The 56,862-nt window shown below is 51.7% G+C and carries 56 protein-coding genes (2 of these 56 cut by a window edge); 23 read left to right on the forward strand and 33 right to left on the reverse strand.

Translation table 11 applies throughout. The features are described 5' to 3' along the window. Positions 1–131 carry the end of a glycosyltransferase family 2 protein gene (locus AWR27_RS13750; RefSeq protein ID WP_077131689.1) on the forward strand. The gene continues 859 nt to the left of window position 1, outside the view, so 131 of the gene's 990 nt are visible here — the last part of the coding sequence; its start codon lies off the left edge, out of view; it ends in the stop codon at positions 129–131. A 132-nt stretch (positions 132–263) separates the two neighbouring features. Next, positions 264–1,442, forward strand: coding sequence for an RNA-guided endonuclease TnpB family protein (locus tag AWR27_RS13755; RefSeq protein ID WP_077131690.1), 1,179 nt, complete (start codon positions 264–266; stop codon positions 1,440–1,442). Between the two features lie 11 nt (positions 1,443–1,453). Here the strand turns inward: AWR27_RS13755 and AWR27_RS13760 are convergent, their stop codons facing one another. The 7 genes from AWR27_RS13760 to AWR27_RS13790 form a co-directional block, all read right to left on the reverse strand. Then, complete coding sequence (locus AWR27_RS13760; protein WP_077131691.1) at positions 1,454–3,004, reverse strand: ABC transporter permease/substrate-binding protein; 1,551 nt, start codon at positions 3,002–3,004, stop codon at positions 1,454–1,456. A 2-nt stretch (positions 3,005–3,006) separates the two neighbouring features. Further along, the gene (locus AWR27_RS13765) at positions 3,007–3,720 is read right to left on the reverse strand and encodes an ATP-binding cassette domain-containing protein (RefSeq protein WP_077131692.1); all 714 of its coding nucleotides are present in this window, start codon (positions 3,718–3,720) and stop codon (positions 3,007–3,009) included. Between the two features lie 7 nt (positions 3,721–3,727). After that, on the reverse strand, positions 3,728–4,705 hold the full coding sequence (locus AWR27_RS13770) for a sensor histidine kinase (RefSeq protein WP_335695386.1): 978 nt from the start codon (positions 4,703–4,705) through the stop codon (positions 3,728–3,730). A gap of 89 nt (positions 4,706–4,794) precedes the next feature. After that, a complete protein-coding gene (locus tag AWR27_RS13775; RefSeq protein WP_077131694.1) occupies positions 4,795–5,151 on the reverse strand; it encodes a hypothetical protein in 357 nt (118 codons plus the stop codon). A gap of 11 nt (positions 5,152–5,162) precedes the next feature. Beyond that, positions 5,163–5,819: a transmembrane-type terpene cyclase gene (locus tag AWR27_RS13780; protein WP_077131695.1), complete on the reverse strand. Its 657-nt coding sequence runs from the start codon at positions 5,817–5,819 to the stop codon at positions 5,163–5,165. Positions 5,820–5,832: 13 nt separating this feature from the next. Continuing rightward, entirely contained in the window at positions 5,833–7,092 is a 1,260-nt protein-coding gene (locus AWR27_RS13785; RefSeq protein WP_077131696.1) for an oxygenase MpaB family protein, read from the reverse strand. Positions 7,093–7,278: 186 nt separating this feature from the next. Then, positions 7,279–9,216 (reverse strand): CocE/NonD family hydrolase, encoded by a 1,938-nt coding sequence (locus AWR27_RS13790; protein WP_077131697.1) that lies wholly within the window; start codon positions 9,214–9,216, stop codon positions 7,279–7,281. A gap of 236 nt (positions 9,217–9,452) precedes the next feature. Here AWR27_RS13790 and AWR27_RS13795 point away from each other — a divergent pair, with 236 nt between their 5' ends. The 5 genes from AWR27_RS13795 (at position 9,453) to AWR27_RS13815 (ending at position 12,218) form a co-directional block, all read left to right on the forward strand. Next, the gene (locus tag AWR27_RS13795; RefSeq protein ID WP_077131698.1) at positions 9,453–9,887 is read left to right on the forward strand and encodes a hypothetical protein; all 435 of its coding nucleotides are present in this window, start codon (positions 9,453–9,455) and stop codon (positions 9,885–9,887) included. Between the two features lie 12 nt (positions 9,888–9,899). After that, positions 9,900–10,328 carry a hypothetical protein gene (locus AWR27_RS13800; protein ID WP_077131699.1) on the forward strand — a complete coding sequence of 143 codons (429 nt, stop codon included), beginning with the start codon at positions 9,900–9,902 and terminating at the stop codon, positions 10,326–10,328. A gap of 192 nt (positions 10,329–10,520) precedes the next feature. Continuing rightward, positions 10,521–10,943: a TerB family tellurite resistance protein gene (locus tag AWR27_RS13805; protein WP_083733003.1), complete on the forward strand. Its 423-nt coding sequence runs from the start codon at positions 10,521–10,523 to the stop codon at positions 10,941–10,943. A 40-nt stretch (positions 10,944–10,983) separates the two neighbouring features. After that, entirely contained in the window at positions 10,984–11,373 is a 390-nt protein-coding gene (locus AWR27_RS13810) for a hypothetical protein (RefSeq protein ID WP_077131700.1), read from the forward strand. Positions 11,374–11,447: 74 nt separating this feature from the next. Continuing rightward, a complete protein-coding gene (locus tag AWR27_RS13815) occupies positions 11,448–12,218 on the forward strand; it encodes a hypothetical protein (protein ID WP_077131701.1) in 771 nt (256 codons plus the stop codon). 45 nt (positions 12,219–12,263) lie between these two features. Here AWR27_RS13815 and AWR27_RS25520 read toward each other — a convergent pair whose 3' ends face one another. The 9 genes from AWR27_RS25520 to AWR27_RS13855 form a co-directional block, all read right to left on the reverse strand. Further along, positions 12,264–12,431 carry a hypothetical protein gene (locus AWR27_RS25520; protein ID WP_198044998.1) on the reverse strand — a complete coding sequence of 56 codons (168 nt, stop codon included), beginning with the start codon at positions 12,429–12,431 and terminating at the stop codon, positions 12,264–12,266. Then, a complete protein-coding gene (locus AWR27_RS13820; protein WP_232325832.1) occupies positions 12,428–12,847 on the reverse strand; it encodes a zeta toxin family protein in 420 nt (139 codons plus the stop codon). The genes AWR27_RS25520 and AWR27_RS13820 overlap by 4 nt, the downstream gene beginning before the upstream one ends. 93 nt (positions 12,848–12,940) lie before the next feature. Further along, complete coding sequence (locus AWR27_RS13825; RefSeq protein ID WP_077131702.1) at positions 12,941–13,273, reverse strand: L-rhamnose mutarotase; 333 nt, start codon at positions 13,271–13,273, stop codon at positions 12,941–12,943. A gap of 89 nt (positions 13,274–13,362) precedes the next feature. Continuing rightward, a complete protein-coding gene (locus tag AWR27_RS13830) occupies positions 13,363–13,617 on the reverse strand; it encodes a hypothetical protein (protein WP_077131703.1) in 255 nt (84 codons plus the stop codon). 49 nt (positions 13,618–13,666) lie between these two features. Further along, positions 13,667–15,358: a S8 family serine peptidase gene (locus AWR27_RS13835; protein WP_077131704.1), complete on the reverse strand. Its 1,692-nt coding sequence runs from the start codon at positions 15,356–15,358 to the stop codon at positions 13,667–13,669. A gap of 128 nt (positions 15,359–15,486) precedes the next feature. After that, positions 15,487–16,356, reverse strand: coding sequence for a KPN_02809 family neutral zinc metallopeptidase (ypfJ, locus tag AWR27_RS13840; protein WP_077131705.1), 870 nt, complete (start codon positions 16,354–16,356; stop codon positions 15,487–15,489). Between the two features lie 94 nt (positions 16,357–16,450). Beyond that, positions 16,451–17,479, reverse strand: a complete 1,029-nt coding sequence (locus AWR27_RS13845) for an SDR family NAD(P)-dependent oxidoreductase (protein ID WP_077131706.1) — start codon at positions 17,477–17,479, stop codon at positions 16,451–16,453. 50 nt (positions 17,480–17,529) lie between these two features. Beyond that, entirely contained in the window at positions 17,530–18,867 is a 1,338-nt protein-coding gene (locus AWR27_RS13850) for an anthranilate synthase component I family protein (RefSeq protein WP_335695387.1), read from the reverse strand. A gap of 33 nt (positions 18,868–18,900) precedes the next feature. Beyond that, the gene (locus tag AWR27_RS13855) at positions 18,901–19,926 is read right to left on the reverse strand and encodes an NYN domain-containing protein (RefSeq protein ID WP_077131708.1); all 1,026 of its coding nucleotides are present in this window, start codon (positions 19,924–19,926) and stop codon (positions 18,901–18,903) included. A 243-nt stretch (positions 19,927–20,169) separates the two neighbouring features. Here AWR27_RS13855 and hisB point away from each other — a divergent pair, with 243 nt between their 5' ends. The 4 genes from hisB (at position 20,170) to AWR27_RS13875 (ending at position 24,278) form a co-directional block, all read left to right on the forward strand. Then, a complete protein-coding gene (gene hisB / locus AWR27_RS13860) occupies positions 20,170–21,318 on the forward strand; it encodes a bifunctional histidinol-phosphatase/imidazoleglycerol-phosphate dehydratase HisB (RefSeq protein ID WP_077131709.1) in 1,149 nt (382 codons plus the stop codon). 272 nt (positions 21,319–21,590) lie between these two features. Next, positions 21,591–22,160 carry a 1-acyl-sn-glycerol-3-phosphate acyltransferase gene (locus AWR27_RS13865; protein ID WP_077131710.1) on the forward strand — a complete coding sequence of 190 codons (570 nt, stop codon included), beginning with the start codon at positions 21,591–21,593 and terminating at the stop codon, positions 22,158–22,160. 93 nt (positions 22,161–22,253) lie between these two features. Beyond that, positions 22,254–23,801 (forward strand): ADP-ribosylglycohydrolase family protein, encoded by a 1,548-nt coding sequence (locus AWR27_RS13870; protein ID WP_077131711.1) that lies wholly within the window; start codon positions 22,254–22,256, stop codon positions 23,799–23,801. 33 nt (positions 23,802–23,834) lie between these two features. Next, complete coding sequence (locus tag AWR27_RS13875; RefSeq protein WP_077131712.1) at positions 23,835–24,278, forward strand: DMT family transporter; 444 nt, start codon at positions 23,835–23,837, stop codon at positions 24,276–24,278. A 113-nt stretch (positions 24,279–24,391) separates the two neighbouring features. Here the strand turns inward: AWR27_RS13875 and AWR27_RS13880 are convergent, their stop codons facing one another. The 4 genes from AWR27_RS13880 to AWR27_RS13895 form a co-directional block, all read right to left on the reverse strand. Continuing rightward, a complete protein-coding gene (locus AWR27_RS13880; protein WP_077131713.1) occupies positions 24,392–26,734 on the reverse strand; it encodes a TonB-dependent receptor in 2,343 nt (780 codons plus the stop codon). 19 nt (positions 26,735–26,753) lie between these two features. After that, on the reverse strand, positions 26,754–27,875 hold the full coding sequence (locus AWR27_RS13885) for a DUF4249 domain-containing protein (protein ID WP_083732849.1): 1,122 nt from the start codon (positions 27,873–27,875) through the stop codon (positions 26,754–26,756). Next, positions 27,787–28,605 carry a hypothetical protein gene (locus AWR27_RS13890; protein ID WP_077131715.1) on the reverse strand — a complete coding sequence of 273 codons (819 nt, stop codon included), beginning with the start codon at positions 28,603–28,605 and terminating at the stop codon, positions 27,787–27,789. Before AWR27_RS13890 ends, AWR27_RS13885 begins: the two co-directional genes overlap by 89 nt. Before the next feature lie 267 nt (positions 28,606–28,872). Beyond that, entirely contained in the window at positions 28,873–29,445 is a 573-nt protein-coding gene (locus tag AWR27_RS13895; protein ID WP_077131716.1) for a Crp/Fnr family transcriptional regulator, read from the reverse strand. Positions 29,446–29,558: 113 nt separating this feature from the next. Here AWR27_RS13895 and AWR27_RS13900 point away from each other — a divergent pair, with 113 nt between their 5' ends. The 3 genes from AWR27_RS13900 to argH all read left to right on the forward strand — a co-directional run bounded on the left by AWR27_RS13900 (position 29,559) and on the right by argH (position 32,843). Then, complete coding sequence (locus tag AWR27_RS13900; RefSeq protein ID WP_077131717.1) at positions 29,559–30,161, forward strand: hypothetical protein; 603 nt, start codon at positions 29,559–29,561, stop codon at positions 30,159–30,161. Between the two features lie 12 nt (positions 30,162–30,173). Continuing rightward, positions 30,174–31,406, forward strand: a complete 1,233-nt coding sequence (locus AWR27_RS13905) for an MFS transporter (RefSeq protein WP_077131718.1) — start codon at positions 30,174–30,176, stop codon at positions 31,404–31,406. An 84-nt stretch (positions 31,407–31,490) separates the two neighbouring features. Continuing rightward, the gene (gene argH / locus AWR27_RS13910) at positions 31,491–32,843 is read left to right on the forward strand and encodes an argininosuccinate lyase (protein WP_077131719.1); all 1,353 of its coding nucleotides are present in this window, start codon (positions 31,491–31,493) and stop codon (positions 32,841–32,843) included. Here the strand turns inward: argH and AWR27_RS13915 are convergent. After that, a complete protein-coding gene (locus AWR27_RS13915; protein WP_077131720.1) occupies positions 32,840–33,706 on the reverse strand; it encodes an SMP-30/gluconolactonase/LRE family protein in 867 nt (288 codons plus the stop codon). The two genes, argH and AWR27_RS13915, sit on opposite strands and share 4 nt — an antisense overlap. Positions 33,707–33,909: 203 nt before the next feature. Between AWR27_RS13915 and AWR27_RS13920 the strand changes: the two genes are divergently transcribed. Beyond that, on the forward strand, positions 33,910–34,101 hold the full coding sequence (locus AWR27_RS13920) for a hypothetical protein (protein ID WP_077131721.1): 192 nt from the start codon (positions 33,910–33,912) through the stop codon (positions 34,099–34,101). Position 34,102: 1 nt separating this feature from the next. Here the strand turns inward: AWR27_RS13920 and AWR27_RS13925 are convergent, their stop codons facing one another. Both AWR27_RS13925 and AWR27_RS13930 read right to left on the reverse strand, forming a co-directional pair. Next, on the reverse strand, positions 34,103–35,353 hold the full coding sequence (locus AWR27_RS13925; RefSeq protein ID WP_077131722.1) for an MFS transporter: 1,251 nt from the start codon (positions 35,351–35,353) through the stop codon (positions 34,103–34,105). Positions 35,354–35,465: 112 nt separating this feature from the next. Further along, positions 35,466–35,897 carry an Hsp20/alpha crystallin family protein gene (locus tag AWR27_RS13930; protein WP_077131723.1) on the reverse strand — a complete coding sequence of 144 codons (432 nt, stop codon included), beginning with the start codon at positions 35,895–35,897 and terminating at the stop codon, positions 35,466–35,468. 347 nt (positions 35,898–36,244) lie between these two features. On the opposite strand from AWR27_RS13930, the gene AWR27_RS13935 reads away from it, so the two are divergent. After that, on the forward strand, positions 36,245–37,585 hold the full coding sequence (locus AWR27_RS13935) for a tetratricopeptide repeat protein (protein ID WP_077131724.1): 1,341 nt from the start codon (positions 36,245–36,247) through the stop codon (positions 37,583–37,585). Between the two features lie 117 nt (positions 37,586–37,702). On the opposite strand, the gene AWR27_RS13940 is transcribed toward AWR27_RS13935, so the two are convergent. Beyond that, positions 37,703–38,473, reverse strand: coding sequence for an AMP nucleosidase (locus tag AWR27_RS13940; RefSeq protein ID WP_077131725.1), 771 nt, complete (start codon positions 38,471–38,473; stop codon positions 37,703–37,705). Positions 38,474–38,595: 122 nt separating this feature from the next. Between AWR27_RS13940 and AWR27_RS13945 the strand changes: the two genes are divergently transcribed. Beyond that, on the forward strand, positions 38,596–39,039 hold the full coding sequence (locus AWR27_RS13945; protein WP_077131726.1) for a type I restriction enzyme HsdR N-terminal domain-containing protein: 444 nt from the start codon (positions 38,596–38,598) through the stop codon (positions 39,037–39,039). Positions 39,040–39,055: 16 nt separating this feature from the next. Here the strand turns inward: AWR27_RS13945 and AWR27_RS13950 are convergent, their stop codons facing one another. Further along, entirely contained in the window at positions 39,056–39,343 is a 288-nt protein-coding gene (locus AWR27_RS13950) for a hypothetical protein (RefSeq protein ID WP_077131727.1), read from the reverse strand. Between the two features lie 237 nt (positions 39,344–39,580). Between AWR27_RS13950 and AWR27_RS13955 the strand changes: the two genes are divergently transcribed. Continuing rightward, positions 39,581–41,743 (forward strand): PQQ-dependent sugar dehydrogenase, encoded by a 2,163-nt coding sequence (locus AWR27_RS13955; protein WP_077131728.1) that lies wholly within the window; start codon positions 39,581–39,583, stop codon positions 41,741–41,743. Between the two features lie 73 nt (positions 41,744–41,816). Here the strand turns inward: AWR27_RS13955 and AWR27_RS13960 are convergent, their stop codons facing one another. Beyond that, on the reverse strand, positions 41,817–42,206 hold the full coding sequence (locus tag AWR27_RS13960) for an HIT family protein (RefSeq protein WP_077131729.1): 390 nt from the start codon (positions 42,204–42,206) through the stop codon (positions 41,817–41,819). Between the two features lie 7 nt (positions 42,207–42,213). Then, positions 42,214–42,687 (reverse strand): transcription elongation factor GreA, encoded by a 474-nt coding sequence (greA, locus tag AWR27_RS13965; RefSeq protein ID WP_077131730.1) that lies wholly within the window; start codon positions 42,685–42,687, stop codon positions 42,214–42,216. A gap of 313 nt (positions 42,688–43,000) precedes the next feature. Between greA and fmt the strand changes: the two genes are divergently transcribed. The 5 genes from fmt to AWR27_RS13990 all read left to right on the forward strand — a co-directional run bounded on the left by fmt (position 43,001) and on the right by AWR27_RS13990 (position 47,997). Then, positions 43,001–43,930 carry a methionyl-tRNA formyltransferase gene (gene fmt / locus AWR27_RS13970; protein ID WP_232325833.1) on the forward strand — a complete coding sequence of 310 codons (930 nt, stop codon included), beginning with the start codon at positions 43,001–43,003 and terminating at the stop codon, positions 43,928–43,930. A 26-nt stretch (positions 43,931–43,956) separates the two neighbouring features. Continuing rightward, positions 43,957–45,489, forward strand: a complete 1,533-nt coding sequence (locus AWR27_RS13975; protein WP_077131731.1) for a LuxR C-terminal-related transcriptional regulator — start codon at positions 43,957–43,959, stop codon at positions 45,487–45,489. Between the two features lie 5 nt (positions 45,490–45,494). After that, positions 45,495–46,385, forward strand: a complete 891-nt coding sequence (locus tag AWR27_RS13980; RefSeq protein ID WP_077131732.1) for an HNH endonuclease — start codon at positions 45,495–45,497, stop codon at positions 46,383–46,385. A gap of 11 nt (positions 46,386–46,396) precedes the next feature. After that, complete coding sequence (locus tag AWR27_RS13985) at positions 46,397–47,422, forward strand: polysaccharide deacetylase family protein (RefSeq protein WP_077131733.1); 1,026 nt, start codon at positions 46,397–46,399, stop codon at positions 47,420–47,422. Between the two features lie 62 nt (positions 47,423–47,484). After that, the gene (locus AWR27_RS13990; protein ID WP_077133994.1) at positions 47,485–47,997 is read left to right on the forward strand and encodes a dihydrofolate reductase; all 513 of its coding nucleotides are present in this window, start codon (positions 47,485–47,487) and stop codon (positions 47,995–47,997) included. 39 nt (positions 47,998–48,036) lie between these two features. Here AWR27_RS13990 and AWR27_RS13995 read toward each other — a convergent pair whose 3' ends face one another. The 6 genes from AWR27_RS13995 to nusA form a co-directional block, all read right to left on the reverse strand. Next, positions 48,037–48,546: a PEGA domain-containing protein gene (locus AWR27_RS13995; RefSeq protein WP_077133995.1), complete on the reverse strand. Its 510-nt coding sequence runs from the start codon at positions 48,544–48,546 to the stop codon at positions 48,037–48,039. 179 nt (positions 48,547–48,725) lie between these two features. After that, positions 48,726–50,801, reverse strand: a complete 2,076-nt coding sequence (locus AWR27_RS14000) for a BatA domain-containing protein (RefSeq protein ID WP_077131734.1) — start codon at positions 50,799–50,801, stop codon at positions 48,726–48,728. A 124-nt stretch (positions 50,802–50,925) separates the two neighbouring features. Beyond that, the gene (locus tag AWR27_RS14005) at positions 50,926–51,846 is read right to left on the reverse strand and encodes an NAD-dependent epimerase/dehydratase family protein (protein WP_077131735.1); all 921 of its coding nucleotides are present in this window, start codon (positions 51,844–51,846) and stop codon (positions 50,926–50,928) included. Between the two features lie 76 nt (positions 51,847–51,922). After that, entirely contained in the window at positions 51,923–52,624 is a 702-nt protein-coding gene (locus AWR27_RS14010) for a metallophosphoesterase (protein ID WP_077131736.1), read from the reverse strand. Between the two features lie 128 nt (positions 52,625–52,752). After that, positions 52,753–56,076: a translation initiation factor IF-2 gene (infB, locus tag AWR27_RS14015; protein WP_077131737.1), complete on the reverse strand. Its 3,324-nt coding sequence runs from the start codon at positions 56,074–56,076 to the stop codon at positions 52,753–52,755. Positions 56,077–56,240: 164 nt separating this feature from the next. After that, positions 56,241–56,862, reverse strand: the final stretch of a protein-coding gene (nusA, locus tag AWR27_RS14020) for a transcription termination factor NusA (RefSeq protein WP_077131738.1). 623 nt of this gene lie beyond the right edge of the window; 622 of the gene's 1,245 nt are visible here — the last part of the coding sequence; its start codon lies off the right edge, out of view; its stop codon occupies positions 56,241–56,243.

Below are 56,862 nucleotides of genomic sequence, written 5' to 3' on the forward strand. Positions count from 1 at the left end.
GATTCCTGCCCGATGGGCGTTTGGACTGGCGCACCATTAAACACGCGATACTGACCGGATTAGCCACGCCATTTGTGTCGGTCTACTGGCGGCTGTACGGAGCAGTGAAGTACAAAGTGCTGTATTGGTAATAGCATTTACGAAAAAAGAGCGTAAAGCCCCCGTGCTTTAGCCGGGGGATATAAGCGATAGCCGTAGGCTAAGGTCTGTTAACTTCTAACATTTTCTATTGTTAATGTTAAAAATTTGCGTAACTTTGGCCCATGTTAAAAGCCTATCACTACCGGCTATACCCGAACGCTACACAAACCGAGTTGCTTAACAAGCATTTTGGCAGTGTGCGTTATGTGTATAATTGGGCGTTAGGCATCAAGACCAATGCCTATCAGCTTGAATCAAAAACCGTTAGCCGCTTTGAGTTGGATAAGCAGTTAACCCGCCTGAAAACGGAATTAACGTGGTTAGGCGAGATTAACGCACAGGCATTGCAGGCATCACTCCGGCATTTAGATTCGGCGTACACCCGCTTTTTTCGGGAAAAGAAAGGGTTTCCCCGCTTCAAGTCGAAGAAAGACAACCGGCATAGTTTCCAGTGTCCCCAGAACTGCAAGGTTGATTTTGCAGCCGGCACGTTGCAACTTCCCAAAATCGGCAGGATCAACGTTGTATTCAGCCGGGAGTTCACGGGTACTATCAAGACCGTGACGGTAGCGAAGTCGGCCACGGGAAAAGTCTTTGCGTCGGTGCTGGTTGAAACAGACGACGTTGTACTGGTGAAGTCAGCACCTAATCCGACTACTGCGGTGGGCATTGATGTTGGCCTGAAATACTTTGCTACCCTCTCAACCGGCGAAGTAATTGCCAACCCACGTTTCTTAAAGAAGTCGCTCAAAAAACTGCGTCGGCTTTCCCGCCAGCACAGCAAAAAGCAGAAAGGCAGTAGCAACAGAAATAAGTCCAAAATCAGACTCGCCCGCCAGCATGAGCGCGTAACTAACCAGCGCAACGACTTTCTCCACAAGACCAGTACGGCAATAACCAAGCGGTACGGTACGGTCTGCGTGGAGAACCTGAACATATCGGGCATGATGAAGAACAGCCGACTTAGCCGTGCCATTGCGGACGTAAGTTGGGGTAGTTTCGTTTCCATGCTCGAATACAAATGCGACTGGCAGGGTAAAAACCTTGTCAGAATCGGACGGTTTGAGCCATCAAGCAAGCTCTGTACGTGTGGCACCATAAACCACAGCCTGACTCTGAAAGACCGGGTGTGGACGTGTAGCCGTTGTGGTGTGACACATGACAGGGATATTTTGGCGGCTAACAACATCGTTCGGTTTGCGTTTCAGAAGCAAAACTTAATAGGCATGGACAGTGCCGAATCTACGCTTGGGGAGAGGAACGGTAGTTTATCATTGAGCCAAGAATCTCCCAGCCTTTAGGCGGGAGAGTGTCAATCCTGCTGGTATCTCGCTAAATCGCTGATCGAACGCAGATTCAGTTGTTGAGCCTGTGTTCGGCGCATCATCAGGCAGTAGCTGTTGCTGAAGCCCAGCGGTCGTTGCCAAACTAATCCGTATTGCCGGGCAAATTCCTGCCGAACAAACCGAAATACCAAATCTGATTGCATAGACAAGGTTTTGAGCTTAGCCGCCGTAGGTTGCAGAATCACCAGCAACCCCGTGCCGGTATATTCGGGATAGACGTCAATGGCCCCTGTGCGGAGGGCATCGAAGCAGATTTGGGTGCCGCCCAGCCCGGTTTTCGTTACCACCCGCAGCCGCGTATGTCCTTCCAGCAATTGCCGGTAGATTTCAGACAGAATATATTGCTCCGTAAACACCTTCGATCCTATCACCACAGTCTCGGTCCGTTCGCCGGGTGCGGGACGTTTATATAGCCCCGTTCGTCTCAGAAAATCAGCAGCCACCCGTTCGGGCGAATGGCGCAGATAATCAGCCTCGTAATTTAGGGCCGTCATCACCGAATCGGTTAGTTTTCCGGCCAACAGATCGAGCGTAGGGCCAAGGTCGGGATGCCGCGTTAGTGCGGCTTTTCGTACTATGGGAGCCGCATCGTAGGGTGGGAAGGCATGGCGGTCGTCGGCAAGCACAACCAGGTTGAAAGCCCGGATGCGGCCATCGGTCGAGTAACCGCTGATGATATCAACCTGCTCACGGTGAATAGCTTCATACATCAGGCTTTGGTCGATCAGGCGCGGGCGCAGTGTGAGACCGTATGTTTTCTGCAAACCAGGATAGCCATCGGCCCGTCCGTAAAATTCATGTGCGAAGCCAGCAATTAGTTTATCAGACCGGCTGATTGGCACTAAATAAAACGCCGACAGCAGCGGCAGTAATGCCACAAAAAGTAAGGCCCCAACGCGCATTTTTCGGCCCGAAAGCGTCTGTAAACGCGCCAGGCCCAAATCGAAGCCCACCGCCAGCAGTGCCGCCGGAATGGCTCCGGCCAGCATCATATTGGTATTACTGAGCGCAATACCGCCAAAAATAAATTCACCCAAACCACCAGCCGCCACATAAGCGGCCAGCGTTGCCACACCTACGTTGATGACTGCCGCCGTGCGAACGCCCGCAAAAATTACCGGCAACGCCAATGGCAATTCTACTTTCATCAATACCTGCCGATTCGTCATACCAACGCCCCGCGCAGCTTCTGTTACCGACGCACTTACTTCCGTAATGCCCACGTAGGTGTTGCGGATGATGGGCAGCAATGCATACAGAAACAACGCTACCAACGCCGGGCCGACGCCAATGCCAAGCAACGGAATCAGAAACCCCAGCAGGGCCACGCTCGGCACCGTTTGCAGCACGCCCGCTACACCCAGCACACCCGATGCCAGCCGTTTTTGCCGGGCAATGAGAATACCCAGCGGCACACCCGCAACTAAAGCCAGTAACAGCGAGACAAACGTTAGCCCAACGTGTGTCAGCGTTTGCTCAAGCAGTTTATCAGCGTTTTGTCGAATGAAATCAAGCATTCTTATACCTCCAGAAAGTCTCGTACAAATTCATTTACCGGCTTGCTCATCAACTCCTCCGGGGTTCCAATCTGAACGATGCGCCCCCCGTCCATGAGCGCAATGCGGTCGGCCAGTTCGCGGGCTTCGGTTACGTCGTGCGTAACGAGGACAACGGTAGTTTCCTGCAACTCGCTCAGGCTGAAGAGTTCGCGCCGGACGTGCTTTCGCGTGAAGGGGTCGAGTGCGCCAAACGGTTCGTCCATCAGCACTACCGGCGGGCGGGCAGCTAAGGCTCGTGCCACGCCTACGCGCTGCCGCTGCCCCCCACTCAGGTTGGCAGGGTAGCGGGTTAGTACCGACGCAGGCAGTTGCAGCTTATCGATCAGTTCATGGGTACGGGCACGAATGGCGTCGGTCTCCCAGCCGAGCAGCGTTGGCACAGTGGCAATGGCCTCGGCTACGGTATAATGCGGAAACAGGCCGCCGTCCTGAATCACATAACCGATGCGTCGGCGCAGGTTGGGTGCATCCTGTTGCTGCACGTCGATTCCGTCGAGGCTGATCTGTCCGTCGTCAGGTTCGATGAGCCGGTTCAGCATTTTCAGCGTCGTAGTTTTGCCCGAACCGCTCGTACCGAGCAGCACCAGCGTTTCGCCCCGCGCTACGCTGAACGACACACGATCAACTACCGTAGTGGTTCCGTAGCGTTTCACTACGTTCCGAACATGAATCATTGGGCATTCAATTAGTTGCGGGTAAGGTAATAATAAAATCGGCCCCTTGCCCTTCGGTACTTTCTACCCAGATCTGCCCGTTGTGGCCTTTGGTTACAATGTCGTAACTGAGCGATAAGCCCAGTCCCGTGCCTTCGCCCGTGGGTTTGGTGGTGAAGAACGGCTGAAAAATCTTTTCTTTCACGGCGTCTGAAATGCCAAGTCCGTTGTCGCGAACGCGAATTTCGATTCGGTCTGGCATGCCTTTCTGTGTCAGATACTTTGTGCTAACCGATACTGTTGGCGCGTATGGAAAGGTATTACGGGCATGGGTGGCTCTTTGCTGTCGTTTCTGCACGGCGTAAAAGGCGTTGTTGAAGAGGTTGAGCAGCACCCGGCCTATATCCTGCGGCACCATGTTTACGGCAGGCAACCTGGCATCGAAATCTGTTTTCAGCGTAGCATTGAATAACTTGTCTTTAGCTCGCAGGCCATGATACGCCAGCCGGATATACTCGTCGCAGAGCGCGTTTACGTTGGTTAGTTGCCATTCGCCCGCGCTCATGCGGCTGTGTTCGAGCATACTTTTTACGATACCCGACGCCCGCTTGCCGTGGTACACAACCTTTTGCAGGTTCTGCGTCAGGTCGTTCATTATTTCGTCGGCGTACTCCCTGTCAGCATCGGAGAGCTTCGTTAGCGGCCCTTCTTTCAGCTCCTGAACCAGTTCGGTACTGACATCGGCAAAGTTATTGACGAAGTTGAGTGGGTTTTGAATTTCGTGGGCGATGCCTGCCGTTAATTCGCCCAGTCCCGCCATTTTTTCCTGCTGAATAAGCTGATTCTGAACCAGAACCAGTTCATCGTTCTTTTGAATCAAGCCGTTGATGGCCCGGTTTTTCTCGTCGTTAAACGCCAGCGTTATAAAAAACAGCACAATAATTTGCCCCATAATCGACAGAAAGAAATACAAATCGCGCTTGGCCGGGTCGTAGTGAATGGGCATCTGCCCAACGCTTTGTTCATAGACGAAAAACCCGGTTGCAACGGCCAAACAAACGTAGAGCCAAAATATGGCACTACGTCGGCCCAGTATCAGCATTGCCAGAGCAGGCAAAAAAAACAACGATGATACGCCCGGCGATTCGATGCCGCCCCCCAACACGCCTGCGTGGCAAACAGCACGGTATGAGCGGCAATGTTCAGGTTGGCGCAGACAGGCAGCGATAGCCCCCGTCGAAAGGCAAACAGCAGCAACAGACAAATCAGGCTACCCACCATCAGCAGATAGCTAATCTCAGGAAAACCTAATAGTGATCCATTTTGAATGGAAACCAGTTGGCCTATCCCACCGTAAAGCAGCACAAACACCAGCAGCCGCGCCGATCTGCGGATTTCGTCGTGCTGGTGATACTGCGCCGGGATGAAATAATCGGCAAGTTTTGAGAGCATAGCCGCGCTGGTCAGATCAGTTTACCGTGTCGTCGCCAAAGTGAGTAAATATAGACAGAATCAAGTACGAAACAGGCGATTCCCAGCAGTTGCACGAACCGGCTTTCGGGAAAAAAGAAAAACAGCGAGATTGTGATAAATCCGGTTCCGAGCATTTTCGACCAGGCCAGCAGCATCGAAAACAGCGAGGTATCTTTGGTTTGCAGCAACAAAAACAGGCACTGCAACGACAGAATCACGTTGATGATATAGCCCGAATTGGCCCCGTTGAGCGTATCGTACCCCTCTGTCCGGTGCATAAAACAGAATAATATCCAGAAGCCGAAATTAATGATACAGAACAGTTTAAAGTATTTTGTCAGTTCGGGGTGAATCTGTTGTTTGGTGCCGTAGCGCAGGGTGGCGTAAAAAATGTAGCAGTCTAAAAAAAACGCGGCCTGATAACTGAGCGAGTAAAGCAACCCCGTGTTGGGGTGGTAAATAAAACTCCAGACAAACTCCCAGCCAATGTTCGCCCCAGCCACGTAAGCAGGCATTTCGACAAACTTTTTCCGGCGAATTTCGATCACCAGCACTACGTAGGCTACTACCCACAATAGGCAACCAATGCCGTTAAAAAGTAAGCCTACAGGCGAGTAATCCCTAAAATTAATTAGCGGTTGATCCATCGTAGCGGTGTGTTTAGGCCGGATTTGCGAAACCCCAGTCTTTGGTGAGCGATGCAGGCAGGTAAAAATTCAGCCCGTCTTTTTTGTCCATATACTTTATTTGCGCCTGAAGCATCAGTTTACTAATACCCTGAATCAGCATCGCCATCAACAACGTATGATCGAGCAATTCGCCCACGCCGGTCACAAACCGCACTTTACCAGCTAATTTTTCAACGTCTTGTCGTTGGGCAGGTGGCACACCCAGCAGATCGGCCATGTTGTTGCCCATCATAAACCGCAGCATCTCAACGTTCACCTCATCGTCGATGAACGACGGCAGCAGTTTATGCTGAAAATCGAGCAGGGCTTTAGTTAATGACTGGCCCTGCGGGCTGGCCGCCATTTGATGGTTCAGAATAGCGTGGCCGAGGGCGAGCGCGTCAGCCGCGTTGACTGGAATCAGGTCATCGTCTAAACCCATCAGGTGGCCGATTACCCGCCAGCAGTGGATATAGGCTTCCCGCTCGGCGTCGGTCAGGTCAACGTTCATAGTTTCAAGCCCCTCCAGAACCAGGGCAGAAAACGCCATCAGCGTACCGGCCATGTCTTCCTGATTAATCGGCTCATCGTACAAAGCCACGTCCCAGTTCTGTTGTCGCAGATAGTGCCGAATTACGGCGTGAATCAGCCGCACTTTCTGGGCCGCCCGAATGCCGCGCCCATTGGCCGACAAACCGCCCGGCGACATCGCATACATCACAAATTGAGCGGTTTCGGCAATGCGTCGGGCGTAGGTGTCTACCGAGCCGTTTTGTTCGTTGAGCCGGGCCGTATGAAACAGCACCATCGCACCTTTAGCACAGGCATAACATTCGGGCAGCGATTTGTAGGATAGCAGCAGGCTAATCAGCACCCCGTGCCGAATGTAAATCTGCTGGCCCAGTTCAATCAGGTCGGGGTCGGCCCAGGGCGGCAGCGTAGCGGTTTGGTCAAAGTACTGGCGAACCTCGGCGGGCAGGTCGGCGGGCAGCGTACCATCGTCGGCTACGATGATGCTGAACAGGCGATTGACCTGATTTATCTCGCCCCGATTCAAAATCTGCTGCACCACACTGTCGGCAACGGGGTCGGTTCGGTGGCGTTTGCTGTCGAGAAATTCGGGGGTCCAGTGATGGAGCGGAGCCTGTTCGGCTGGTACGGCCTTTGCTACGGCGCGTCGGCGCATTCGATAATACCAGATGGCATAGCCGGCCAGCGCAACGCCAGCGGCAAGAAGTACAAGAAACAGCATAGGTGAGAGAGCAGAAAGGACGGGTTTGTTCTCCCACAAAATGCATTAATTATCAGTGCGTTACCAAATATATATAGTTAACGGAGTAGTGGGTTGCAAGAAGTGCCATTGGGTTCGGGCAATACGGTTACGAAACCGCGCCCAAACCCAACGACGTTCTGCTAAAACTTCCAACAAAGCGTATGCTTACTTCAGCACTTGCACGTCAATCACCGAGTTTTCGTAAACCCGGTGTGTTGCTTTCTGAAAATCTGACTCCTCAGCTTTGAAAATATTATCGACGTACTTCTGCGGGTTGCGGTCGATGAGCGGGAACCAGGTGCTTTGTACCTGAATCATCATCCGGTGGCCCTTTTTGAATGTATGCAGCACGTCCTGCAAGCGGAATGTTACGTCAGTAATTTCGCTGGGTTTGAACGGTTCGGGTTTCTCGAACGAGTTGCGGAACCGCCCGCGCATCGCTTCTGACCGCACCATCTGCTGATAGCCGCCCAGCACGATGTTTCGGTTGGGCATATACGGATGATTCGGCTCGTCGGGCGGGTACACGTCAATGAGTTTTACCACCCAGTCGGCGTCGGTGCCGGTGGTGCTTACTTTCAGTTTGGCCGTAATTTCGCCCCCCAGCGTCAGATCTTCGGTCAACACCTCGGTCTGGAAGGTCAGTACGTCGGGCCGCCGACCGGCAAACCGCTGATCTTCCGACATATAGTTAAACGGCGTAAAGCCCTGCGTCGTGGTGTTATCTTCGGTGTAGGGCACCGGCTTCATTGGGTCAGACATAAACTCCGAAAAGCCATTACCGCTCGCATCGGGCGATCCCATAGTGCGGTTGGTTGCCAGCGCACCGTTCGCCAGCAGCGAATAACTCCGGGTTTCGGCTTCGGCAGCGGGCCATTTGTCGAACGTGCGCCACTCGTTGCGGCCCGTGTTGAACAGGTAAGCTTCGGGCAAACTGGTTTTGCCATCGCCAGTGCCTTTCAGGAAATGATTAAAAAACTTCGCTTCGATGTTGCGCTGGTAAAACGTAGCGATGCTGTCGCCAAAATAAATGTTCGAGTGGAGTGTGTGGCCGGTTTCGCGGCTCCAGCGGCCATGCCCAAACGGCCCCATCACAAGCGTGTTGTAGGTGCCGGGCGACGTTTTCTCTATGGTTTTGTAGATGTTCAACGGGCCGTAGAGGTCTTCGGCGTCGAACCAGCCACCTACGGTCATCACGGCGGGTTTAACGTTTTTCAAGTGCGGCAAAATGCTGCGCTTCTGCCAGAACTCGTCGTAGTTGGGATGCTCAACGGTTTCCTGCCAGTAAAAGTTATCCTTGTAATAGTTCTGCACATTCTTGAGCGGGCCGAGATCAAGCTGCCACTGATAACCATCTTTCGAGCCGGTGCGGATAAACGCATTATCGTACCACGATTTGGTGGTGGGGCCGGGCGTTTGGATGCCGAATACCGGATACGTGAACAGATATGCCTGAATAAACGCGCCGTTGTGGTGAAAATCGTCGAAGAAAAAATCTGACACGGGTGCCTGTGGCGACGCGGCTTTCAGAGCCGGGTGCGCGTCGGGCAGCGAGGCCGCCGTATAAAAACCGGGGTAACTGATGCCCCACTGCCCTACCCGACCGTTGTTGTTCGGCACGTTTTTCAGCAGCCATTCAATAGTATCATACGTATCCGAACTCTCATCGGGCGCACCCGCCGTTGACGTAGCGACGCCCGTCTGCGCTTTTTTGCCTTTCTTACCGGCTGCGGGCTGCGGATCGGGAATATTTGGCGTCATGTTGGTCCATTTACCTTCCGATGCCCACCGACCGCGCACGTCCTGATACACGAAAATGTACTTATCGCGCATGAGCGTACCCGACGGGCCAACCTGAGCCGCATAAGCATCGGGGCCGTAAGGAGCCACGCTGTAGCACGTCCGCTGCATCAGAAACGGGTATTTGTTGGTAGACGAGGCATCTTTCGGCACGTAAACGGCAGTGTGTAGTTTCGTACCGTCGCGCGTGGGGATTTTGTACTCAAATTTCTGGTAATTCTCGCGGACGAAACTACCAGCGTTCTGCGCCTGCGCCGACAGGGCAAATGTTAGCGCAAGCAGGCTATATAGCCAGTTTTTCATGTTGAAATTGGAGTTGGGAGGTTATGAATTCGTAAAGATAATCGCCAGTAGGCATAGTCGGTAGACTTCGCGTGTTTGGTTCTAATAGCTTTCTAATAATCAGTTAATTCGGCTTTAAGATAAGGGCTGCAATTTTGTATCAACCAAAGCGGAAACGCAGCGGGCTATCACTCAACAGGCCGCTTTCCGATTCGCACCGGTTCATTACACTTCATCAACAAACACGTATCATTCTCATGAAAACGCACATAAAATCGCTCGCTTTAGTTGGTTTAGTAACCCTTTTCTCGACCGCTACGACGCTGGCGAATGATAATACCACGAACACCAGCAACCGCACACCCAACAATATTCTGGGTTGGATAGCAAGCCCCAAAGCCACGCTTGAGGTTTGTACGCACAAAAAGAACAACTATCTGGTGGTGCAGGTGAAAAACAACGCCCGGCAAGCCATCAGCGTAGGTCTCTACACAACCGATGGGCTGGAGTTAGGCTTCTACCCCATCGGCAAACGCCAGGAAGCCCACGCCGTTCGGTTCGACGTATCGGAACTTACCGATGCCAGCTACGTGGTAAAAGTGCGCAATCGCCACGAGACGATCACCAAAACGGTGACACTCGTTACTCCGCCCCAACCCTCCCGGCAGGCAATTATTGCCATTGCCGACTAACCAACTACTACTATGAAACCGCTCCTGCTTGCCAGCCTGCTGCTTATCACGCAAATTGGGGCCGCGTTCGCAACCGATTCGCTGCGCACAGACCCGGAAGCACCGTCGCCGGTGTGGGTGGCATCGCCCAATGCATCGTTTGCGGTCCGAACCGTACATTCGCTCGATGGGCATCTGATGGTGGGAATCAATAACCTCGGTCAGCGCGATCTGACTCTGACGGTCTGGTCGGCGGATAATCGTGAGCTGGTATTCCTGAATCTCAACCGGCAACCCGGCCACGTAATTAGCCTCGACCTGCACGAATATGCCGACGGGCTGTACCGCATCGAGATTGCCAACGACGCTGAGAAGGTGGTAAAAGACGTAAAAATTGCAACCTCGGCCAGATTAGCCCGACAAACGTTTGTGACGGTAGCAGGCACTATGACCCGAATGTAATAGCTGATTGCTTCGTTTTCTGCAAAAAGCTCTGGCCGTATCGGTCGGGGCTTTTTTTATTGGCAACACGCCCTTTTCTAATGCCTTTCTAATCGAACCCTAACCTGCACTTAAACCCGGTGGTGAATCTTTGCAGTGTCAAGTTAACACACAAATATGTGTCTGACGAACACGTTGTTTACGCTAAAAATCATGAACGAGACCAACCAGTCATTGCCCGTAGTTACGCCAGAAACGGCTGTTGTACCAACCGCTTATGAGAATGCCCAGTCGAGCCTGTATTTAGGCTTTGGCAACCTCGTGTATGCGCTGGCAAAAGCAGATGGTCGGGTTCAGAACGAAGAAGCCGATGCGGTGCGGCAGTTGCTGGCCCAGCAGCCATTCGGAGATTTGGCGCAATACGCGTTTACACTGCTTGAAGAGCGCAACGTATCTATTGAAGAGGCTTATGCCTTCGGGATGCGTCGGCTAACCGATAACCGGAAAGCCCTGAACGACACGCTTAAAAAGCAGTTTATCGACATTCTTCTGCACGTTGCCGGTGCCCACGACGATACGTCGCGGAAAGAGCAGGAGATGATTAAGCGATTCCGGCGCGACCTCCGGCGGCTGTAAGCGGCTGGATATGTTTAACTTCTAAAATTGATTTTCACTCATGAAAGCCATAAAATTCTCGTTGCTGCTACTGTTTTTAGCCAGCCCCATTTTCATCTTCTCCAATTTTCGGCCCGCTGCGGGTAAACTGAACACGGCTGTTTATGCCGAATCGTCGCTGGCGCGGGTTCGCGTAGCGGTCGACAAACCCAGCGGTATGCCTATTTCGATTCGGGTTATGGATCAGGACGGCTGGCCCCTGCACGAGCAAATACTGACAGGTGACTCAAAGCAGGCCAATATAGGTATTAACCTGTGTGCGTTGCCCGATGGGTTATATCGTATGGAAATGGCCGGTGGCCGAACAATGCAAGCCTACGAGATCAAACTCTCATCAATAAACAATACACCCTCCGGTCGGCAGGTTAATGTCCGGCCAACCGACGGGTAATTGCAAAACACCCCCGCTGGCAAATGCCAGCGGGGGCTTTTTTCAACAAACGTTTGTCACACACAACTCACCCCATGAAACGCCTTCAGTACATTTACGCACGCCTTTTACTTGTTGCCTTACTAAGCTACACAGTTAGTCACTCATCGCTGGCACAGCAAAATCTGTTCAACATACCGGCTGGCGATCTTACCCCGAAGAACAAGTTTTTCTTTCAGCACCAGAGCAATTTTTATGGCTCGGCGGGCGTCGAATCAAAAAATCACTTTGTATATGGTTTGGGCGGAGGCTTTGAAATCGGAGCCAACGTGCAGAACCTGAAAATGGAGTTTCGGCAAAATTCGCCATTTTTCACTACCAGCAGCGACACCGACAAAGCCGCCCCCATTCGTCCGCTGTTCCAGCTTACGGCTCAGAAATTTTTCTTTCTGAACGACAAGTTCAAAACCAGTATCGGTACGCAACTTGGCACGGGCCTGAACCGCTTCGGGCAGAACATGCGCGGCACACACTTCACCTACAATACATGGGTGTATGAACCCCGCCATCACGTCAAGTTTGTGGTTGGCCCTTACGTAACTGACCGGGGAACGGTAGGGCAGGGCAATACCGTTGGGGTGCTGGTTGGGTTCGAGTACCCGGTTCACAAGAAATTACTGATAATGGGCGATTTTATTTCGGGGAACAATGCCACGAGCGTATCGGTACTGGGTGTTAACTTCCTGGCGACCAAGCGTATTCAGCTTTGCCTTGGCGGGCTGATTCCTAACCCCAACAGCGGCAACAAGCCCGGCGTTGTATTTGAGCTGAACATTCTGGGCTTCGACGACGGCCCATCGCATTAACGCTCAAACAGGCCAGGGTACGTTGCCTGTCGGCTTGTTTGGGCGTTAGTTTAAGTCCCGCGCCTTCACGCGAACGGGCTTACCGTCTTTATCGGCAATGATGAGTTCAGTATCATCACGTTTTGCCTGGTCTACGACCTTTTGCACTGCCCGACGTACCCCAGCTAACACCAGTGCGATGTCAGGAACTGATTTATGTTCTGCTGAATTCATAAACTATGTATTTGCCGCCAAATAGAACCGTCTGTTATTTCAGTATCAGATTGAATGCCACCTGACGCAATGATTTGCGGTGTTGGGCTTGCATTACTAAATATACTGAAATAATCACAAATTGGAATGTATAGTTTCTTTAGGTTTTCCAGACTACGCTCATAACGTCGTTCCACTACTTCAGAGGGGATGTTATGTCCACCATTTGCTACTCGTTGCGCTACCCGCTGTTTTGAAACTTCGGCTGATGGTAGCCAAAAGTAGTATAAACTCACTACATACCCCACTTCTCTGGCCCGTCGAATCGTATGAACATACGAGCGGGTTGACAGTGTAGTTTCAAAAGCAAAATCAACCTGCTGCTGCAACAGATAATCAATTCGTTGCAGCATTAATCGACCAGCTTCAAATGCCACGCTTTCAGCATTGAATGGTGAAAGCCCCCGCGCAATTTCGTCGGCATTAACAAACTCGTTCCAGCCCCATTCGGTCCAGCCAAAATATACAGATTAGGCATTGAAATCAAATACTTTTTTCATCGATATCCATTTCTGACCGGGCTGAGCCGAGGGCAGGGCCGCCTGATACTTCCACATCAACGTTTCCCATTCCTGCACCTTCGGGTTGTCGGCATCCATGCGGGCTTTGCGGTCGAACGAAAAATCGTCGGTGGTATCCATCACCAGCACAAGTCGGTTTTCAACGCGGTATATTTCCATACTCAGGATACCGGCGTCGCGCAGACTTTGGAGTACGTCGGGCCAAACGGCTTCGTGGTAGCGTTCGTATTCGGCAATAAGAGCGGGGTCGTCTTTGAGGTCAAGGGCAAGGCAGTAGCGCATGAGCAGGCACCGAATTAATCAGCATAGATGATACGTCGGGTAAAGTACGCACGCATCATTTACTAACCCTGCCCGGCAGCTTATTTTTCTCAAATCGGCTTGATGGGCGGATTCGAGAAAAAGCCTTCGGCGGGGTGCTTGGCTGCTTTGCGGGCCAGTATTTTTTCGATCCGGGCCTGCTGACCAGCATCGACCATTACCACATACAGGTGTTCCGTCGAATCGGTTTCTATAACGCCAAACTCTTTGTCGATGGCCTCGTCGGACAGTTTAAACTGCTGTTTCACCGACTCCAGCGAGGGCTGTTCCTGCTGGGCTTTGAACTGCAACATTACCTTTTTCATCGCGTTGAACGTAAATGGGGTAGGCAGTGCGTGCCTACCCCATGTTTGGTTAGTCTGTACAACCGCAATTACATTTTTTTCGGGGCTGTGGTTCACTATGGGCCATGGCCGGGTACTGCCCCGAAGCCATAAGCCCCTGATAATAAGCCTGCATCAATAAACCCTCAAGCTGACTATCGTCGGTATCTCCATAGCCACCATCATCTGTCTGCGCTGAGAATGGCCCCGGACGCGGACCCGGTCCGGGTTGTGGCCCCGGAAATGGGCCGGGTTGTGGTCCCGGAAATGGTCCCGGCCAGGGGAACGGGTTCGGAAACGGATTGGGAACGGGCCACCGCCACCGTCCACACAGATTCGGAAAGCGTCGGCAGAAATCAACGGGCACACGCAGCGGAAACAGCCGGTCAATCAGGCGGCATCCGCCTACAATACCGAAACCCGTTTCGAGGTCATAGCCTGACGGAGTGACATCGGTGGCCGTTGTTGTCATCAGCGTTCGGATAGCTGCCGGTGCCGTAACTGGATTGGTGGCATCGTAGGGTCTCACCGACCGCACCGCAGCCACCACGCCCGCCACTACCGGACAGGCCGCCGACGTACCTCCATCTGCCGAATACACGCCCGATCCCCGAAAATGCGTGAAGCCGGCCAGATCGGGTTTGTTATGGGTCAGGCAGCCCGGCCCTTTTGTAGAATAGCCAATACGCACACTATCAATCGTTACGCCAGCAACGCTGAGCACTGCCGGATGGCTGTTGGCTCCGTAAATACGATTCGTGAACACGGCTCCGCCCGGTTCCCGGCAACGCCCGTCGGGGCAATCGGAGCCGCAGTTTCCGGCAGCGAACAGAATATCGGCACCCGCCCGTTCCAGATTACCAACCAGCAGATTGAACGGGTGATTTGGGTTGTCGCTGTAGTTACCCGGATGCCCTACCGGAAAATCCCACGAAGGCCGAAACATACCCCAGCTATTGTTGACTACCATCGACTGGAACCGTCGGCGCGGATTGCGCATGATGGTCAGCAGGTGATTAAACGCCCGCACCGCATCGGAGAGTAGTCCCTCCATAACGGTGCCGCCCGGCGCGTTTGACTGAAGCAGAGCAATGTCGGCCAGTGTACAGTTTGGTGCGGCAATCAGCACGTCGTAAGCACACATGGTGCCGTGCCCAACCGCTAAGCTACCGGGTGTCAGACCGGCACGGGGCACCCAACTCGATGCGGCATCGAACACTGGCGTTTTGCCCCGTGAGCGCAGATGGTCAAGGTTTATGCCCGTATCGACAATGGCAACCAGTACGCCGGTGCCATCCATGCCAACGGGGCGCATCCGACTCGTACATAGCAACCGCTCCACGTCGGCGTCGGTGCCAACGGGTCCTGTTGGACAAACAGCGAACGGTTCGATAACCGGGTCGGCGTAAATGGCTTTGACTTTCGGGCTTTTCAGCACCTTCTCGTAGTCGTCGGCATCTATCTCGCCCCGAACCAGGTAGGTCGAATCGGCGGAATTATCGCTCAGCACGAACGAACGCGGGTCAAGAATGGAGTCGGCGGTGGGCGTATCAAGGCGACCAACCAGCTCGACGGGCGGGAAGCTCGTATCTAACGTAAGCCCGGCCACATTCACCTTAACACTGTCGGCAAGCCCTACCGATTCGTCGGTAACAGCCATACCGGCATTTTCAGCCAGGGTTTCAGACGGAGCCAATTCTACAATTACCCTCATGTTTGCCATAGTAACTAAAGTTTAACGGTTTAGGAATCAACCATTAGTCGCAACGGCAGCGAGTTGGGCGAACAGGTAATCAAACAAAAAACCCGGCTCAGTCTACAAGCCGGGTTTTTTAATAGAGGGTTCAGAACTTATTGCAGATTAGCGTCTTCGCGGCTATTGAAGGTATCGCCCTGATTGAGGTCGCCGGTTTTCAGCCCTTTCGAGAACCAGTACATGCGCTGGGCGGAAGTGCCGTGGGTAAACCCATCGGGTACTACATACCCCTGCGTTTCTTTCTGAATGCGGTCGTCGCCAATGGCATTGGCTGCTGTCAGAGCCTCCTCAACGTCGCCCGGTTCAAATGTAAACGTTTTGCCCTGTGCATGGTGCGCCCATACGCCCGCCAGATAGTCGGCTTGAAGTTCGAGCCGCACCGACATCCGGTTGGCCTGCCGTTCGTTCATTTGCTGCTGTGCCGAATGAACTTTGTCCATAATACCCAGTTCATCCTGCAAGTAGTGGCCCACTTCGTGAGCAATGACGTAGGCCATCGCAAAGTCGCCCGGTGCCTGAAACCGACGAGCCAGATCATCATAGAACGACAGGTCGATGTACAGTTTCTTATCGCCGGGGCAATAAAATGGTCCCGATGCTGCCGACGCGGCCCCGCAACCGGAGCGGGTTTGCCCCCGAAAAAATACCAGCGTTGGCGGGCGGTATTGCATCCCTTCTTTCGCCAGAATCTGTGTCCAGGCGTCTTCTGTGCTTGCCAACACTTTGCGCGTAAATGAGGCTGCGGCATCGTCGGGTTGCGGCCCGGTGCGGGCACCCGGCATGGTAGGGCTTTGGGTTTGCTGCTGACTGCTGTTGAGCAGGTCCGACGGGTCGCCACCCAATAGTGTGACAATAATGGCAATCACAATGGTGCCAATGCCGCCCCCCACAAGCAGCCCGCCACCCCCGCCACTGCCCCGGCGGTCTTCTACATTGCCGCTTTCGCGACCTCCTAACCAACGCATGGTCTGTATCTGTTAATACTGATGGATAATCAATTGGTCCCGAAAGAACGTAAAACGAATGCTATCATCCAACGCCGAACGGCCGTTAACTTTATTATCTGACAAGTTCATTGTTCTGTTCAGCCGCCTGGTCGGTCAACGTCGTAAGAAACGACTCCGACAGGGCGGTTTCGCTGTCGCGCCCATATGCCCGCTGTTCGCCAATGCCGCCCGGCGCGGGTAGCTGCGTATTGACCAGTGCGGTCAGTTCGCCGATCAGGTTCGGGGCAATTCCTTCGAGAGCCGCGCCGAGTTTGGCCGGGAACGATATAATTCGTTCGGCTTCTCCGTACCGGCAGGCGTCGATAACCTCGCGGGCGCAGTCGGTCGAATCGATGGTCAGGAGCGGCAACGAGTCCCCGATTTTGAAAACCGTGTATTCTTTTTCGTTTTGCCCTTTGTAAATAGCATTACGCGGGCTGCCGGTGCGGATGAGGCCGGGGCAAATGGTGGTAACATAAACATTGTCTTTCAACAGTTCAGCCCGAATACCTTCCGAATAGCCAACGAGCGCGAATTTGCTGGTCGAGTACGATACCAAATGCGGCACGGCCACCTTGCCGCCAAACGACGCAATATTGACGATGCGCCCCGATTTGCGACCCCACATCTGCGGCAACACGGCGTTAATCATGTGGAAAGCAGCCCAGAAATTTATGTCCATCGCTTCGCGGAAATCGGCCTCCGTAGCGTGTTCGTAGGGCGATACAATGATGACCCCCGCATTATTAATCAGCACGTCGACCGGGCCGAGTGTTTGCCGGACGTTCTCAACAAACCGTTCTATTTGTGTCTTATCGGTCAGGTCGCAGGCTTCGGTGTATACGTCGATGCCATACTGCCTCAGTTCGGAGGCCGCCCGATCCAGTTCTTCAGCGTCGCGGGCGCAGATGGCTACGTTTGCGCCTTCGCGGGCCAGCAGCCGGGCCATTTCAAGTCCCAGCCCACGCGAGCCGCCCGTGATTATGACGGTTTTTTCGTTGAAGTCAATTCGGCGTTTTTGCGCTAAAAAGGCTTTGGTGAGCGTCCAGGCACCTATACCCGCCAATGTCCAGAGCAGGGTTTTTGTTTGTGTCGAAGCCATCGTTTTTCATGTACGTTGATGGCGGGTAAACATGCAGACAGGGGCAAAAGTTAGCGATTTTGAGCCAGTGGTGTTTCGAGTACGTCGCGAATAGCCTGGGCTTTCAGCAAACACTCATGCCACTCCTCTTCGGGGTCGGCATCGTAGGTGATGGCACTGCCCACCGAAAACGACGTATACCGGGTTTGGGCATTGTATAACAGCGACCGGATCACCACACTAAAATCGAAATCGTTGTCGGGCGTAATATAGCCAATGGCTCCTGAGTACACGCCCCGGCGGCTTACCTCCAGTTCATCGATGCGTTCCATCGCCCGAATTTTGGGTGCGCCGGTCATGCTGCCCATCGGAAAGGCATGGCGAATGGCATCGGCCCACGAAACGCGCTCGCGCAATGTTGCCGACACGGTTGAAATCATCTGGTACACCTGCCGAAAGCCGTAAATACCGAACAATTCATCGACGCGCACCGACCCGGTTTCGGCACTTCGGGCGAGGTCATTGCGCACGAGGTCAACAATCATCAGGTTTTCGGCCCGCTCTTTTTCCGATGCCAGCAATTGCCTTCGCAGGCTTTGGTCTTCGGCAGGCGATTGACCGCGCCGGATAGTGCCTTTAATGGGCTGCGAAATCAGCCGACGGCCATCTTTCTTCAAAAACCGCTCCGGCGATGCGCCCAGCACATAGCGATCACCCAGCTTCAGGAAACTCGAAAACGGCATTGGCGACCGCTCGGTCAGGGCGCGGTAGGTTGTCAGCGGGTCGAGCAGGGCGTCTTCGCGGAAAAATTCGATGCAGTAATTAAGTTCATACACATCGCCTTCACGAATAAGTTGCTGCACCCGGCGCACATTGGCCTGGTATTCGTCGGGCGAAACGCGGCAACGGATGGGAGGTAGGGGGTGAGGGGTAAGGTATAGGGGGTAAGGGGTGGAGGGGTGTGTGCGGATGGTTTGGAGCAGGGCGTCGGCACTGCCTTCGCCGGTTATGAAAACTGTATCGCCCTGAAAATCAAGAACCCATTCAGGTTCTACGAAATACGCGTCTGGGAAGCCCAGCCGGTCGGGATTGCGGCTATGCAGGTCTTCAACCTGATTTTTCAGGTCATAGCCAAAATAGCCCACCCAATGCGAAGGCCGTACCTGTTGCGCGTCGGCTAACGCCTTGAAAAAATCAACCTCACGCTGCGCCCTCTGCGTATTACTCTGCTTCTCTGCGTTTAAACAAACGACCCGTTTCGCTCCGACATAGAGCCGGTTCGGAAACGGGTCATTTGGATAGGCAATACCGTTGTTGTTTAAAAAAGCGACAAACTGCCCCGGCTGCGTTACGGCCCAGGCCAATGCCTGCCAGCGAAACTCGTCATTCACAATCAATTGCGCTGGCACGATAGATGATTACGAATGAGCCTGAATAACTAACTAACCACGAACCAGTTGCACGTCGATGGCAATATCTTTCCCTTCGGTATTCTGACCAATCGTAAATTCAACTTCATCTCCTTCGCGGAGTTCGTTGAAGTCGGTATCGATCAGGCTGGTATAATGGAAAAACAGGTTGTTGGGCGGGAAATTCACGAAACCGTAGCCCGACTTGAGGCTGCGGATAGTGCTGATTTTACGACCTTCGGGATCATCGTCCACATCAGAAACATTGTAGTTGGGTTCGTCGCCCTGCGGCCCGTAGTTGCCGTAGCTATTATAGTTTCCGTTGGTGTAGTTATTGCTAAAGCTATTAGTATACCCCCCATTTGTGTTGCTGGGAGCCGCCGTAAACGTAGGCCGAACCTGTTGTTTTACAAACAGATTTTGAATGACAGGGTCGTTTTTACGGCTACGGCTGTCAATTTCCTGGTGCATAGCTACCGGATACGACACTTCTTCGATCAAATCCTGCGAGGTGCGCGTCACCTGTTTCTCACCCTGCTCATTCTCGAACTCAAAATCCCAGCTAAGTACCATAACGCGGGAGCCGAGCGTGTTTAGTTTGCGAATCAGCGGCACATAGTCGCCATCCGACGTAATCAGCACCACCACGTCGAACTGCTTATACTGCGCCAGTTCAAACGCTTCGAGGGCCAGCCATACATCGATACCTTTCTCCTGCCGGTAGCCCTGATACGTTTTTACGGGCAGGTAATGCGTTACCACACCCTCCGACATCAGAATATCGTCGAAAAGCCGGTCGTAGAAAAGCTGATTGCCGCGCTGATTAGCTTCGTGCGCGTTGAGCCGCCCCCGGAAGTAGTGCGCATCGACAATCTGGCATAACCGATCACTAACCCCCTCTTCTTCAGCTACTTGCTTCCGAATAAAGGCGTGTAATCCTGAGATACTGATACGGCTGCGTCGCTCGTGCGAGTAGTTGTAATAATTGCTTACGTGTAAGAAATAGTTACCGTCATAAAACACCCCAATGCGGGTAAGTTTCGATGATACTGCTGCCATGTGTTAATTGTAGTTTTTAACTTGTTTATGCACTGTATGATTGTGAGGCAATCGTAATGGGTTCCTGAACACTGTTTCCTGTCATCTATGAATACTACTACCGAAGCATCTTCTTACTTTTCTACTACAAGTACGGACAGCGTAATAATTCTATAAAAACAGCGAATAAGAACTACCCGGCAAAAATAGCATATTTTCGTTCAGAACCTGCACTGTATCTTTGTCGGCGATTAATCTTTTTATATGCAACCCATTCTATTCATCGACCGCGACGGTACGCTCATCGTTGAGCCGCAGCCCGATCAGCAGGTCGATTCGCTGGAAAAACTCGATTTTATTCCGAAAGCCATCTCGGCCCTCCGCAAAATCGCTGACGAAACGCCGTATACATTAGTGATGGTAACAAATCAGGATGGTCTGGGCACGGCCTCGTTTCCCGAAGATACATTCTGGCCTGCTCACAATAAAATGCTGGCAATCTTCGCGGGCGAGTCCGTACACTTCGATGCCGTTCATATCGACCGCCACTTTGCCCGCGACAATGCGCCTACCCGCAAGCCCGGCACGGGTATGCTGACCGACTATCTTTCGGACCAATACGACCTCGCCAACAGCTACGTCATCGGCGACCGCCTGACCGACGTGCAACTGGCCGTGAACCTCGGCGCGAAAGCGATTCTGTTCTTGCCCCCCGGCGGACTGGCAAGCGTACAAACCGCCGACGTGTCGGGCCTGACTGCCGATATGCAGAACGCCATTGCGCTCCAAACCGACGATTGGGATAAAATTTACGAGTTTCTGCGGCTACCCGCCCGCACGGCCATGGTAGAACGCAATACGAAAGAAACAAAAATCACAATCGAGCTGAACCTCGACGGTAGTGGCCGCGCCGATATGCATACGGGGCTGGGCTTTTTCGATCACATGCTCGATCAGTTGGCGAAACATTCCGGTGCCGACCTCAGCATCCGCGTACAGGGCGACCTGCACATCGATGAACACCATACCATTGAAGATACGGCACTGGCCCTCGGCGAAGCGTATCGACGTGCGCTCGGCGACAAACGCGGCATTGCCCGATACGGGTTTCTGCTGCCGATGGACGAAGCACTGGCGCAGGTTGCCATCGATTTTTCGGGTCGCCCGTGGTTGGTTTGGGATGCGGAGTTTCGGCGCGAGAAAATCGGCGATATGCCCACCGAAATGTTTTTTCATTTCTTCAAATCGTTCAGCGACACGGCGTTGTGCAATCTGAACGTCAAGGTAGACGGCGACAACGAACACCACAAAATCGAAGCTATTTTCAAGGCGTTTGCCAAAGCGATCAAAATGGCTGTTCGGCGCGATGTAAACGAGCTGGATAACCTGCCCAGCACAAAGGGGGTTTTATAAATCGCAGCCGGAGTTTGAACATACCCCGTCTCATAGTACTTTTGTCCACAAATTCAATTAGCTACTGACATGGATTTATCAACTCCCCTTACGTTGTTGTTCTACGTAGTGCTGCTGGCCGCTTCGTTTATGACGGGCAAGTGGCTGGAGCGCAAAGAACGGAATTACTAATTCACAGTTATCAGCCAACAGCGAACAGCCAACAGTTTTCTTAATTTACTACTGTCGTTTGTTTACTGTTGGCTGTTGGTTGTTCACTGTTCACTGTAACTATGCTTGGTGCGATTGCCCGTTGGTTGTTTAAAGTCTGGGGCTGGCGAATTGTTGGCCCGGTTCCAACCGTTCCCAAAGCTATTTGGGTAGTGGCTCCGCATTCCACAAACTGGGATTTTCCGATTGGGCTGGGTATCCGCCCTACCATTCATATCTGGATTCAATACCTTGCCAAGAGTTCGCTTTTCAAGTGGTATTCGGGCTGGCTGTTCCGGGCGTTGGGTGGCAAGCCCGTGTATCGCGACAAGTCGAATAATCTGGTCGATGCTATTGTGAATGTGTTCAATGAGAACGAAACCCTACACATCTGCATCACGCCCGAAGGCACCCGCGCCAACGTCTCCAAACTTAAAACGGGCTTTTACTACATCGCACTCAAAGCGGGCGTTCCCCTTATTCTGACTGGCTTCGACTGGCCGCGCAAACTCGTCATCCTCAGCGAACCTATGTACGTAACGGGCGATTACGAACGCGACATGGTTCCGTTCTACGAGTTCTTCTCACAAGTACAGGGCGTTAAAAAAGACTGGCTCGTAAACTGGGAAAAAACCGGCGTTATTACCGCCTAAGTGCCCCGGCATGAACGCTGGTATTGCTTATGGGGAAACTCCGAACGGTAGTTTACCCGATTTTAATCTTTTCATGGCAAATATCTTCCTGCCATGAGATACCTCCTTTTCCCGCTACTTACGGTGGCCTTCCTGGTGGCTGCACTGACGCCCGTTTCTCGTAAGCTGCCTAAAACAGTTACGCTTACCAAAGCCACATTGCAGGACAAAATTAAAGGTGGCTGGGCCGGGCAGGTTATCGGCTGCACGTTCGGCGGACCAACCGAGTTTCGGTACAACGGCACGATGATCAATGATTATCAGCCAATTGAGTGGTACGATGGCTACATCAAACAGACCATGCTCAACAACCCCGGCCTGTATGACGACGTGTACATGGATTTGACGTTTGTTGATGTGTTTGAACGCAAAGGTCTCGACGCGCCCGTTGCCGAACATGCCAATGCCTATGCTACGGCAGGCTATATGCTCTGGCACGCCAATCAGGCCGGGCGGTATAATATTCTGAACGGCATGAAGGCTCCAGATTCGGGACACTGGCTCAACAACCCACACGCCGACGATATTGATTTTCAGATTGAAGCCGATTTTTCGGGACTAATGGCTCCCGGTATGCCCAACACCGCCGTGCAGCTTGGCGACCCCATCGGCCACATTATGAATTACGGCGACGGCTGGTATGGCGGGGCGTTTGTAGGTGCAATGTACGCGCTGGCCTTCGTGTCCAACGATGTGAACTACATTGTGAGCGAGGCCCTGAAAACCATTCCGGCGCAGAGTACCTTCTACCAGTGTATCAACGACGTCATTCGCTGGCATCAGCAGTACCCGACCGACTGGAAACGCAACTGGTTTGAAATTCAAAAAAAATGGTCGGACGACGTGGGTTGCCCCGACGGCGTATTCCGGGCGTTTAACATCGACGCCAAAATCAATGCAGCTTACATTGTGCTGGGGCTGCTCTACGGCAAGGGCGACTTCACGAAAACGATGGAGATCAGTACCCGAGCCGGGCAAGATTCCGACTGCAACCCCGCTTCGGCGGGCGGTATTCTGGGCACGATGCTCGGCTATGCAAAAATTCCCGCCTACTGGAAGCAGGGCCTGAGCGAAGCCGAAGACATCGACTTTAAATACACGACCGTTTCGCTGAACGAGGTGTATGCTATGAGCCTGAAACACGCTTTGCAGGTTATCGAGCGCAACGGCGGGCGCGTAACGGGCGATGCCGTGACCATTGCCACGCAAACCCCTAAAGCCGTTCGGTTAGAGCAGGGATTTTCAGGCCATTTTCCAGTGCAGTTGCGGAGTATAAATAAAGACATCGAGAGCGAATACAGCTTTGATTTTGAGGGCATTGGATTTGTACTGAAAGGAGAAGCCAAGCCCAAAAACCGCAGTTTGTGGCAATATGAAAGTGAGGTCGTATTCCGGGCCGAACTGTATATCGACGGGCAGAAAACAGAAACGGCGAACCTACCCGTGAGTTTCACCAAACGCCGGCACGAACTGTTCTGGAAATACCAGCTTCCCAACGGCAAACATACTATACGGGTGAAACTGCTCAACTCCGACGCCGACCACGTTGTGCGCATGACCGACCTGCTCGTCTACAGCGACCGTCCGGTAAAAGCAAGGTAGGCCCGAAACAAACGGTGCCTTACCTTTGCAGCTATGAATTTTCTTTATCTGTTTCTGGCTTTCCTGACCGGACTGGCAATAACGGTTCAGGCGGGTGTAAACGCCAACTTGCGGCAGGCAATGGCGAATCCGATACTGGCGGCTGCCATTTCATTCGGGTCGGGATTTGTATCGCTACTGTTATTTCTGCTGGTATCGGGCACTACGCTACCCCCGCTCGAAACGGCCCGGCAACTTAGTTGGTGGAAATGGACCGGCGGTGTTATTGGAGCCGTATACGTTTCAAGCGTTATTATCTCTGTACCGAAAATCGGAGCGGCCAACCTCATCAGCCTGAGCGTGGCCGGCCAACTGCTGGCGGCTGTACTACTCGATCATTACGGTATGCTGGGTTTCGCGCAGCACCCCGTCAACGGCTGGCGGGTGCTGGGTATGCTCCTGATTGTAGCAGGCGTAGTGCTGGTGGTCAGAAACTAAGGCGTTGCTCCAATCGGCAGCGCAACCTGTACTTCAGCCCAAAAAGTATGATTGGGCCACTATAGTCAGATGTTTTTTGTCCCTTAAACTCCTGACCGATTTTTTGGTAGGATTTAAAATTTTAGCTGGTACGAGACATAGGGAAGGAGCGGAAGAACGGCTTGTTGCGTAATTTCCATTCGATCATATACAGACCCTGATGGAGTCCCGTTCTGAGTTTTTCGCATTAACGTCTGGGGTTCCAGATAATACGGATTGGCCCGGTTATAGACGTTATAAGCACCGAAATTCCAGGCGGCCTGACGCCCACGGCGGGTTAAAAAAGCATAGGTAGCCCCAACATCCAGCCGATGATAATTCGGCATCCGGTAATTATTACGATCTTCATAAATGGGTCTGGGTTCTCCATCTAAGCCGATCTGTGCACCCGTAGGTAGTGTAACGGGATAGCCAGTCTGATAAACCCAATTAGCCGATAAAGCCCACTTTTTGGTCAGTTGATAGTTGCCCACCCAAGCCAGATTGTGCCGTCGGTCGTAGCGGGCTGGATACCAACGTCCATCGTTAATGGCAGGCGTCTGACGTTCGCTGTTAGCATACGTATAGGATATCCAACCGTTAAATCGGCCTGTAGTCTTATGAACCATTGCTTCGATACCACGCACACGACCGCTAACCGGCTGAATGACGATATCCTGCCAGTTTCGTCTAAAATCAGATACAAGGTCGGCACCTTGTATGTAATCTATTAAATAGTACAGGCGTTTCTTGTATACTTCAGCCGATACCCGCCAGGTTTTATTATCTGTCCAATAGATACCTAATTCTCTCTGATTAGACCAGGATGGTCGAATTTTCTGCGTAGCTGGCACCCATATATCGTTGGGTATTCCAATACCGTTAGATGTAAGCTGGTGTATAGACTGGATCATTGTACTCAATCCACCTTTAAGCGTCAGTTGTGGCAATAAGGCAACGCCAACACTCAGACGTGGTTCCCATGACAAATAGGTAGTTTGATCAACTTTAAAGTAGGGCATACGCATCCCCATGTTAAGCCGGAGCCAGGATCGGGGTTGCCAGTCATTTTCAATAAAAACGGCTTGTTCCTGTGCGTAGATAGGTCGACTTTCATTCGGCTGGTCAAACTCCGGGCGGCTCGACTCCACAATACTTATTCGACCCGGATAAAAACGGTGCCAGATTTGCTCGCCACCAGCCCGAAGCGTATAAGCGGGCGATGGCGTAAACTCCAGACTGGTTTTTATAGCCCAGTCGCGAACAGTATTCCGAATAGAAATGGAATTTAGCAATACATCTTCACCAACCTGCGTTCGGCTGCTGCCCCCAAACTGATACGCGAAATTGCTGTAGAGCAACGTTACTTTTCCGAATAATTTAGGGGTTAGCGCACGGTTGTAGCGCACGGTTGAGGTTAGATTTCCCCAGCGCAGGGTTGTCTGAGTGCGGTCACTCTTATCTTGCTCCGCATATTTGAAAAAATCGTTATTGTGATAAACGCTAACAAACAACTGACTTTTATCATTGAAGCGGTGGTTTACCTTGGCGTTCAGGTCATAAAACCAGACATTGGTCAAATTTTCAACCCGCTTTCCTGCCCACAGGCGAATGTTCTGTGGTAGAAACAGCAGGCCAGTGTTCATAGTGCGGGCCGCTACCATATACGATGAAGTACCTTTACGCAGGGGACCTTCGGCCAGAAACCGTGAACTAATCACGCCAATACTTAACTCTTGCCGGGCTTTCTGGTTATTGCCTTCTTTCATGGAAATGTCCAGCACCGAAGCCAGCCGTCCACCATAGCGGGCTGGAAAGCCGCCCTTGTAGAGGTCAATATGCCGGACTGCATCAGGGTTGAAGGCAGAAAAAAATCCAAACGCGTGCGATGCATTGTAAACAGGAGCTTCATCGAGCAATATCAGGTTCTGTTCCGGGCTGCTTCCGCGCACATACAAGCCCGAACTGCCCTCCTGCCCAATCGAAACACCCGGCGTGGTAGCTAAGGCTTTCATTAGATCAGCTTCGCCTAAAAGCATAGGAATTTGTTTCAGCCGCTGAACCGGAATGCTTAACAGGCCAGGTTCTGTTCGGAGTGCCTGTTGCCTGACCGTTATGGCCGACAGCGTGTCGGAATGCAGCCGGATTGTTAACAATGTGTCTCGCTCAACACCGATGCGGTCGATAACAGGCGCATAGCCAACATACGATACACGCAGGTTGTAATATGCCTGATGCGGCAGTGTCAGACTGAAAAAACCATACTGATTAGTTGTAGTTCCTTTTACAAAAGCTGTTGCCTGAACGGAAGCCCCAATTAAGGCTTCTCCACTGCTGTGTTCGCGCACATAACCTGAAATAGTGACAGTGCGTTGGGCAAACAGTGGCTCATAACCGAGCAGAAATAGCAGAAATAACAGATAGATACGTTGTTTCATCGGATTAATTCAGATCAAATTACCGAATACGAATGGTTTGCTTGTATTCGTTCAGGGCAGCTACTACGCCATAGCCGCCAATAACATTTGTGTAGGTGCGTTTGGGTTCGGTGAATGCATTGGCAAGCCCTTCGGTGATCTGATACGTTTTGCCGTACTCGAAATATTCCGGCGATACAGAAAACAAACGAATCCGCAACTCATCTACATAATCTTCGTCAAGTTGAGTTTTATCTATGGTGAATCTACGGTCGTAGACTAACGTCTCGATAACAATCCCCAGTTCTTTCTCAGACTGGGCAAAACAGGCGTCGCTGTAGATGGTGGCAGACCCTGGAACATATTCTTCTGTTTTTGACAATAAACTGGTTAGTGCAATCTCCTTAAAACAATCATCATCGCGGTAGTTGAAGCCACCCAAGGCCCTTTCAATTGGTAGAATATTGCCGCCATCAGGCTTTCCATTCCGAAACGGCTCAATGCCAACGGCATAATAATTACCAATTTCTGGATAATCAGTAAGCTTAATACGTAATAAGTGGGGGTCAGCATATGGATTAAGCGATGTCACCTTAGCTACTGTATCATACTGAATTTGATGAAGCGGAAATACCTTTGGTATCATAACTGGCTTGCTTTGTGCCGACTCAAAGCCCGTTGCTTCGGCCTTAATCACATAAGTTACCCCGGCTTTAAGCGCGTAGTCAAACAGCCGATAATTGCCCTCTGAAACATATGACAGCCTGCCGACTAATGTACTGTTGGCATACAACGAAACAACCGCATTATCGACATAGGTTTTTTCGGGTATTGCACCCGTAGCGGGCCATGTGCGCCCCACAAATACCTCTGGAGCCTGATTGGCCCGCAAAAGACCATTGACCACCAATTTGGAACCAGCAAACGATAGGTCATATACGACACCATCCTGGCACGAAAACCCCAGTAAGCAGACGAAACACGCAAGAATTCTGACGACCATTTTAGTTGTACTAAAATCGTCAACCGGGCAGGACGACCCCAGCAAGCTGGCTGCCCGACTGACGAACGGTTTAAATATTTGTGGAGAATGAGATAAGTTGAGTACGATTCTTCCCGATAGAACCACCATTACCGTTACAAACACCTCTAAAGGTGGCATTCATGGTTACGGTTCCTACCGAACCTGAGGTCCAGCTTTCCTGATAACGCCATCTTATTGTTTCAGAATGGTTTTCTTCATACCAGGGAGATATGGGGTTGCCATTCAGAGTAGCCGAACCGCTAACCGACATACCGTCGGAAGGGTGGGCACCCCAGCCCCACCAGTTACTCCGCTGATGGCGTACTTCAACACCGGTAGACCAATATTGCTGTGGAAATGGGTAGTTCTTCGCCCAAGTGTTGCCTCTGAACCGGCGTTCAACCAAACCTGTGGAATTGTAAGGAATATCCCAGTAATCATCAACAGTAGCCCGACGGGCACCACTCGGCGTTTTGATGTTGACGCTGGTGGGCAGATTATCTACTGCTCTCGACACAACATGCGGACCACTGCCCCGGAGCAACTCCTGCTCATAGCGCAGGTGCGTCCGGGATACGGCTACGTCGCTGATGTGAATCAGGATGTCGCCAACCTGCACTAACCCTTTTGCGTTGACAAGGTTAGCCAGCGCAAAATCCGAGAGAGCCCGTCTGAAATCGCGGTCTTTGCCCACGCCCTTGACCGTATAGACACCTTCATATTGCTGAATGGTGCCATCTTCGAGTGCTTTGCCGATGTCGTACTTCACCAGATTAGTGTACGATTTATTCAGCGAAACGAACCCGGGAAAACGTTTTTCCCAGTTCTTCAGGCCATCCGGTGCGTTTAACATGTTGAGTGTACGCATAAAATCGGTTGTCGATGCGAACGTTAAACGGTCTCCCGACACTGTGATTTGGGGTTCAGGCGTAGCACTAATAGGCGAGACACTTGTCTCATCTGTAGTAGGCTGACAGGATAGGTTTTTTTGTAAAACAATTGACCTCACAAACCCCGCCATCGGTCGTCAAACTGTGCGGGGTTTGCTTGTTACAAAGGTAGCGGGGCAATTAGTGTAGCCTTCTTGCCCTAAAGCAAGAAATGAGTTGATCTAAATCAAAAAAAAATTACTTGTTTATACGCTTCGTTTTGCTCTAAGCCTACTAAGCGTTGATGGCGTCACATCAAGGTAAGACGCCAGATGTTGAAGCGGCACCCGGCTGTAAAGTTCAGGGTAATGCTGCACGAAATGATCGAACCGCTGTTGGGCCGTCAGGCTCCGCAGCACCCTGAGCCGGCTTTCATTTTGCAGTAAAAAATGTTCGGCTAACAGCCGCATTAAGTTTTCCACCTCGGGCATTGCCGTTAGTATGCGTTGTATATCACTGTGGCGGACATACGCAATAATCGAGGGTTCTATAACCTGAATGGTCTCGAAGGACGGCACCTGCCGGAAAAAACTCCGGGCCGAGCAGGCAAACTGCTCATCACTGGCAAACCACGACGTGTATTCTTTGCCCTCCCATTCATAAAAGGCGCGAACCAAACCAGATTCTATAAAATAAAGTTTATCGCTTACATCTCCTTCATGAAGTAATACGCTCCCTCGTTTAGCAGGTTGTGTGACAAAGGCACCGGAGATGGTGGCCCAGATGTCACCAGAAAGTTTACATTTTTCGTTGGTAAAGCTATTAATGGTTGTCCGCATTGATCTGGTATAAATCGGGGCAGCAAATTAGCTACTTACTTTTGTAACACCAGTGTACTTTGGTAAATTATTTCAACATTATCAGCCTATTTGTCTATAGGTGTTGACTACCTATGATCAATTATCGTTTTTATCCATCGTTACTCAACGCGTTTTCGCGCTATGTGCGCGGGGGCAATTTGTTGGCGCAGGAGCTTATCGACAGCATCAACCGCGTAGCCACACCCACCACCGAAGCGCAGGAGCGCGGCATCTCGTTTGAGGAAGCCATCATTAAAGGCACCAACGAAGAACGCTTCGACCCGGACATTGTGCGGAAAGTGCGGAAACTGCTCCCCCGCCCCATTGTTGATACGCAGGTCTATTGCCAATGGCAGGTCGACGACGTGCTGTTTTACGGCTACGTCGATTTGATCGGTAAATTCAAAGCCGTTGACCTGAAAACTACGGCATCGTATCAGAAAGACCGGTACGTATTCAACCACCAGAATTTGTATCTCCACGCGCTCAAACGCAAGGGTATCAAGCTGATGGAATACGTCATTACAGACTTTACAGACGTGTACGTCGAAAGCTACTCGCTTACGCACCCCATCGACCGGCAGTTGGAAGAAATCAGGCTCTTTAAAGCGTTTCTGGAAGAACATCGCCCTTTGATAACCGATAAAAAGATATTCGTTAACGACGGCGAAGACCCCGACGCCCGGCGAAAGTAGTACCTTTGCCGCATGTTTCAGCGAACGCTCCGGCTGTATCAACGTGCGTATCAGGGTCTGTCACCGTCGGTATGGCTGCTGGCGGGCGTTATGCTCATCAATCGTTGCGGCACGATGGTGTTGCCGTTTCTGACGCTTTATCTTACCCAGCATTTGCGCTATTCCGTTGCCGATGCGGGTATAGTTATGGCGGTTTACGGCATCGGTGCGTTTATTGGTACGTTTCTGGGTGGGCGGCTTACCGACCGATTCGGATTTTATTACGTGCAGCTTTGCAGCCTGCTGTTTGGCGGAGTAGCCCTGTTGTTCATTCAATTTGTAACTAACTTTTACGCCCTCTGCGGCAGTGTGTTTGTCTTCACACTGCTGGGCGACACGTTCCGGCCTGCAAATCAGGTTGCCATTTCACACTATACCGAGACCGACGCCCGCACGCGGGCTTTTTCGCTGAACCGACTGGCAATCAACCTCGGCTGGGCCGTGGGGGGCGGGCTGGGCGGCTGGCTCGCCAGCATCGATTATGGGCTACTGTTCTGGGTCGATGGACTAACATGCATCGTGGCCGGGCTGGTGTTATGGCGATTTCTACCCGTGCCAGCACCGGTTTTGCAACCAGAACCAGTAGGCCCCGACCAGCTCACTGCAGGAGTCAGCTTTACAACACCCGAAACAGGAAGCAACTCCCCTTTCCGCGACCGGCTATTCGTTGGGTTTGTGATCTGTTCGGCCCTCTACTTCCTGACATTCATGCAGTTGTTCACGCTCGTGCCGCTGTTTTTCAAGGAGGTTCTACGCCTGACCGAACGCGCCATCGGAACGCTGATGGCACTGAACGGCCTGTTGATTGTGCTGATTGAAATGGCGTTGGTCTATGAGCTTGAACAACGTAAAATCCCCAAACTCAGGCTAATTCTGATCGGCGTTTTGCTAACAGTTGCTTCTTACGGCACGTTGGCCATAACAACCGCGTCCGTTGGTGCTTTAGCCTTTATGCTGCTGATTACGCTGGCCGAAATGCTGGCAATGCCGTTTATCCAGTCCTTCACAGTTGGTCGTGCCAGTCCGGCTACGCGGGGGCAGTATCTGGCTTTATATGCAATGGGCGGAGCAGCCGCACAAACCCTCTCGCCAATAGTTGGGGCGCAGATGGTTGGGCATTACGGCTTCTCAACGCATTGGTTCGGTATTATGGCTATTGGTTTAGTTTCGGCCAGCGGTTTCTGGTGGCTGAGCCGGAAGGCGTAGCCCAAGTCAATTTCTTTACGACCTTTGCCATTATTAGAGGGTGAAACGCACTCTTTCACTCTTTCACTCTTTCACTCTTTCACGTTGAAACTCTGGCAAAAAGAAGGCGTTGACACCGAATCCACGGCGGTTGCCTCTGAAATCGAGAACTTTACCGTCGGGCGCGACCGCGAGATGGACCTCTACCTCGCTCCGTTCGATGTACTTGGAAACCTCGCCCACGCGCAAATGCTCGAAACCATTGGCTTGCTGACGAGCGATGAACTCCGGGCGTTGCAAACTGAACTGAAGCAGATTTATGCGCAGATTCAGGCAGGGCAGTTTGTAATCGAAGATGGCATTGAGGACGTCCATTCGCAGGTCGAACTGATGCTGACGCGTGCGTTGGGCGATGTAGGCAAAAAAATTCATTCGGGCCGTTCGCGCAACGATCAGGTGCTGGTTGACATGAAACTATTCACCCGCGACCGGCTCTGGGCAGTAGCCGAAGCCACCCAACGCGTGTTCGACCAGCTCATCAGCCGGTCGGAGCAACACAAAAATGACCTGCTGCCCGGCTATACGCACCTGCAAATTGCTATGCCGTCGTCGTTTGGGTTGTGGTTTGGAGCCTATGCCGAAGCCCTTTCCGACGATATGCTGACGCTGCAAACGGCCTACCGGCTCGCCAACCGGAACCCGCTCGGTTCGGGTGCTGGCTATGGCTCATCGTTCCCGCTAAACCGCTCACTCACAACGGAGTTACTGGGTTTTGAGGGCATGCACGTCAACGTGGTATACGCGCAGATGAGCCGGGGCAAAACCGAACAAACCGCCCTGAATGCACTGGCAACCGTGGCCGCTACACTCTCCCGCATGGCAATGGACATCTGTCTGTATAACAGCCAGAATTTCGGTTTTCTGACGCTGCCCGACGCGCTCACTACGGGCAGCAGCATTATGCCGCACAAGAAAAATCCTGACGTAGCCGAACTGCTTCGGGCCAAAACCAACCGCATGAAAGCCCTGCCGATGGAAGTGACCATGGTGCTAAGCAACCTCCCCTCCGGCTACCACCGCGACATGCAGATTTTGAAGGAAATTCTAATGCCCGCCTTCGATGACCTGCTCGACTGTCTCCACATCACCGGGTTTATGCTCGAACATCTACAGGTAAAACCTAATCTGCTCGATGATCCCAAATACGATTTGCTGTTCAGTGTAGAACGCGTGAACGAGTTGGTGTTGCAGGGCGTACCGTTTCGCGAAGCGTATCGGATTGTCGGTAAAGAAATTGCCGAACATAGTTATGAGCCGCCCCGGCAGTTGCACCATACGCACGAAGGCAGCATAGGAAATTTGCAAAATGACCTGATTATAAGTCAGATGCAACAGGCCATTGCCGGATTCGGAGCCGAGCGGGCGCAGGAGGCCGCAACCCGGCTGCTCACACGTTAACGAACCCGATACGCCACCAACTTATTCCCGTTGAAGGTTGGTACAATCAGCAGTTTACGGTTGGCGATATACTCAATATCAGCAGCGTTGAGCTTTTGGCTGCGGGTGTCTAACAACTGTTGTTTTTGCCCGTCGGCACTGACGTGGAATACCTGCCCATTCCAGTCCGACACAAAAAAGTTGCCTTTTCCTTCAGGAACGATACCGTCGGTGCGATCCATGCCGTCGGCCAGTTTAGTAATTTTTTTGGTTTCTACGTCAACGGTCTGCAATGCGCCGGTTTTGGTGCTGCCAATCATCAGCCGGTTCTTGCCAACCGCCAGCACCCCGTTGGGTTTTTCGAGTTGTTCGCCTTCCAGCCAAACTTCCCACTTATCGTCTTTCAGTCGGTAAATTTTGTCGAAGCGGCTGTCTGACACGTAAACTGTGCCTGTTTTATCAACCGTTACGTCGTTCAAAAACGCATTTTTCGGATCAACGGCGTCATACGTTTTTTCGGCCTGACCGTTTTCGGTGTTGATAACCACCAACCGATATACGTCGGTTACGTAAAGTTTGTTTTTAAACAGTCCCATGCCTTTGGGCGCATTGAGGCCAATTGTCCAGCGCAGGCTTTCGACAGTACCATCGAGCGAGACTTTTGAAATAAACCCGTTGCCATCGAGCGCGTCTGGCTTACCATCGATGTTGGCAACGTATAAGGTGTTCCGGCCATCGTATAATACCGATTCTGGCACGCGCAGCGTCGTGTCTGTTTCCCAAACCTGCTGAAGTTTAAGCGGTTTCGGTCGTGACGCAGGTAGTAAAGCTGCACAAATCGTCGCTGTCAGAAGCATTGCGAAGGAAATAGAAAGCTGTTTCATGCCCAAAAAGTTTTCTTCGTAAAAATTTAATTTAGGTTAAAATTTCCCTGAAAAGGCCGTTTTCTGCCCACATTACCCTGTTAGCCAACCGAAGCCGGGCCTACTTGCCGGCTGCAAATCATAAAGCGGCTCATTTATTGTAAACAAACTGGAAATGAGCCAGTTTACAATCTCACGTATCAGCAAAAAAATCAGCATATATCATGGAAATGTATCAACCCATGCCCGCACGTCAGGCAGCCGATGCAATTGCGCTCAAAGACAGCATCCGCGACATGATCCGGCTTCAACAGGACTACCAGCTTTCGGACGAATTGTTCTGGGAAATTTTCAACGCCCGCGTTTTGCTCAACGAAAACATTGATGTGAATTCGTTCGTGAAGGGGCTTGCCTGAGTCAGCTAAGTTTCACGCTGAACAACGCTTTCGACCGGATGTAGATGTAACTCACTACAACCAGCGTGACCACACCCCCCAGCAATACCGACGGCACGGTGCCAAACAACCGGGCCGCCAGCCCCGACTCGAACGCGCCGATTTCGTTTGATGTGCTGACGAAGATGCCATTTACGGCAGCAACGCGCCCACGCAGATGATCGGGCGGAAAAATCTGCATAATCGTTTGCCGAATTACCACACTGACGCTGTCGAACGCGCCCGTCAGGGCCAGCATAAGCAGCGACAGGTAGAAGTTTGTCGACAGTGCAAATACAATGGTAGCGATGCCGAAGCCCACCACCGCCAGCAGCATGTTCCGCCAGGCGTTGTGCGTGGGTGGGTAATAGGTCATAAACGCCAGCGTCAGCACTGCCCCCACGCTGGGTGATGCCCGAAGAAAACCAAGCCCTTCGGCTCCCACCCGCAGAATGTCTTCGGCAAACACGGGCAAGATTGCCACCACTCCGCCGAACAGCACCGAGAATAAATCGAGCGAGATGGCGTACAGTACAATGGGTGTTTTGAATACGAACCGTAAACCTTCCGATAAGCTTTCGCGCAACCCCGCCGTTGGTACGTCGCTGACAGGCACGGGTTTGCGCCCGACAAGCGAGATCAGGAGAAAGCAAACGATTAGCAGGCCAATGACTACCAGCAGCGTGTTATCGAACCCCAGGCCGCTATACAGAAACCCGGCCCCGCCCGGCCCAACAATGGCTCCGGCCTGCCAGAACGAACTGCTCCAGGTGGCTGAGTTGGCATATAACTCACGCGGCACCAAAAACGGCTTCAGCGATGAACTGGCGGGCGAATAGAATCCTTTGGCTGTGCCAATCAGCATCAGAACACCGTAAATGAAGGCCAGCCGCACGGTTTGCGAAAACCCGGCCACTACCGATGGCTGAAACGCTATGTACAGAATCACTGACCCCAGAATAATAACGGCCAAACTCCATTGCAGTATTCGTTTTTTATCGCGCCGGTCGGCCAAATGACCGCCGAAGAGCGACACCGCAATGAACGGAATAGCTTCGGCCAGGCCAACCAGACCCAGGGCCAATGGGTCGCGGGTAATTTTATACAACTCATACCCCAATACAACTTCCTGAATCAGTAGCGTGGCGGTAATCAGAAAACTATTCAGTACAAAGTAGCGAAAATCGGGTATGCGGAGCGATGCGTAGGTGTCGATACGGGTATCAGTCGTCATACTTTTTTAACCGCAAAGACGTAACGTTTGTCGCAAAGCGCATAAAAAATTCCGTAAGCGGGCAACTTAAGTTGCCCGCTTACGGAATTTTTTATGCGCTTTGCCGATTAACCTACGCAATCGTGATTTCTTTCACCACTTTCTGCTCTTCCACTTTCGGCAGTTCGAGTGCCAGAATTCCGTCGGTATAAGCCGCCGTGATAGCGTCGGGATTGACCGTCTTGGGCAAACGAAACCTGCGCTCAAACGCTTGAACGCCAAACTCATAGTGAGCAGAGTTTCCGGCTTTTTCGGCGGTTTGTGCTTCGGGCTGGTAGGCAACCGTGAGCGTATTGTTTTCAACACTGATTTTCAGATTGTCTTTCTTCAAACCCGGCACGGCCAACGCCAGATGAAAGGCGGTTTCGGTTTCTTTTACATTGGCGGCAGGCTGATTGGTCAGCGTGTTACGGTAACGATTAATGACCGGGCGACCAACTACGCGAGTGCCAAAGAATGGGTCGAAAAATACGGGGGTGGGATTGTATCGAACTAAAGTTGCCATGATATGTCTTCGCTTCTTATTTATTGCTTACTGTCAAGCACACCAACCAATAATCAATTGCTGTACCAATCCATACGAATTTAAAAATTATGACTTTTTGTCTGTATTTAAGAATATATTGATACATAAAACGCCAATGTGTCATGAATCAGCTCAGTCAGTTGTGTCCGATTTATGTCAATGAAATACTACCTCTGTTAGTCTCACTAAGCTTTCTTTCCATAGTAAAGCTTTTACAAATAGAAAATTAACAAAATCAATCTTGGGACTTCGTGGGGTAAGGGTTAATTTTAAACCCAGAAAGCATTTCGCTCTCCACCTAACCACTACTTTGTACTTATCAAATTATGAAGCGACATCTCCTGCCGCTGTGCACACTGGCTTTGTGGGCTTGTATGCCGTTGAGTGCCTCCGCCCAGCAAACGGCTGCCGACTTCTTCGATAGCGGAATCTCCAAAAGCAAAACCGGCGATTTTACCGGAGCCTTGCAGGCATTCAGCATGGCAATTACGATGAATCCCGAAAACGCCCCCAGCTACTACAACCGGGGCGTTGCCAAAGCTAATCTGAAAGACCACCGGGGCGCCATTCTCGACTACGACCGGGCCATTGAGCTTAACAGCAAAGACGCATTAGCTTACCTGAGTCGGGGTATCAGCAAAAGCAAACAAGACGACCACCGGGCCGCTCTCCTCGACTTCAGCCGCGCTATCGAACTCAACCCCGACGACCCGCAGGCGTATTACAACCGGGGAGCCAGCCGCAGCCGTATCGAGCAGTTTCGGGGTGCTTTGAGCGATTTCGACAAGGCTATCGAGCTGGAACCCAGCAATGTACAGACGTATTATGCACGCGGTATTACCAAGCAGAAACTTGATGATTTCTCGGGCAGTTTAGCCGATTTTACGAAGGTGATCGAGATGAACCCCAAGCGCGGACAGGCGTTTGCGGGCCGGGGCCTGTCGAAGGTTGAGTTGAAAGATTTTGCCGGGGCCGTGACCGATCTGAACAAAGCCATTGAACTCAGCCCCGAAGATGGCGAGTCGTTTTTTTACCGGGGGTATGCCAAAAGCAAATTAGACGACTATAAAAGTGCGCTCGGCGATTATGACCGGGCCATTGCGCTCAAAGGCGATAACTACCAGGCGTATTACGGACGAGGCTTTTGTCGCAGCAAACTTGGTGATCAGAAAGGAGCCGTACAGGATTTTAATCAGGCCATTGAAATCAATAACGTAAACACCGAATCGAAGGTGGTGTATAGTGGTCGGATTACGCGTGCTACGCTCGATAACCTACGCAATGTGGTGCAGGAGCGCAACAAAATCAACGAGTTGGGCACCGAACGGGCCGAAGCCTATTTCAGCCGGGCCGTCAGCAAAAGCAAACAGGGCGACCCGAAGGCAGCAATTATCGACCTCAACAAATCGATTGAACTGAACCCAACCTACGCCGAAGCCTATTTTACGCGCGGTATGATTAAGTCGGCACAGGGCGACCAGAAAGGAGCCATCATGGACTGCAACAGTGCTATTAAACTGAATCCGCGCTACGCCGAAGCTTTTTACGTGCGCGGCATCATTAAACACAGCCTCGGCGATGAAAATGGGGGGTGTTTAGACCTCTCCAAAGCCGGCGAACTTGGCTACAACCCGGCCTACAAAGTGATAAGCGATTACTGTAATTAAAACTGTGATTTATCGGATTATGCTGACTGACTTTGATTTCTTTTAATCGCTGCCGAAGGCAGCAAAATCAATAAAAATCAAAGTCAGTCAGCATAATCCGATAAATCACAGTTTTATTCATTCAAACCGCAGGTGCTTGACCGAATCGCCCGACATTTCGAGTTCGAGCAGGGCGTCGATGCCGATTTCGAGGTGTTTGTTCACGAACTGACCGGTTACGCGTTTGTCACTCTCTTCGGTTTTTACGCCTTCGGGTATGAGCGGATTGTCAGACACGAGGAGCAACGCGCCGTGCGGAATTGAATTGACGAAACCAACCGTGAAAATAGTAGCGGTTTCCATGTCGATAGCCATTGCCCGGATTTCGCGCAGGTAATCTTTAAACGCTTCGTCGTGTTCCCAGATGCGCCGATTGGTGGTATAAACGGTGCCAGTCCAGTAATCGAGTTCGTGCTTTTTAATAGTCGACGATACCGACCGCTGCAACCGGAACGAGGGCAGAGCCGGTATTTCGGGACGCATATAGTCGTTGCTTGTGCCATCGCCCCGAATGGCGGCAATGGGTAGAATCAGATCGCCAAGTTGTGTTTTTTTCAGACCACCGCATTTTCCGAGGAACAACACAGCCTTCGGCTGAACCGCCGACAGCAGGTCCATAACGGTAGCAGCCATAGGGCTACCCATTCCGAAATTAACGATGGTAATGTTATTAGCCGTTGCCGTTTGCATAGCCCGCCCGATTCCGAATACCTCTACGTCAAATTTCTGAGCAAACAGGTCAACGTAGTTAATAAAATTGGTTAGCAGGATGTATTCGCCAAACTGCTCGATGGGCGTGCCAGTGTATCGCGGCAACCAGTTCTGTACAATTTCGTCTTTTGTTTTCATAAAGATTGACTGGTTGATTGATTGAATTGTAGAATACTCGAATTAGTTCAGGCAGGGTGTAACACGCATTCAATCACTCAATCATTCTATAATTCAATCAGTCAATAACTGTATCTTCGCGTATGGTTGCACTGAACCTGCCCGCTTTCGCTCACAAAACTAAGCAAGTCGAAGGGAAACCTTATATTTTCGATTTGTTACGCCGGAAGTACGTCCGGCTATCTCCCGAAGAATGGGTGCGGCAGCATCTGATCAATCTATTGCTGACGCACTATGCTTATCCTAAAGCGTTGATTCGGACAGAAGGCGGAGTCGTGCTGAACCAAACCCAGAAACGTACCGATATTGTGGTGTTCGACCGGCAGGGACAACCGTATTTGGTGGTCGAGTGTAAAGCTCCGCACGTATCGCTGACCCAATCGGTTTTCGATCAGATTGGCCGGTACAACCATGTGCATCGCGCCCCGTATTTGGTTGTCAGCAACGGATTGGTGCATTACTGCTGCTGTATAAACCATGAAACCGCAGACGTGCGGTTTCTGGATGACTTTCCGATGTTCGCCTGAGCGAGTTCACTGCATTCTATTGACAGGTCAGTGAGTTGACACTTTGTCGGGCACTGGTAATATCGGCCTGCGGCACTGTATTACAACGAGAGGCTGCATCGAGAAACTCAGTAGCAGCTTTTTTAAACGCGTCGCAGTTCGCTTTGGTTGGACTACTGCTGTAGGTAGTAGCGGCCCGGCTCACGGCCTCTGACCGTTGCGAAGCTAACTCGCAGGCGGCTGGCCCAACAGTCTCTTCGTCTTTCTTACAAGCCCCGCCCAGCCATATACAGGCGAGTAATGTGGCATACAGTTTGGTCTTCATAATACTCTCGTTTCTGGAAAAAAAATGGCGTTACTAATTTTACAGAAGCAAGATGAAACAAACCGCTCAACCACTACAAAACCTATTGAGCAAACGGACATCCCAGTTTAGGCAACGGTTATACCTACATGAACTGGATTTGGAAAATGCATCCATAAGCTAAGTAAATAGGAGCTAATGGTGCATAAGTCAGTGTGTTGATTTAGTTTTCAGCGGTAATTATAGTCTCTGTCAGGTATGAAGTATGTCTTCTTCGTATGGCTTTGCTATTCATTGCAGATTAACGCACTGGCGCAGGACGGGCCGCGTTCACTACATCCGAACGTGACCGTAGATACGTATCTGACCGTCTCGCGGCAGGGCGTCAGGCTGGCCCAGGACCCGCTTTCCGGTACGCTCTTTTATGCCGACGTTGATGGCTATGTTGCTCAAATACAACTTAATAGCAACGGTCAGCCGGTTGAAGTTCCGGTAGCCAGTGCCGCCCAGCATGGCATCGAATTTTTGCAGGGTATGACCTTCGCCGATAGTGTGCTGGTGCTGGTCGGTATTCGCCGATTACCCTATGAAGGCGTTGGCCGGATTGTAAAAGGTAAACTCCGGCCCGACGGCTCCCGGCAGTGGACCGTATTGCTCGAAACAGCCCCTTACCCCTACTCCGGCACGGCCTTCGACCACGCGTTCAGCGGAGTTTGTGTATCACCCAACCGCGATTCTATTTACGTGAACAGCGGCTCACGCACCGACCACGGCGAAGTGCAGGACAATGGCGGGCGATTTCCAAACCTGCGCGAAACACCCATCACAGCCCGTATTTTTAAATTTCCGCTAAAAGGCGAAAACCTGACACTGGCAAACAACGAACAGGCAGTGCGGCAGTCGGGCTGGCTGTTTTGCGAAGGCACCCGCAACACGTTCGATATGGCATTCAATAGCGAAGGGCGGCTCTTCGGGGCCGAAAACGCCGGGCATCGCTCCGACCCCGAAGAGCTGAACTGGCTGCGACCCGGTCGGCATTATGGCTTTCCGTGGCTTATCGGCGGCAACGAAACACCCCAGCAATTTCCCAATTACGACCCGCTCACCGACCCGCTGCTATCGGAAGGCTACCGCGACCCATCGTTCCGTAACGATCCGGCCTACCCGACCCGGCCCAACATTGCGTTTACGGCTGGTATCCTCAACAATGGCCCCGATGCAAACCGCGTAGTCGATCCCGCTACCCGGCAGTTGACCCCCTCCGATGCCATTCGCACGTTTACGTCGCACGCGTCACCGCTGGGGTTAGTGTTCGATACAGATAGTGTGTTGGCCGACTTTTCCGGGCAGGGGTTTGTGCTGGGCTTTACAAACGGGCGTGGGCTGGATTTGAGCACGTTACGGCTGCAACATGATCCTGCTGCCGACAATTACCGGGTTTCGGTTACGCGTATTGCCGAGAATTTCAGGCAGCCGGTCGATGCCGAGTTAGTGGGCGGTACGCTTTACGTACTCGAGCGGGGCCGTAATGCTATCAGCCGCGTACAGTTTCGCGCCCGAACCGACCGACGGGCTGATTTACGGTTAAGGATGAAAACCGATAAACGGGTTGCAGGAATAAGTCAGCCCGTGATGGTCTCGCTAACGGTGAGTAATCGGGGACCGGTAATGGCCCGGTCAATAACCGTAAACAATCGCTTACCCGACGGTATAGAGTTTATTGACAGTCCTCATTTTCAGACCGCACCGAGCGGCCTTACGGCCAACGTGGGCGGATTGGCTCCCAAACAGCAACGTACAGTCGTGTATCGGGCGCGTTTGACCCAACCCGGCACCTATCGCAATGCGGCTGAAATTGTGCAATCGTCGGTTGCCGACCCAACCAGTACGCCCAACACCGGTACGGGCGATGGCGAAGATGATATGGCCGTGGCCGACTTACGAAGCCTGCCCAACGGCGGTCCGGTCAGAGAGTCGCCCAACCCCACTGGTCGGCACCTTCCCGCTGTCCAGCCAAACCAGCCACCACCCGACCCCAACCGGCCTGATTTGCAACTTTCTATGGTTGCCGATAAGCTTACGCCCCAACTCAATGGACGTGTTACCGTTACATTTCGGGTACAGAATGCAGGAGGTCAACCCGCCAGTGACGTGCAACTACGGGTGCTGACACCCAACAATCTGGTAGCTGAGAATAACCCCGGCTGGGTGGTCAATGGCAACGTGCTTACTTCAGCCAGTTTTAGCATAGCACCGGGCGAAACCACCACCCGAACACTTGCGTTAGCAGTTGGCGGGGCCGGTCCGTTTCTACTTAAAGCAACCCTTACCGGCCCCGCCGACGCCGACTCAACACCCAACAATGGCTACGACAACGGCGAAGACGACGAAGCCCGCCTTACCGGGCGGGCCTTGCCGTAGAACGATGCTTTAGGCTGTTCGAGAGTGTTCAGCCATGTCGATACCTACCCATTGAACGGGCTAAAGCGCCATTCTACAGACACGCTCGGATTTTGGCGGCTGTTTCGGCCAGTTCTTCCTGCGTGAGTTTCAGTTTATTGTTAAAATTCATATCAGCCATTGAGTTGAGCGGAATCAGATGAATATGAGCGTGTGGCACCTCCAGACCAACCACTGCCACGCCGATGCGCTGACACAGGATGGCCCGTTCGATGGCTGGGGCGATTTTTTTAGCAAATGCCATCAGACCGGCATACACATCGTCGGGCAGATCGAAGATATAATCGACCTCCCGTTTCGGAATCACCAGCGTATGGCCCATAGCCGTAGGCATAATGTCTAAAAACGCCAGAAACTCGTCGGTTTCGGCAATTTTATGCGCCGGAATTTCACCAGCCACGATACGGGAGAAAATAGTAGGCATGAGACGTTTATCGGGCAATTTCAACAACTTCAAACTCCATCACGCCAGCGGGGACTTTAATTTCGGCAACGTCGCCTACGCGCTTGCCAAGCAGCCCCTTGCCAATGGGCGACCCAACCGAAATGCGACCCGCTTTCAAATCGGCCTCTTCTTCCGAAACCAGCGTGTACGACACTTCAGCCCCGTTCTTCTTGTTTTTGATCTTCACTTTCGACAGTACCGATACCTGCGATGCGTCGATGGTCGATTCGTCGAGGACGCGGGCATTGGCGAGTACCTCTTCTAACTTCGAGATTTTCAGTTCATGAAGGCCCTGCGCATCTTTAGCAGCATCGTACTCAGCATTTTCGCTGAGGTCGCCTTTGTCGCGGGCTTCGGCAATCTGGCGGGCAATTTCAGCCCGGCCTTTTGTTTTCAGATCAGTCAGTTCAGCCTTGAGCCGATTGAGTCCTTCTTCGGTGTAATATGAAATTTTTCCCATGATACGTGTACGGTTACTACGTTTTTCACATTGGTTCTACGGTTCTCCCTAAAAACAAAAAGAACGGTACGCCGACCGTTCTGCATCCAAATTGGTTTTCTTTGCAGCCGCGTCAGTGTCGCCGTCGGGTTTCCGACGCGAGTGGTTCAGGAATGTGATGCGTTGATCGTCGCATTCGTTAAGGCCCTTACCAGACCGTTTATTGGCAACAAACGCGCCGGGAGCAGCGCGTTTGTGAGACAAAAATAAGCAGACTTCCGGGCTATATCAACAAGTCGGAGCGTTTGTTGTTCAAATTTTGAGTAAGCGATACATGACAAATACCCTTCGCATCGTCTTCATGGGTACGCCCGATTTCGCCGTAGCCAGCCTGCAACGGCTTCTCAACGCGGGTTGTGCCGTCGTTGCTGCCGTCACGGCTCCCGACCGCCCGTCGGGGCGCGGTTTGCAGCTAACGCCCTCGCCCGTCAAGAAAGCCGCGCAAGCCGCTGGCCTTCCCGTGCTACAACCCGAAAAGCTGCGCAATCCCGAATTTCTGGAGCAGTTAGCCAGTTATCAGCCCGATTTGTTTGTAGTGGTCGCTTTTCGGATGTTGCCCGAACTGGTCTGGGCCATGCCACGCATTGGCACGTTCAATCTGCACGGATCGTTGCTGCCCCAGTATCGGGGAGCCGCGCCCATCAACTGGGCCATTATCAACGGCGAAACCGAAACGGGCGTCACAACCTTTTTCATCGAAAAAGAAATCGACACGGGCCAAATGATTTTTCAGGATCATGAACTCATCCGCCCCGACGATACTGCCGGTATCCTGCACGACCGGCTGATGGAACGCGGGGCCGATTTAGTACTGAAAACAGTACAGGCTATCGAAGCGGGTGAGTATCCCCGAACCCCGCAGCCCGCTGCTACTGATCTGAAAGCTGCCCCTAAACTCAGCCGCGAAACCACGCAGATCAACTGGAACCAACCTGCCCGCGTAGTGCGTAACTTCGTGCGCGGTCTATCGCCCTACCCTACCGCCTGGACGCTCATCAACGATAAATTTTTCAAAATCTATGCCGTTTCAGTTGCCAACGAGGCACCGGATTTTGTAGGTGAGCCAGGCATAGCTTATGCCGACCCGCACAAAAAGAAGATTATGGTTCGGGCCGCTGACGAATGGCTTTGCGTAGATGAGCTACAGGCCGAAGGCAAACGGCGCATGAGTGCCGAGGAGTTTCTGCGGGGGAATAAATTATGATTGTAGATTGTTGTAGATTGGTAAATATGAAGAAAGCTATGACACCTGAAGAGTTGCTTAAAGCCGAAAACGCTTTTATACGTTTGCACAATCAGGTGCGGGCATCGTCGGAGGACGATGCCAAAGACGAAGAACCGCAGGCATTACGCAATCTCACCAATCGGGAACGCGAAGTGATGGTGCTGATTGCCCGTGACATGTCTACCGCCGAAATCGCACAAAAACTGTCGGTCAGCGAATCGACTATTAACTCGCAACGTCGAAACCTGATGCAGAAGTTAGACGTTCGCTCGAACGTTGGCATTGCTCACTTTGCCTTTAAATACGGCCTAATTGATCCTCCTATAAACTTAATAATTGATAGATCTACCATAAACTTAATAATCGATGGATCCACTCTGCTCGCAAGCGAGTCTCAGGATCACTTTGAAAATCTGAAAGATTGCCTTCCAAACTCAATTAAGCGGATCAAAATAGTAAATTACCAAGATTTGCGTAATGTCGAATTGGTTGATATTCCGATTGATAGTAAATGGATATTTTTAGCTGGACAAAACGGATACGGAAAAACGAGTTTGTTAAGATCTGTAGTGCTTGGTTTATTCGGATCTCACGACGAAGGGGTGATGCTGGTAGAATCTGCGAAGACTAAGGTGGGTTTGGAATATAAGAACGATTTCTCCAACATCATCAACAACCTCTGGACACCTGATTTCAGGCCACTTGAACACCTCGCCTGTTACGGTCCTTCCCGACTACAGATTCAATCTAAAATGAGTCAAAACGAAGTAGCTGAAAAAAGCACTACAACGTATGGCTTATTTAACCCTGATGGCATTCTGCTCAATATAGAGACGAAGCTCATAGAGTGGCATCTCGAAAAGAACGAGCAGTTGAATCAGGTCAAAACCCTTTTTCGTGAAGTTATTCCTGCATTAGCCGATATCATCATCCAGAAAAATGAACAGGATGACTATGAGGTTCTCTACGTAGAACGGGCTGAAGACGGTGAAGGCACTACGTTTGACCCTGTACCTTTTGAGAAGTTAGCGGCTGGCTTTCGGAGCATCATCGGTTTGATTGGCGATTTATTGATTCGCTTTATTCGTAAACAGCCCGATGTGAAACAGTTGTCGGATTTGGCAGGTATTGTGCTGATTGATGAGTTAGAAAATCACCTGCATCCGAAATGGCAGTATCAGCTACCTACGCTATTGTCTAAGGCGTTTCCAAACATTCAGTTTATTGCCGCAACGCACAGCGTTATTCCTATACTTGGTGCACCAAAGAACTCAGTATTTTTAAAGCTCAACCGCTCCAAAGAAAAAGGCATTACGGTTGAACGGATTGATATTGACGTAGCGAATTTGCTCCCTAACAGCATTCTCACGTCGCCGATTTTTGACATGGAGACAATCAGGCCGATTGCGAACGAAGACGTGGGGCTATTGAGAACAGAAGACACGTATACTGAGGTGGTTGCAAATGACGAAATCGATAAACAGCTTCGTGAGCTTGCTAAAGACCCTTCTCAGTATCCCCCACTTCTTCAGGAGTAATTTTCATGATTCGCGTTATTAAAGATTTCAATAATCCACCTGCCGGGCTTCTCAGCGAGTCATGCCGAACACACCAACAAAAGGCCCTTATTGAGAAGGCTGAGCATAACTTTAGTGGTCATTATTATCGTGACGCTACGATTGAGACGTTGCAAAACATATACAAGAACAAGTGTGGTTATTGCAGAACAGACGTTTCGACAGGAGCTTCGTGGCGTGTAGATCATTACCGACCTAAAGCGCGCGTCAAAGACTCTCCAGACCATGACGGTTACTATTGGCTGGCCTATGAATGGAGCAACCTGATTCTAAGCTGCGAAAAATGTAACGGGAGAAAGCAGCACAATTTTCCTTTAGAAAATGAAGCCTGCCGCGTTTCTGCACCCACACCTGGCATTAACGGCTTACCAACAGATGATTATTGCAGGGCTGATAAGGCTATATTAGTTAGTGAAAGTCCACTATTGCTCAACCCCGAATTAGACGACCCAGACGAGCATTTGCGTTTCCTACCCAATGGGACGGTTCAGGGAAAAACGCGAAAAGGCGAAAAATCTATTGAGTTGTATTTCCTGTGGCGAGATAAACTTATAACAGATCGAAAGAACATGACTGATGACGTGTTGGAGAAGCTAAAAAAGCATCTTACAAAATACCTTAAGGGGGAGATTGATGAGAAAACGTATCGCTACGTTATGCAGGACGTTTATGAAGAAGCGTCCTTGAATTGTCAGCCCGACAGAGCTTACTCACACGTAGCTACTGCCATGTTCAATAATTTTGACAGCTTTGTGGTGTCTCAGTTTCCCGCCAATCAGCAGCCATACATCAGCCAAAGTTTTCAATTTTATCAGCAGGGTAAATTGTGGCCTTTCCCAAAACAAACTAACCTTTAATCTTTTGTACCATGTTGTGCTGTTTACGACTTGTATTATCCCTAATTGGTTGCATCGCTTTGACAGGTAACGCGCACGCCCAAACCACCGAAACGTATGCCGAGAAACTTGGCTTTCCGAAGGGCAAAAAAGTGATTATTCTGCACGTTGACGACGCGGGCATGAGTGCCGAGTCGAACGCGGGCACGATTAACGCGCTCGATAAGGGCATTGCCAACTCTACCAGCGTTATGATGCCCTGCGGGTGGGTGCCGCAGTTTTTCGACTATCTGAAGAAAAAGCCCGCCACCGACGCGGGCGTTCACCTGACGCTGACTTCCGAGTGGGATGCTTACCGCTGGAGCCCAGTGGTAGGTTGCAAAACCGCCCCCGGCCTGTGCGACGAGCAGGGCGCATTCTGGCACAACGTGGCCCAGGTGGTTGAACACGCCACCGCCGACGAGGTAGAACTGGAGATTCGGGCGCAGTTGGCGCGATACCGGGCGTTTGGGTTGGAGCCTACACACATGGACTCGCACATGGGTACGCTGTTTCAGCCCAAGTTTGTGCTGCGCTATGCCAAAGTGGCGATGGAAGAGAAAATTCCGGTGCTGTTTCCGGGTGGTCATGCCACATTGATTATGAAAACCAGCAACATACCGCCCGCTCAGCAGCAATTGGCCCGGCAGGTGGGCAAGCAGCTTTGGGATGCGGGCCTGCCCGTATTAGACGACATAGACGGCAGCAGTTACGGCTGGAATCTGCCCGCCACCACACCAAACACAGACAAAAATCTGCAAGCCCACAAAACGCAGAAATACATCGAATTGCTGAAAGCTGCCCAACCCGGCCTGACGTACATCATCATGCACTGCACGGCACCTTCGTCCACCTTCGACCAAATCAGCACCTCCAGCCAAACCCGCAAAGGCGACATGCTCGCTATGATGGACCCGGCCCTGCGGTCGTTCATCGAAAAAGAAGGAATCATCCTGACCACCTGGCGCGAATTAATGGAACGACGCAATAAATTAAAGAGTGAAAGAGCGAAAGAGTGAAAGAGTGGCTGCTGATTGGAGCCATTCTTTCACTCTTTCGCTCTTTCATTCTTTCGCTCTTTATGAATACGAAAATAAGCCTGATTGCCGCCGTAGCGCAGAACGGCGTTATTGGTTGTACAAATGCCGGAGGGAAGCCCGATATGCCGTGGCACCTGCCCGATGATTTCGCCTATTTCAAACGCAAGACCCTCCACCATCCGATCATCATGGGCCGCAAATCGCTCGATGCGCTTGGCAAGCCCCTACCAAAACGCGACAACATCGTACTCACGCGCAACAAGGGTTTTCAGGCTGAGGGCGTCACGGTTGTGCATACATTAGATGACGCCATTAAAACCGCCAAAGCCATTAACCAGCACGAAATTTTTGTGATTGGTGGAGCTGAAATCTACGCGATGGCCCTACCCACTGCCACGAACCTTTATCTAACCGAAATTCAGAAAACTTACGACGGCGACGCCCGTTTCCCCAATTTCGACCGCGCTGAGTGGGAAGAAGTTCACCGCCAACACCACCCTGCCGACGACCGACACGAAACGGCTTTCGATTTTGTTGAATATGCCCGTAGATAACGAAAGCTGGTCATGCTGACCAGCCTTCGTTTAGTTTGTTTAGTTTTCTGAATCGAGGATTTTCTTTTTCTCTTTCTCGAACTCGTCTTTTGTTATAATACCCTCGTCGAGCAGTTTTTTCAGATCGCGGAGTTTGTCGGTTTTTGACGGCGAAACAGACGCCGGTGCCGCGTCATTCGCCAGCGACATGGGCGCGAGCGTCGGGTTGCCGGAGCCGCCCGCAGGAACCAGTTCATAAGTACGGCCTGGGTTGTATTTCATTGTCCACAGGAAGGGAAACAGAAAAAAGATACCGCCAATAATTGCCCCGGCGTCTGCCCGCTCATCACGTGAAAATGAGGTATTTAATGGCTCATATCCTTCTTTTTCTAACCGAACAAACGTGGTAGAACCAACAATCTTCGTGTCAGAATGGGTGTAGGGAGTTGTTCCGACTAACGAACTGTTCAAATACAGTTTAGCCCCGCTGGGGTTCGATTGAATGACCGTTGAACTGGCACAGCTTTCGAGCAGAATCAAAGCCGCCAGAGCCAGCGGCAGTATACGCATTTTCTGTTGATGCATTGTCGTAAAAAAGAGTGGTTTTCAGTTATGCAAGTTTAGACATATTTACTATTCTAATCCATATCTGTCACCGTAATAATGTTAGATTGAACACAAACCCTGGTAATACATCTTCTCCCCACAGCGCGTTCAGAAAACCATGAACACAGTAACCTGCGCCACCGTCAGCCCTTCATAAACCGCACCAGCCCAACCTCGATCAGCAGAAATGCCAGTGCAGCCAGCAGAAAATATTTCCACAGACTACGACCTACATTTTCCTGCTCAAGCACCTGCACAAAGTCGCCATCCTGAATGCTGTCGAAAACTTCGACGTTGGGCTGATTGGCAAATGCCCGGCGTAGCTCGTCTGCCGAGTAAAAATCCATGGCCGATTCCTGATGACTGTGGTTGAAGGCCAGAAGCCTCTCGGTTTTGCCCGCGCTGTTCTGCAATTCGTAATAACCCGCTTCCACCTCCTGCCCGGCTGCGAGTTCGTTGCTCTTCGGCATTTCGAGCAGAAGCTGATTGCCTACTACGCGCTGTATCGGTATGATTTCCAGCTTATTACGTTTTAACTTATACACGGCCCGTTCGGCTGGATTGGTAATCGGCACTGTTAGCAGTCCTTCTTCAAATGAGTAGGCCGTGCGCTGCGCCCGAACGCTCAACGCAGCCATTTTATACATCACCGGCACAAACAGCGCGTGTTCGGCCAGATTGCCGTAAGTACTGCTTAACGGATTCGCCAGCATATATACGTTACCGCCGTTGCCCACCCGCGACTGAGTCAGTAGCGGACTACCGTCGCGCAGTGTCAACAGCCGGTCGCCTGCATTCCAACGCCATACCGGAGCGGCTGAAGGCAGGTTGAGCGGCTCTGACTGATAGCTCTGCTGAAATACATCGCGGAAAAACGGACTGCGCCGGTCGGGTTCAGCGATGGGCAATAGGGTTGGGTCTGACGACTGAAGGCCAGCGGTTTGTAGACCCGTGATGCCCAACGAACTCAAAAACGGTCCATACGATGCAGCATCGGGGGCCGACGGTGGAACAATGGTCAGGCTACCACCCTGTCGTACAAACCGTTCGAGTTCGCTGCGGAGCGTGCCCGACACCTGCGAAACACCTTCAAGCACCACCAGGTCAGTTTCGCGGAGTTGGCCCACGTCGAAATTTTGCGCGCTGAAACTCCGGCGCACAAACAGGCTATCATCTGAGTACACCGCATTCACATAATCAGTGGCGGCTTTTTGCTCGTAGAGGTGCAGCACCCGCACGGCAGGCGAAGCTTCGATCACGAAAAAGTACTCGTTATCGAACGTAATCGGGAAATCTTCAAACACAACCCGGCCCCGGTGGTAACCTTTGGACGTAACGTTAAAATTCAGCGAAACCGTAGTTGACCCTCCTGGCGGCAGCGACGCCGATGCCGTAGATGTCTGCGTATCATCGAGATACAATCGAATCGGCAGGTTTTTTACGTTCTCACGCCCACCGTTGGTCAGCTTCACATTCAGGCTGTTGTTCTGCATCTCACGAATAAACGGCGTACTGAGCCATACCGAATCAACATACACATTTTTGGTTGGCTCCGCATCGAGTGGTACGATAAACAGCCGGTCGGTCGTGTCAATTTTCAGCCGGGAGAGATCACCAACGGTGCTTTTCTGAAAATCGGAAAACCAGAATAACTGATTACGCCCGCCCGGATTCAAACTTGCCAGCAGATTCCGCTGCCGCCGATAAACGGTTTCGAGCGTGCGGGGTGTATGCGCAAATCGAATGGCGGTAATGCGGTCGCGCACCGACTCGGCGGTGCCAGCCTGTTGCTCAGCCGCCGAGAAATCGTTGGTCAGCAGTTGCAGTGAGGTAGCGTTGCGAAACAGCGTCAGCAGTTCGTCTAACTTACCCGTAGCGATGTCGAGGTAACGTTTTTCATTTCGCTCATTCTGCATACTGTACGAATTATCGACATACAGGCTCGTAACGCCTTGCCTCGACAGGCCCAGTTTGCTTTTGCTGGGCAAAAACGGCTGCGCAAACGCCAGCACCAAACAGGCCAGAAACAAACAGCGGGCCGCCAGAATAAGCCAGTGTTTTAGCCGCCGAAACGATTTGGTTTCGGTTTGCACAGTACGCAGGAGAGCAACATTCGTAAAAAACACCCGGCGCGTTCGGCGGAAGTTGAATAGATGAATGGCAATCGGAACCGAAACGGCCAGCAGGCCGAACAGAAATGACGGATATAGGAAATTCATTCAGGCTGATTTAATCAGGTAGCACGTTGGCGGTCAGATATAGCTGACGTTACACAAATAACGCACCAGAACCACTCTTTGGTTTTTCGCTACTAAAGTTAAGTTGGCTTTCGGTGGTTTAGGTTCAGTTACCGCGAACCGTTTCGCGCACGCCCACCAATGGCTCAGTTGGTTTCAGGTCGAAACGGGTGGCAAACTTGCTGCTGTCGAATACATAATCCCGATCATACTGATAGGACATTTCTTTAAATTCTTTCATGATTGGTACAAACCAGCCCAGAACGCCAATCATCCAGACGGGTAATGCACTGGCTTTGGGAGCCACGTTCATTTCTTTGGCGAACAGATTGACCCACTCGCGCCCAGTTAACCGGGATGTGTGCGTAGGTACATGCCATACCTGCCCATAGGCATCGGGCGTATTGCCCAGCAGGGCCGTAGCACGGGCAGCATCGGGCGTGTAAGTAAACGTATGCACGTGGTCTAAGCTGGCGAACCAATTAGCGGCTTTTCCTTTTTTCAGGTTTTTGACAACCGTTTCCACCAATACGCTTTTGTCGTTGTTAGGGCCGTAGAAATCAGCCGAACGGGCAATGAGGGCCGTAAGTGTACCCGCTTTTATGGCATTGAGCAGCATTCCAGCAATCTCGGCCCGTACCTCCCCTTTTCGGCTCGTGGGGCGAATTGGCGTCTCTTCAGTCATCGGATTGAGGTAATCACAATCGTACATGTACACGTTATCGAAGAACACCAATTTAGCCCCATGTTTCTGACAGGCGGCAATTACATTTTGCATCGTAACGGGCCATTTCGCCCGCCAGACGTCGATTTTATAGTCATACCCAACCGTCAGATACACAATGTCTGAACCCGCCACGGCCCGGTCAACCTGCGCGGCATCCGATAAATCAGCCGACACGAGTTCATCGGTCGGATTAACAGCTTTTGGCTTCCGGCTAACTAACCGGACTTGATCCGTATAGGTGGGCAATGCTTTGGCTAACTCTGTGCCAATGGTGCCCCCAGACCCCAGAATTGTTTGCATGAAGATTACGAAAACGGTTTACACAGGAAATGTAGTTAATTCTTTCCGTTGCCTTCCCTGCTTCCGTAAAATTCTCTTACTCAAGGCTTACCTCATAAAATTCGGTTCGCGTCTGCAACACGTCGCTATAGGTAATTGAGCCGTTGTCATCGCCAATGGTTTTAAAAGCTGGGGTAGGCGTATGCCCCACTACCTGATGAAAACCGGGCAGATAATCGGTGCGGGTTTCGTCGCGGTCGGCCCAGACCGGCCCGCTGCACGAGTCGAAGCCACCACGTTTTGGCCCAACCTCGAACAGGATATTACGTTGTTTCAGCGGCTGTTGGTGCAGGGTGTTAAGCAAAGCAGCCAGATCAAAATCAGGCGTTATCGTGTTGCGGTCGATGCCCATCTGAGTAGTCAGCCGGTCGAGCCAGCGATTGGTGACGCCTGCATGTGAGAATAGATACGACCCCTGTTGATAAGCGATCTGGAATAGGGAGTCATGTTTGGCAAATAACGCGCTCAGATCTGGTTGCGCCCACGCCCGAAAGCCCGAACAGCGATAGTGTGGGAAATGAAGATACTGTGCGTCATGATTACCGATGAGCAACACGAATTTAGCAGGCTGTTTACGCTTCAACTTTATGATTTCAAGCAGATTAGCATAAATTGTTTCGTCGCTGATGTCATAGCTGTCAGTATAATCGCCGAGGAAAACAACGCGGTCGTAGCGGCTGAAGTCGGCCTCTTTCCAAACCGTGCGGCCATGTAAATCACTGATGGTGAGGATTGTCATATGCAACTTAATTTACAAAACTAAGATACAAAAAAGCCCCGAATGATTGACCATCCGGGGCTTAAAACAAATCTTGTTATAATTGTGCAAATCTCGGTTAATCCTGCCGAAACAGCGTTCTGTTCAAACTACAACGTTCGCTTCACTTCTTTCACTTCGAAAGCTTCGATAGTATCGCCGACTTCGATGTCGTTGAAGTTTCTCACACTCAGACCACATTCGTAGCTCGACCGTACTTCGCTCACATCGTCTTTGAAGCGTTTCAGCGCACTGATTTCGCCCGTATGAATGACGATAAAGTCGCGAATAACCCGGATTTTATTGTTCCGTTTGATGATACCATCTGTTACGTAACAACCGGCTACCGTGCCTACTTTGCTGATCTTGAAGACGTCGCGTACTTCGATGTTACCCGTAATAACCTCTTCGGTTGTCGGAGCTAACAGACCTTCCATAGCGTCGCGCACCTCATTGATGGCGTCGTAAATGATCGAGTACAGGCGAATTTCAATCTGCTCCTGCTCGGCCAGTTTACGGGCGTTGGCCGAAGGCCGCACCTGGAAACCAACAATTACCGCATCTGAAGCCGATGCCAGCAGAATATCAGATTCGGAAATCTGACCAACTGCTTTGTGAATAATGTTCACCTGCACCTCTTCGGTTGACAGTTGCAACAGCGAGTCGGACAACGCTTCTACCGAACCGTCTACGTCACCTTTTACGATTACGTTCAGTTCTTTGAACGTGCCGATGGCTTTACGACGGCCAATTTCTTCGAGCGTAATGTGTTTGCGAGTCCGCAGTGACTGTTCGCGCAGAAGTTGTTCGCGCTTGTTCGCTATTTCACGAGCTTCGCGCTCAGTCTCCATCACATTGAACTTATCGCCTGCCTGCGGAGCACCGGGCAGACCTAAAATCTGAACGGGTTGGGCCGGGCCAGCTTCTTTAATGCGTTCGCCCCGGTCGTTGGTCATGGCCCGGATGCGCCCGTAGTGCGCCCCTACCAGTACCACATCACCCTGCCGCAAGGTTCCATTTTCGACCAGTACGGTCGAAACATAACCCCGGCCTTTGTCGAGTGATGCTTCAATGACAGTACCCAAACCACGCCGGTCGGGATTGGCCTTCAGTTCGAGCAGTTCGGCTTCGAGAAGTACTTTTTCAAGCAGGTCATCGACACCCATACCCGACTTGGACGAAATCTCCTGCGCCTGATACTTACCACCCCATTCTTCAACCAGCAGGTTCATGGAGGCCAGTTCGGTACGGATTTTTTCAGCGTCGGCACCGGGTTTGTCGACTTTCGAGAAAGCAAACACAATCGGTACGCCCGCCACCTGTGCGTGGTTGATGGCTTCGCGGGTCTGCGGCATCACGCTGTCGTCGGCGGCAATTACAATGATAACTACGTCGGTTACTTTCGCACCCCGTGCCCGCATGGCCGTAAAGGCTTCGTGACCCGGCGTATCAAGGAACGTGATCGCGCGACCGTCGGCGGTCGGTACACTATAAGCACCAATGTGCTGGGTAATGCCACCAGCTTCACCAGCCGCCACTTTAGCCCGGCGAATATAGTCGAGCAGCGAGGTTTTACCGTGGTCAACGTGACCCATAATGGTCACAATCGGCGCACGAGGTTGCAGTTCATCTGGATCATCGGCTTCTACGTCGACACCCGCTTCAGTTTCGTCTTCTGCCGAAACAAACTGTACGTCATAGCCAAATTCATCGGCAATTACCGTAATGGCTTCGGCGTCTAACCGCTGATTGATCGATACGAACATACCAAGGTTCATACAGACCGAAATCACTTCATTAACCGACACGTCCATGAGCGAAGCCAGGTCGTTGGCTGACACGAACTCGGTTACTTTCAGCGTTTTTGCTTCGAGTTCTTCCTGTTCGTTCAACAAACGGCGATCTTCTTCGCGCTGGTTTCGGCGATCCCGGCGTCGGTCGGCTCCCCGGTTGGGCTGATTGCCCCGCATCCGGTCGTTCGTTTCCTGAATGGCTTTCCGAACGTCGGCCTGCGTAGGTGCTTCCCGACGGTCACGCCCGCCACCCCGGTTATTACCACCGCCCCGGTTGTTGCCACCACCCCGGTTGTTATTAGTGTTACCACCGCCAGTCCGATTGTTGGCGTTGTTTGACGTGGTGTTAGTAGTGCCACCCTGTCCCTGAGCGTTGTTACCTCCGCTCCGGTTATTGGGATTGGCAGAAGTACGGTCGCCCTGATTCTGCTGGTTGGTCTGACCCTGCTGGTTACGATTTCCGTCGCGCTGACCACCCTGCTGATTGCGGTCGCCGGGTGCGCGGTTTTGCGGCCCACGGTCATTTTGCCCGTCACGCGGCCCTCGGTTATTATTCGTGTTGCCTTGACCTTGCGGCTGGTTGTTGCCCGACGGGTTGGGTTGCCCCATATTGCTGCCGCCTTCACGACCGCCACGAATGCGCTTACGCTTCTTTTTATCAGCATTGCTGCCTCCACCACCCTGACGGGGATTGTTGACAGGCAGTTCAATCTTGCCGAGAATCTTCAGTCCTCCCAGTTGATGGCTACCTGCTGCCCGAATAGTTTCGGTTGGCACGTCGCTGTCTTCAGCTACGGGCGGAACTACAGGTGCTGGCGGGGCAACTGCCTTCGGTGGCGTAACGGGCGGGTTGTTACGACGCGGCTCGGCCACCGGGTTGTTGGCTGGTTTAGGTGGTGCCGTTGCTACCGGTGGTGCTGTCGGCTTCACAGGCTGCGGGGCTGGCACTGGTTTTGGTTCAGGAGCAGGCGGAGCCACCGTTGCTTTTGCTTCAACGGGCGGAGCCTGAACCGGTTTTGGTGTTTCGATGGGATCAGGTTTAGCTACTGGTGGTTCTACTTTCGGGATTTCGGCTTTGGGCGTTTCCACATTCAGCGTTTCGGCTACAGGTGGAGCCATCGGCGCGGCAACCGGTTTAGGCACTTCGACCGGCTTGGGTGCAGGCGCGGGTTCGGGGGCTTTTGCCACAGGGGCAGGAGCCGGAGCGGGCTGCGGAGCTGGTTTGGGATTCAAATCAATTTTGCCCACCACCTTCAAACCTGGCAAACCTGTCTGAGCCGTTTGAGGAATTGGTTTTACCTCTGCCGGTGCCGGTTTTGGGGCTTCGGGCCGGGCGGCTTCGGATTGATTGGACACGATAGGACGTCCGGCGTCATCACGACGGTACAAAATGACGTCATCCTCCTGACGACGCGGTGACTCGGCGACCGTAACCGGCGGTTCGGCCCGGCGAGCTCCGTTCAGGAGTTCCGTAGATTTATACTCCTTCGCTAACACCTCCAACTGTTCTACGTTGAGTTTGGTGTTAGGATTAATTTCAACCTTAAACCCTTTGGCAGACAGACTATTCGCAACAGAGGACAAGCCTTTGTTGAGAATTTTTGCCACTTGGCTCAGGCGCATTGACTTTTCTTCTGCCATACGTTCGGTCTATATTCGGCAAATTTAACGGTTGTTGATATGGTATGAACAACAGATTCAGTAATTAAAATCCCGCTGGTGTGAAGTGAGTGGTGAAAAGTGAAAAATGAATAGTGAAAAGGCTTGTGCGCATTCACTATTCACTACTTATTTTTCGATCAATTTCACTCAAACTCCTGTTTGAGAATACTCACAATCTCTTCGATGGTATCTTCTTCAAGATCGGTTCGGCGAACAAGTTCTTCTTTGCTCAGTGCCAGTACACTTTTGGCCGTGTCGAGACCCACTTTGCGCAACTCCTCAATCATCCACTGGTCAATTTCGTCGGAAAACTCCATCAGATCAACGTCTTCGTCGTCTTCCTGACCTTCATTATCGCGGAATACATCGATTTCCATATCAACCAACCGACCCGCGAGTTTAATGTTCTGCCCGCCCTTACCAATTGCCAGCGACACCTGATCGGGTTTCAGAAACACCGATACGCGTTTGGTTTCGCGGTCAATTTGCATTGAACTGATTTTAGCGGGACTGAGTGCCCGGCTGATGAGCAGTTCAAGGTTTTCGGTGTAGTTAATGACGTCGATGTTTTCGTTGCCTAATTCCCGCACGATACCGTGAATTCGGGACCCTTTCATACCAACGCAGGCTCCAACGGGGTCAATGCGGTCATCGTAGGATTCTACAGCTACTTTGGCGCGTTCGCCGGGTTCACGTACAATCTTGCGAATCGAAATCAGGCCATCGTAAATCTCAGGCACTTCAATTTCAAACAACCGCTCCAGA

The sequence above is a fragment of the Spirosoma montaniterrae genome (assembly GCF_001988955.1).
GTDB classification, from domain to species: domain Bacteria; phylum Bacteroidota; class Bacteroidia; order Cytophagales; family Spirosomataceae; genus Spirosoma; species Spirosoma montaniterrae.

Excerpts from the sequence above, each read along its gene's own strand:
- AWR27_RS13755 (WP_077131690.1), top strand. The coding sequence starts at position 264 with ATGTTAAAAGCCTATCACTACCGGCTATACCCGAACGCTACACAAACC.
- AWR27_RS13760 (WP_077131691.1), bottom strand. The coding sequence starts at position 3,004 with ATGCTTGATTTCATTCGACAAAACGCTGATAAACTGCTTGAGCAAACG.
- AWR27_RS13765 (WP_077131692.1), bottom strand. The coding sequence starts at position 3,720 with ATGATTCATGTTCGGAACGTAGTGAAACGCTACGGAACCACTACGGTA.
- AWR27_RS13770 (WP_335695386.1), bottom strand. The coding sequence starts at position 4,705 with ATGCCCATTCACTACGACCCGGCCAAGCGCGATTTGTATTTCTTTCTG.
- AWR27_RS13775 (WP_077131694.1), bottom strand. The coding sequence starts at position 5,151 with ATGCTCTCAAAACTTGCCGATTATTTCATCCCGGCGCAGTATCACCAG.
- AWR27_RS13780 (WP_077131695.1), bottom strand. The coding sequence starts at position 5,819 with ATGGATCAACCGCTAATTAATTTTAGGGATTACTCGCCTGTAGGCTTA.
- AWR27_RS13785 (WP_077131696.1), bottom strand. The coding sequence starts at position 7,092 with ATGCTGTTTCTTGTACTTCTTGCCGCTGGCGTTGCGCTGGCCGGCTAT.
- AWR27_RS13790 (WP_077131697.1), bottom strand. The coding sequence starts at position 9,216 with ATGAAAAACTGGCTATATAGCCTGCTTGCGCTAACATTTGCCCTGTCG.
- AWR27_RS13795 (WP_077131698.1), top strand. The coding sequence starts at position 9,453 with ATGAAAACGCACATAAAATCGCTCGCTTTAGTTGGTTTAGTAACCCTT.
- AWR27_RS13800 (WP_077131699.1), top strand. The coding sequence starts at position 9,900 with ATGAAACCGCTCCTGCTTGCCAGCCTGCTGCTTATCACGCAAATTGGG.
- AWR27_RS13805 (WP_083733003.1), top strand. The coding sequence starts at position 10,521 with ATGAACGAGACCAACCAGTCATTGCCCGTAGTTACGCCAGAAACGGCT.
- AWR27_RS13810 (WP_077131700.1), top strand. The coding sequence starts at position 10,984 with ATGAAAGCCATAAAATTCTCGTTGCTGCTACTGTTTTTAGCCAGCCCC.
- AWR27_RS13815 (WP_077131701.1), top strand. The coding sequence starts at position 11,448 with ATGAAACGCCTTCAGTACATTTACGCACGCCTTTTACTTGTTGCCTTA.
- AWR27_RS25520 (WP_198044998.1), bottom strand. The coding sequence starts at position 12,431 with ATGAATTCAGCAGAACATAAATCAGTTCCTGACATCGCACTGGTGTTA.
- AWR27_RS13825 (WP_077131702.1), bottom strand. The coding sequence starts at position 13,273 with ATGCGCTACTGCCTTGCCCTTGACCTCAAAGACGACCCCGCTCTTATT.
- AWR27_RS13830 (WP_077131703.1), bottom strand. The coding sequence starts at position 13,617 with ATGAAAAAGGTAATGTTGCAGTTCAAAGCCCAGCAGGAACAGCCCTCG.
- AWR27_RS13835 (WP_077131704.1), bottom strand. The coding sequence starts at position 15,358 with ATGGCAAACATGAGGGTAATTGTAGAATTGGCTCCGTCTGAAACCCTG.
- ypfJ (WP_077131705.1), bottom strand. The coding sequence starts at position 16,356 with ATGCGTTGGTTAGGAGGTCGCGAAAGCGGCAATGTAGAAGACCGCCGG.
- AWR27_RS13845 (WP_077131706.1), bottom strand. The coding sequence starts at position 17,479 with ATGGCTTCGACACAAACAAAAACCCTGCTCTGGACATTGGCGGGTATA.
- AWR27_RS13855 (WP_077131708.1), bottom strand. The coding sequence starts at position 19,926 with ATGGCAGCAGTATCATCGAAACTTACCCGCATTGGGGTGTTTTATGAC.
- hisB (WP_077131709.1), top strand. The coding sequence starts at position 20,170 with ATGCAACCCATTCTATTCATCGACCGCGACGGTACGCTCATCGTTGAG.
- AWR27_RS13865 (WP_077131710.1), top strand. The coding sequence starts at position 21,591 with ATGCTTGGTGCGATTGCCCGTTGGTTGTTTAAAGTCTGGGGCTGGCGA.
- AWR27_RS13870 (WP_077131711.1), top strand. The coding sequence starts at position 22,254 with ATGAGATACCTCCTTTTCCCGCTACTTACGGTGGCCTTCCTGGTGGCT.
- AWR27_RS13875 (WP_077131712.1), top strand. The coding sequence starts at position 23,835 with ATGAATTTTCTTTATCTGTTTCTGGCTTTCCTGACCGGACTGGCAATA.
- AWR27_RS13880 (WP_077131713.1), bottom strand. The coding sequence starts at position 26,734 with ATGAAACAACGTATCTATCTGTTATTTCTGCTATTTCTGCTCGGTTAT.
- AWR27_RS13885 (WP_083732849.1), bottom strand. The coding sequence starts at position 27,875 with ATGCCACCTTTAGAGGTGTTTGTAACGGTAATGGTGGTTCTATCGGGA.
- AWR27_RS13890 (WP_077131715.1), bottom strand. The coding sequence starts at position 28,605 with ATGCGTACACTCAACATGTTAAACGCACCGGATGGCCTGAAGAACTGG.
- AWR27_RS13895 (WP_077131716.1), bottom strand. The coding sequence starts at position 29,445 with ATGCGGACAACCATTAATAGCTTTACCAACGAAAAATGTAAACTTTCT.
- AWR27_RS13900 (WP_077131717.1), top strand. The coding sequence starts at position 29,559 with ATGATCAATTATCGTTTTTATCCATCGTTACTCAACGCGTTTTCGCGC.
- AWR27_RS13905 (WP_077131718.1), top strand. The coding sequence starts at position 30,174 with ATGTTTCAGCGAACGCTCCGGCTGTATCAACGTGCGTATCAGGGTCTG.
- AWR27_RS13915 (WP_077131720.1), bottom strand. The coding sequence starts at position 33,706 with ATGAAACAGCTTTCTATTTCCTTCGCAATGCTTCTGACAGCGACGATT.
- AWR27_RS13920 (WP_077131721.1), top strand. The coding sequence starts at position 33,910 with ATGGAAATGTATCAACCCATGCCCGCACGTCAGGCAGCCGATGCAATT.
- AWR27_RS13925 (WP_077131722.1), bottom strand. The coding sequence starts at position 35,353 with ATGACGACTGATACCCGTATCGACACCTACGCATCGCTCCGCATACCC.
- AWR27_RS13930 (WP_077131723.1), bottom strand. The coding sequence starts at position 35,897 with ATGGCAACTTTAGTTCGATACAATCCCACCCCCGTATTTTTCGACCCA.
- AWR27_RS13935 (WP_077131724.1), top strand. The coding sequence starts at position 36,245 with ATGAAGCGACATCTCCTGCCGCTGTGCACACTGGCTTTGTGGGCTTGT.
- AWR27_RS13940 (WP_077131725.1), bottom strand. The coding sequence starts at position 38,473 with ATGAAAACAAAAGACGAAATTGTACAGAACTGGTTGCCGCGATACACT.
- AWR27_RS13945 (WP_077131726.1), top strand. The coding sequence starts at position 38,596 with ATGGTTGCACTGAACCTGCCCGCTTTCGCTCACAAAACTAAGCAAGTC.
- AWR27_RS13950 (WP_077131727.1), bottom strand. The coding sequence starts at position 39,343 with ATGAAGACCAAACTGTATGCCACATTACTCGCCTGTATATGGCTGGGC.
- AWR27_RS13955 (WP_077131728.1), top strand. The coding sequence starts at position 39,581 with ATGAAGTATGTCTTCTTCGTATGGCTTTGCTATTCATTGCAGATTAAC.
- AWR27_RS13960 (WP_077131729.1), bottom strand. The coding sequence starts at position 42,206 with ATGCCTACTATTTTCTCCCGTATCGTGGCTGGTGAAATTCCGGCGCAT.
- greA (WP_077131730.1), bottom strand. The coding sequence starts at position 42,687 with ATGGGAAAAATTTCATATTACACCGAAGAAGGACTCAATCGGCTCAAG.
- fmt (WP_232325833.1), top strand. The coding sequence starts at position 43,001 with ATGACAAATACCCTTCGCATCGTCTTCATGGGTACGCCCGATTTCGCC.
- AWR27_RS13975 (WP_077131731.1), top strand. The coding sequence starts at position 43,957 with ATGAAGAAAGCTATGACACCTGAAGAGTTGCTTAAAGCCGAAAACGCT.
- AWR27_RS13980 (WP_077131732.1), top strand. The coding sequence starts at position 45,495 with ATGATTCGCGTTATTAAAGATTTCAATAATCCACCTGCCGGGCTTCTC.
- AWR27_RS13985 (WP_077131733.1), top strand. The coding sequence starts at position 46,397 with ATGTTGTGCTGTTTACGACTTGTATTATCCCTAATTGGTTGCATCGCT.
- AWR27_RS13990 (WP_077133994.1), top strand. The coding sequence starts at position 47,485 with ATGAATACGAAAATAAGCCTGATTGCCGCCGTAGCGCAGAACGGCGTT.
- AWR27_RS13995 (WP_077133995.1), bottom strand. The coding sequence starts at position 48,546 with ATGCGTATACTGCCGCTGGCTCTGGCGGCTTTGATTCTGCTCGAAAGC.
- AWR27_RS14000 (WP_077131734.1), bottom strand. The coding sequence starts at position 50,801 with ATGAATTTCCTATATCCGTCATTTCTGTTCGGCCTGCTGGCCGTTTCG.
- AWR27_RS14005 (WP_077131735.1), bottom strand. The coding sequence starts at position 51,846 with ATGCAAACAATTCTGGGGTCTGGGGGCACCATTGGCACAGAGTTAGCC.
- AWR27_RS14010 (WP_077131736.1), bottom strand. The coding sequence starts at position 52,624 with ATGACAATCCTCACCATCAGTGATTTACATGGCCGCACGGTTTGGAAA.
- infB (WP_077131737.1), bottom strand. The coding sequence starts at position 56,076 with ATGGCAGAAGAAAAGTCAATGCGCCTGAGCCAAGTGGCAAAAATTCTC.